At 74.0% G+C, this 43,137-nt stretch carries 38 protein-coding genes; 28 read left to right on the top strand and 10 right to left on the bottom strand.

Features of this window, described 5'->3' with window-relative positions; all coding sequences use genetic code 11:
* Both BLS67_RS22645 and BLS67_RS22640 read right to left on the bottom strand, forming a co-directional pair.
* Positions 1–220, bottom strand: a 220-nt coding sequence (locus BLS67_RS22645; RefSeq protein ID WP_165617573.1) for a helix-turn-helix domain-containing protein, incomplete at its 3' end; no start/stop codon positions are given.
* Positions 221–340: 120 nt separating this feature from the next.
* On the bottom strand, positions 341–3,643 hold the full coding sequence (locus BLS67_RS22640; protein WP_131801827.1) for a DEAD/DEAH box helicase: 3,303 nt from the start codon (positions 3,641–3,643) through the stop codon (positions 341–343).
* Positions 3,644–3,772: 129 nt separating this feature from the next.
* Here BLS67_RS22640 and pgm point away from each other — a divergent pair, with 129 nt between their 5' ends.
* Positions 3,773–5,407 carry a phosphoglucomutase (alpha-D-glucose-1,6-bisphosphate-dependent) gene (pgm, locus tag BLS67_RS22635; protein WP_091250535.1) on the top strand — a complete coding sequence of 545 codons (1,635 nt, stop codon included), beginning with the start codon at positions 3,773–3,775 and terminating at the stop codon, positions 5,405–5,407.
* A 93-nt stretch (positions 5,408–5,500) separates the two neighbouring features.
* Here pgm and glpK (BLS67_RS22630) read toward each other — a convergent pair whose 3' ends face one another.
* Together glpK (BLS67_RS22630) and BLS67_RS22625 are read right to left on the bottom strand one after the other, a co-directional pair.
* A complete protein-coding gene (gene glpK / locus BLS67_RS22630) occupies positions 5,501–7,021 on the bottom strand; it encodes a glycerol kinase GlpK (RefSeq protein WP_091250533.1) in 1,521 nt (506 codons plus the stop codon).
* Positions 7,022–7,057: 36 nt separating this feature from the next.
* On the bottom strand, positions 7,058–7,798 hold the full coding sequence (locus tag BLS67_RS22625) for an MIP/aquaporin family protein (RefSeq protein WP_242654292.1): 741 nt from the start codon (positions 7,796–7,798) through the stop codon (positions 7,058–7,060).
* 181 nt (positions 7,799–7,979) lie between these two features.
* Here BLS67_RS22625 and BLS67_RS22620 point away from each other — a divergent pair, with 181 nt between their 5' ends.
* From BLS67_RS22620 to bla, 9 genes are all read left to right on the top strand, one after another.
* Positions 7,980–8,696: an IclR family transcriptional regulator gene (locus tag BLS67_RS22620; protein WP_165617699.1), complete on the top strand. Its 717-nt coding sequence runs from the start codon at positions 7,980–7,982 to the stop codon at positions 8,694–8,696.
* The gene (glpK, locus tag BLS67_RS22615; RefSeq protein ID WP_091250530.1) at positions 8,689–10,194 is read left to right on the top strand and encodes a glycerol kinase GlpK; all 1,506 of its coding nucleotides are present in this window, start codon (positions 8,689–8,691) and stop codon (positions 10,192–10,194) included. The genes BLS67_RS22620 and glpK (BLS67_RS22615) overlap by 8 nt, the downstream gene beginning before the upstream one ends.
* A gap of 122 nt (positions 10,195–10,316) precedes the next feature.
* Positions 10,317–12,047, top strand: coding sequence for a glycerol-3-phosphate dehydrogenase/oxidase (locus BLS67_RS22610; RefSeq protein ID WP_091250527.1), 1,731 nt, complete (start codon positions 10,317–10,319; stop codon positions 12,045–12,047).
* Positions 12,048–12,076: 29 nt separating this feature from the next.
* The gene (locus tag BLS67_RS22605; RefSeq protein ID WP_091250524.1) at positions 12,077–12,511 is read left to right on the top strand and encodes an SRPBCC family protein; all 435 of its coding nucleotides are present in this window, start codon (positions 12,077–12,079) and stop codon (positions 12,509–12,511) included.
* 39 nt (positions 12,512–12,550) lie between these two features.
* On the top strand, positions 12,551–13,165 hold the full coding sequence (locus BLS67_RS22600; RefSeq protein WP_091250522.1) for a TetR/AcrR family transcriptional regulator: 615 nt from the start codon (positions 12,551–12,553) through the stop codon (positions 13,163–13,165).
* A gap of 9 nt (positions 13,166–13,174) precedes the next feature.
* Entirely contained in the window at positions 13,175–15,481 is a 2,307-nt protein-coding gene (locus tag BLS67_RS22595) for an MMPL family transporter (RefSeq protein ID WP_091250518.1), read from the top strand.
* 43 nt (positions 15,482–15,524) lie between these two features.
* Complete coding sequence (locus tag BLS67_RS22590) at positions 15,525–16,196, top strand: hypothetical protein (RefSeq protein WP_091250515.1); 672 nt, start codon at positions 15,525–15,527, stop codon at positions 16,194–16,196.
* 37 nt (positions 16,197–16,233) lie between these two features.
* Positions 16,234–17,313: a M20 family metallopeptidase gene (locus BLS67_RS22585; RefSeq protein WP_091250560.1), complete on the top strand. Its 1,080-nt coding sequence runs from the start codon at positions 16,234–16,236 to the stop codon at positions 17,311–17,313.
* The gene (bla, locus tag BLS67_RS22580) at positions 17,301–18,242 is read left to right on the top strand and encodes a class A beta-lactamase (protein ID WP_207500830.1); all 942 of its coding nucleotides are present in this window, start codon (positions 17,301–17,303) and stop codon (positions 18,240–18,242) included. The genes BLS67_RS22585 and bla overlap by 13 nt, the downstream gene beginning before the upstream one ends.
* Here bla and BLS67_RS22575 read toward each other — a convergent pair.
* Positions 18,226–19,437 (bottom strand): AGE family epimerase/isomerase, encoded by a 1,212-nt coding sequence (locus tag BLS67_RS22575; RefSeq protein ID WP_091250513.1) that lies wholly within the window; start codon positions 19,435–19,437, stop codon positions 18,226–18,228. The two genes, bla and BLS67_RS22575, sit on opposite strands and share 17 nt — an antisense overlap.
* Before the next feature lie 76 nt (positions 19,438–19,513).
* Here BLS67_RS22575 and BLS67_RS22570 point away from each other — a divergent pair, with 76 nt between their 5' ends.
* The 4 genes from BLS67_RS22570 to BLS67_RS22555 are packed head-to-tail and all read left to right on the top strand — an operon-like array spanning position 19,514 to position 22,177.
* Positions 19,514–20,260: an AIM24 family protein gene (locus BLS67_RS22570; protein WP_207500828.1), complete on the top strand. Its 747-nt coding sequence runs from the start codon at positions 19,514–19,516 to the stop codon at positions 20,258–20,260.
* Positions 20,261–20,289: 29 nt separating this feature from the next.
* Positions 20,290–20,730, top strand: a complete 441-nt coding sequence (locus BLS67_RS22565; RefSeq protein ID WP_091250507.1) for a VOC family protein — start codon at positions 20,290–20,292, stop codon at positions 20,728–20,730.
* On the top strand, positions 20,727–21,665 hold the full coding sequence (locus BLS67_RS22560) for a hydroxymethylglutaryl-CoA lyase (RefSeq protein WP_091250504.1): 939 nt from the start codon (positions 20,727–20,729) through the stop codon (positions 21,663–21,665). The genes BLS67_RS22565 and BLS67_RS22560 overlap by 4 nt, the downstream gene beginning before the upstream one ends.
* Entirely contained in the window at positions 21,662–22,177 is a 516-nt protein-coding gene (locus BLS67_RS22555) for a flavin reductase family protein (protein WP_091250500.1), read from the top strand. The genes BLS67_RS22560 and BLS67_RS22555 overlap by 4 nt, the downstream gene beginning before the upstream one ends.
* A gap of 11 nt (positions 22,178–22,188) precedes the next feature.
* On the opposite strand, the gene BLS67_RS24860 is transcribed toward BLS67_RS22555, so the two are convergent.
* From BLS67_RS24860 to BLS67_RS22540, 3 genes are all read right to left on the bottom strand, one after another.
* Positions 22,189–24,513, bottom strand: coding sequence for a GAF domain-containing SpoIIE family protein phosphatase (locus BLS67_RS24860; protein WP_278247157.1), 2,325 nt, complete (start codon positions 24,511–24,513; stop codon positions 22,189–22,191).
* Positions 24,514–24,582: 69 nt separating this feature from the next.
* Complete coding sequence (locus BLS67_RS22545) at positions 24,583–25,056, bottom strand: hypothetical protein (RefSeq protein ID WP_242654291.1); 474 nt, start codon at positions 25,054–25,056, stop codon at positions 24,583–24,585.
* Complete coding sequence (locus BLS67_RS22540) at positions 25,049–25,414, bottom strand: hypothetical protein (RefSeq protein ID WP_091250496.1); 366 nt, start codon at positions 25,412–25,414, stop codon at positions 25,049–25,051. The genes BLS67_RS22545 and BLS67_RS22540 overlap by 8 nt, the downstream gene beginning before the upstream one ends.
* 160 nt (positions 25,415–25,574) lie before the next feature.
* Between BLS67_RS22540 and BLS67_RS22535 the strand changes: the two genes are divergently transcribed.
* Positions 25,575–27,056 (top strand): S8 family serine peptidase, encoded by a 1,482-nt coding sequence (locus BLS67_RS22535; protein WP_091250493.1) that lies wholly within the window; start codon positions 25,575–25,577, stop codon positions 27,054–27,056.
* A 70-nt stretch (positions 27,057–27,126) separates the two neighbouring features.
* Positions 27,127–27,576, top strand: a complete 450-nt coding sequence (locus BLS67_RS22530) for a peroxiredoxin (protein ID WP_091250490.1) — start codon at positions 27,127–27,129, stop codon at positions 27,574–27,576.
* Between the two features lie 45 nt (positions 27,577–27,621).
* Here BLS67_RS22530 and BLS67_RS22525 read toward each other — a convergent pair whose 3' ends face one another.
* Positions 27,622–28,722 carry a CaiB/BaiF CoA transferase family protein gene (locus BLS67_RS22525; protein ID WP_091250487.1) on the bottom strand — a complete coding sequence of 367 codons (1,101 nt, stop codon included), beginning with the start codon at positions 28,720–28,722 and terminating at the stop codon, positions 27,622–27,624.
* Between the two features lie 163 nt (positions 28,723–28,885).
* On the opposite strand from BLS67_RS22525, the gene crcB reads away from it, so the two are divergent.
* From crcB to BLS67_RS22470, 11 genes are all read left to right on the top strand, one after another.
* Entirely contained in the window at positions 28,886–29,311 is a 426-nt protein-coding gene (gene crcB / locus BLS67_RS22520; protein ID WP_091250485.1) for a fluoride efflux transporter CrcB, read from the top strand.
* Positions 29,308–29,661, top strand: a complete 354-nt coding sequence (locus BLS67_RS22515; RefSeq protein ID WP_091250481.1) for a fluoride efflux transporter FluC — start codon at positions 29,308–29,310, stop codon at positions 29,659–29,661. Before crcB ends, BLS67_RS22515 begins: the two co-directional genes overlap by 4 nt.
* 40 nt (positions 29,662–29,701) lie before the next feature.
* A complete protein-coding gene (locus tag BLS67_RS22510; protein WP_091250477.1) occupies positions 29,702–31,108 on the top strand; it encodes an alpha,alpha-trehalose-phosphate synthase (UDP-forming) in 1,407 nt (468 codons plus the stop codon).
* The gene (gene otsB / locus BLS67_RS22505; RefSeq protein WP_091250472.1) at positions 31,105–31,836 is read left to right on the top strand and encodes a trehalose-phosphatase; all 732 of its coding nucleotides are present in this window, start codon (positions 31,105–31,107) and stop codon (positions 31,834–31,836) included. Before BLS67_RS22510 ends, otsB begins: the two co-directional genes overlap by 4 nt.
* 91 nt (positions 31,837–31,927) lie before the next feature.
* Positions 31,928–32,914: a Bug family tripartite tricarboxylate transporter substrate binding protein gene (locus BLS67_RS22500; protein WP_091250548.1), complete on the top strand. Its 987-nt coding sequence runs from the start codon at positions 31,928–31,930 to the stop codon at positions 32,912–32,914.
* Positions 32,911–33,468 (top strand): tripartite tricarboxylate transporter TctB family protein, encoded by a 558-nt coding sequence (locus BLS67_RS22495; RefSeq protein ID WP_091250468.1) that lies wholly within the window; start codon positions 32,911–32,913, stop codon positions 33,466–33,468. The genes BLS67_RS22500 and BLS67_RS22495 overlap by 4 nt, the downstream gene beginning before the upstream one ends.
* On the top strand, positions 33,469–35,037 hold the full coding sequence (locus BLS67_RS22490) for a tripartite tricarboxylate transporter permease (RefSeq protein WP_091250465.1): 1,569 nt from the start codon (positions 33,469–33,471) through the stop codon (positions 35,035–35,037). It begins immediately after the preceding gene.
* Positions 35,034–35,441: a universal stress protein gene (locus tag BLS67_RS22485; RefSeq protein ID WP_091250462.1), complete on the top strand. Its 408-nt coding sequence runs from the start codon at positions 35,034–35,036 to the stop codon at positions 35,439–35,441. The genes BLS67_RS22490 and BLS67_RS22485 overlap by 4 nt, the downstream gene beginning before the upstream one ends.
* A gap of 159 nt (positions 35,442–35,600) precedes the next feature.
* A complete protein-coding gene (locus tag BLS67_RS22480; RefSeq protein WP_091250458.1) occupies positions 35,601–37,196 on the top strand; it encodes a methyl-accepting chemotaxis protein in 1,596 nt (531 codons plus the stop codon).
* 228 nt (positions 37,197–37,424) lie between these two features.
* A complete protein-coding gene (locus BLS67_RS22475) occupies positions 37,425–39,002 on the top strand; it encodes a methyl-accepting chemotaxis protein (RefSeq protein WP_242654290.1) in 1,578 nt (525 codons plus the stop codon).
* 4 nt (positions 39,003–39,006) lie between these two features.
* Positions 39,007–40,620, top strand: coding sequence for a methyl-accepting chemotaxis protein (locus tag BLS67_RS22470; RefSeq protein ID WP_091250451.1), 1,614 nt, complete (start codon positions 39,007–39,009; stop codon positions 40,618–40,620).
* Here the strand turns inward: BLS67_RS22470 and BLS67_RS22465 are convergent.
* Positions 40,614–41,495 (bottom strand): dioxygenase family protein, encoded by an 882-nt coding sequence (locus tag BLS67_RS22465; RefSeq protein ID WP_091250448.1) that lies wholly within the window; start codon positions 41,493–41,495, stop codon positions 40,614–40,616. The genes BLS67_RS22470 and BLS67_RS22465 overlap by 7 nt on opposite strands.
* Positions 41,496–41,647: 152 nt before the next feature.
* On the opposite strand from BLS67_RS22465, the gene BLS67_RS23970 reads away from it, so the two are divergent.
* Positions 41,648–43,137, top strand: a 1,490-nt coding sequence (locus BLS67_RS23970) for a fibronectin type III domain-containing protein (RefSeq protein WP_207500827.1), incomplete at its 3' end; no start/stop codon positions are given.

Raw genomic sequence — 43,137 nt, 5'->3', positions numbered from 1 at the left:
TCACCAGCGACGTCCGGGTCGGCTGGCGGTGGGGTCGTGAGCTGCGGTCGGCCATGCCGGCCGGGCCCTCGGCGCGGTAGCGGTGAGCCCATTTTCGGGCCGTGGACGGATCGACCATGAACATCTCCGCGGCCGCCGCCACCGGCCACTGCTCGACCACGATCAACCGAGCCAGCCGCAACCGGGCACGTGGGGTCAAGGCAGCGTTAGCGTGGGACACGAGGGCCTCCGGTCTGTGAAGCGGTTCCTAGACAGCTCCACTTCACACCCGGGGGCCCTCCCCATCTCAACGACAGTCCCCGATCACCTCAGCTCGGGACAACGTCCCTGGACATCACAGCTAGCTGAACAGGCCGCGGATGTCCTCGGCGGTGAGCGGGGCCGACAGCACGCCGTCCTCGTCGACGACCTGGTCGAAGATGGCCTGCTTGCGGGCCTTGAGGGCCATCACCTTCTCCTCGATGGTGTCCTTGGCGACCAGCCGGTAGACCATCACGTGCCGGGTCTGCCCGATGCGGTGCGCCCGGTCGACGGCCTGGGCCTCGGCGGCGGGGTTCCACCACGGGTCGAGCACGTAGACGTAGTCGGCGGCGGTGAGGTTGAGCCCGAAGCCGCCGGCCTTGAGGCTGATCAGGAACACCGGGACGTCGCCCTCGGTGAAGCTGGCGATCACCGCGGGCCGCTGCCGGGTGGAGCCGTCGAGGTAGGCGTAGCCGATGCCCTCGGCGTCGAGCTGGGCGCGGATGCGGGCGAGGTAGCCGGTGAACTGGCTGAACACCAGCACGCGGTGGCCCTCGGCGGTGACCTCGCGCAGGTGCTCGAGGAAGGCCTCGGTCTTGTCCGAGCGGACGGTGTCGTGCTCGGGGTCGGCCAGGGCGGGGTCGAGGGCCAGCTGCCGGAGCAGGGTCAGCGAGCGCAGGATCTCGAAGCGGTGGGCGTCCATGTCCTCGACCAGCCGCAGCACCTTGCGTCGCTCGCGCTGCAGCGCGGTGCGGTAGAGGGTCTCGTGCCGGCCGGTCAGCCGGACCTCGAGCACCTGCTCCTGCTTCGCCGGGAGGTCGGCGGCGACCAGCTCCTTGGTGCGCCGCAGCATGAGCGGCCGCAACCGACGGCGCAGGGTGCCCAGCCGGCCGGGGTCGGTGCCGCGCTCGATCGGCCGCCGCCACTGCTCGTTGAAGCCCTCGGGGTCGGGGAACAGGCCCGGCGCGCAGATCGACAGCAGGGACCACAGGTCCATCAGGCTGTTCTCCATCGGCGTGCCGGTGATGGCCAGCTTGAACGGGGCGTCGACGGTGCGGGCGGCGCGGTAGGCCTTGGCCTGCCGGTTCTTCACGAACTGGGCCTCGTCGAGCAGCATGCCGCGCCAGCGGACCCCGGCGTACTCGTCCTCGTCCAGGCGCAGCAGCGTGTAGGAGGTGACCACCAGGTCGGCCCCGGCGATGCGGGTGGCCAGCGGCACCCCGGCCTTGGCCGACGTCTCCTCGACGGCGGTGCAGACCAGGCCGGGGGCGAACCGGGCCGCCTCGGCCAGCCAGTTGCCGATCACGCTGGTGGGGGCCACGACGAGCACGGGCTCGGTGAGCTGGCCGGCGTCCTTGGCCCGCTGCAGCATCGCCAGCGCCTGCAGGGTCTTGCCCAGCCCCATGTCGTCGGCGAGCACGCCGCCGAGGTCGTGGTCCCAGAGGAAGCTCAGCCAGCGGAAGCCCTCGAGCTGGTAGGGCCGCAGCTGCGCGGTGATGCCGGGCGGCACCTCGGGCACCGGCAGCTCGTCGAGCTCGAGCAGCGCCGCGGTGCTGCGCTCCCAGCGGGCGCTCTGCTCGGCGACCACGCCCAGCTGCCGGAGGTCGCCCCACAGCCCGGCCTGCCACCGGTTGATGCGGGTGGGCGGCTTGCGGCGGTCCTCGAGCGCGCCCGCCTCGGCGATCAGCTGGGCGAGGACGGCGAACTCGGGCCCGTCGAGCGGGAAGTAGGTGCCCCCGGGCAGGAACAGGTGGGTCTGCTTGGTGGCCAGGGCGCGGAACAGGTGGGCGAAGGGGACGTCCTGGCCGTCGACGGTGACGGTGATGCCCAGGTCGAACCAGTCGGCGTCGTCGACCGCGGGGTCGGTGACCGAGACGCTCACCACGGGCGCCGAGGTGGCCGCCCGGTAGTCGGGGGCGTCGCCGAGCTCGGTGACCCGCACGCCCTGGGCGCGCAGGGAGGGCAGCACGCCCTCGCAGAAGACGGCGGCGTCGAGCTCGCGCAGCTCGACGGTGGGTGCGAGCCCGCGCTGGACCGTGGCCTGGCGCAGCTGCGGGAACCGGCCGTCGGGCAGCACCAACCCGGTGAGCAGGACCCGTTCGGTGCGGTCGTCGCGGCCGGGGTCGGCGGCGGCACCGTGCAGGGGCACCCGCCGCCCCCCGGGGACGCCGTCGCCCTCGGGCGGGCCGGAGGGGTAGACGATCGACCAGTCGAGCGTGAGGCGGGCGCCCTCGGCGTGGCTGACGGTCAGCGCCAGCACGGGCGGCTCGACCGAGGGCAGCTCGACCGAGCCGTCGGGCGAGACCAGCTCGACCATGCGCTGCAGCGCCGGGACCAGCTCGGTGCGCACCCGCTCGACGTCGGCCGCGGGCACCTCGAGGCGGGGGAAGCGGGCGATCATGCGGGAGAGCTCGGCAGGGACCCGGGCGGCGAAGGGCACCAGCCGCAGCGCGTCGCCGTCGACGACGAAGGCGCCGTGCACCGGGGTGCCGACGAGGGTCAGCCCGGCCACGGGCGTCAGCCCCGCCGCGCGGTCGACCACCGCCTCGAGCAGCAGGTCGCCCCGCTGGTTCGCGGTCGCCTGCATGCGCAGCGCGGCCTTCTGCTCGAGCACGACCCGGTCGGCCGGCGTCTTGGCGGTGACGAACGTGACCCCGGCGCGCTGGGCCTCGCCCAGCAGCCGCCACAGCTGGGGCCCGACGTCGTCGAGGAACACGGCGTCGGTGGTGCCGTAGTACCCGTAGCCGGAGGACCCGGCGGTCTGCGCGGCGCGGTACAGCTCGACCAGGACGTCGCGGTGCTCGGGCACCCGCCGCACCGGACCGTGCTCGAAGGGGAGGTCGCGCCAGGAGACGCCGGTGCGCACCCAGCGACCGGCGCGGCCGGGCACCACGGGCCGCAGCCGGACCTGCACCGGCACCCGTTGCCCCGCCCGGCCAGTCGGCGCGTTGAGCTCGAACTGCAGGCCGACCGGCACGAGGTCGGTGGTGGCCGAGCTCGGCGTCAGGTCGGCCAGCGCGGTCTCCCAGGCCGGCCGGGCCGGCTTCGGGGCCACCCGGGGCGCGGCCGGCGGCCAGGCCTCGACCACCGCGCCCACCTGGTCCAGCGCGGTGCCCTGGCCGTCGGGACCGAGGGTGAGCAGCACGGCGGCGGCGTGCTTGCAGTCGGTGGTGACCGGGCAGCTGCACCGGCCCACCCACTCCTGCACGTCGGCGAAGGCGGTGACCGAGTACAGCTCGCCCGCGGTGCCGACGACGGTGCCCGACACCTGGTCGGTGCCCTGCACGGTGACCGAGCGGACCCGCCGCTCGCGGACGCAGGCCCGCCCGCGGAAGACCACAGCGTCGCCGAAGCAGGACGCGAGGAAGTCCTCGTCGAGCGGGAGGGCCAGTGCTGCGGTCACGACGACGACGGTAGCCACGCCCACCGACACCCCGGGCGCGTCGGCGCGATCTGTGGAGGACACCCGGATCTGTGGACAGCGGGGCGGCTCCTGTCGCCACCAGGGGGTAGCGCGCGCGAGGATCACCCCATGAGCAACGAGCGCGCCGGCACCCCGGCCCAGCCGTCGGACCTGGTCGACGTCCCGCACCTGGTCACGGCCTACTACGCCACGCAGCCCGACCCGGAGGACCCCGACCAGCAGGTCGTCTTCGGCACCAGCGGGCACCGCGGGTCCAGCCTGGACGGCGCGTTCAACGAGGCGCACATCCTGGCCACCACCCAGGCGATCGTGGAGTACCGGCGCGGCCAGGGCTTCGACGGACCGCTGTTCGTCGGCCGCGACACCCACGGGCTGAGCGAGCCGGCCTGGGTCAGCGCGCTCGAGGTGCTGGCGGCCAACGACGTCACCGTGCTGGTCGACGACGCCGACCGCTACACCCCGACCCCCGCGGTCAGCCACGCGATCCTGCGGGCCAACCGGGGCAAGAGCTCAGGGCTGGCCGACGGCATCGTCGTCACGCCCAGCCACAACCCGCCGCGCGACGGCGGCTTCAAGTACAACCCCCCGCACGGCGGCCCCGCCGACTCCGACGCCACCGGCTGGATCGCGAACCGCGCCAACGAGCTGCTCCGCGCCGGGTTGGACGGCGTCCGGCGGGTGCCGTTCGCGAAGGCCCGCGCGGCCGCGCAGGGCCACGACTTCACCGGTGACTACGTCGCCGACCTGCCCGAGGTGCTGGACATCGACGCGATCCGGGCGGCCGGGGTGCGGATCGGGGCCGACCCGCTCGGCGGGGCCAGCGTCGACTACTGGGGCCGGATCGCCGAGGCGCACGGGCTCGACCTCACCGTGGTGAACCCGCTGGTCGACCCCACGTGGCGGTTCATGACCCTGGACTGGGACGGCAAGATCCGCATGGACTGCTCGTCGCCGAGCGCGATGGCCTCGCTGATCGAGCAGAAGGACCGCTTCCAGATCGCCACCGGCAACGACGCCGACGCCGACCGGCACGGCATCGTCACCCCCGACGGCGGGCTGATTAACCCCAACCACTACCTCGCGGTGGCCATCTCCTACCTGTTCGCCCACCGGCCGGGGTGGGCGCCGTCCACCGCGGTGGGCAAGACGCTTGTCTCGTCGTCCCTCATCGACCGGGTGGTCGCCGACCTCGGCCGCGAGCTGCGCGAGGTGCCGGTCGGCTTCAAGTGGTTCGTGCCCGGCCTCATCGACGGGTCGGTCGGGTTCGGCGGCGAGGAGTCCGCCGGCGCCTCGTTCCTGCGCCGGGACGGCGGGGTCTGGACGACGGACAAGGACGGCATCCTGCTGGCCCTGCTCGCCTCGGAGATCCAGGCGGTCACCGGGTCCTCGCCGAGCGAGCTGCACCGCGAGCTGACCGGGAAGTTCGGCGAGTCGGCCTACGCCCGGGTCGACGCGGCGGCCAGCCGCGAGGAGAAGGCCAAGCTGGGCAAGCTGTCGCCGTCCGACGTGTCCGCGACCGAGCTGGCCGGCGAGCCGATCACCGCCAAGCTCACCGAGGCGCCGGGCAACGGGGCGAAGATCGGCGGGCTCAAGGTGACCACCGAGAACGCCTGGTTCGCCGCTCGCCCCTCCGGCACCGAGGACGTCTACAAGATCTACGCCGAGTCCTTCCGGGGCCCCGACCACCTGGCCCAGGTCCAGCAGGAGGCCCGCGCCGTGGTCTCCGCCGCCCTCGGCTCCTGACTCCCTGCACCGAAGTCCGGCCCCCTCCACCAGATCTGGTGGAGGGGGCCGGAGCTTCGTGCACCCCCCTGATCAACGCTGGGGGGATGGGGCTCAGGACACGTCGTCGTCGACCCAGTCGAGGGTCTTGGTGACGGCCTTCTGCCAGTTGCGGTAGTTGCGCTCGCGCTCGTCGGAGTCCATCTGCGGCTCCCAGCGCTTGTCCTCGGCCCACTTGGCGGTGAGCTCGTCGAGGTCGGACCAGAAGCCCACCGCGAGACCGGCCGCGTAGGCCGCACCCAGGGCGGTGGTCTCGACGATCTCGGGCCGGATGACGGGGACGTCGAGCACGTCGGCCTGGAACTGCATGAGCAGCTCGTTGCCGACCATGCCGCCGTCCACGCGCAGCTCGGTGAGGTCCACCCCGGAGTCGGCGTTCATGGCGTCGAGCACCTCGCGGGTCTGGAAGGCGGTGGCCTCCAGGACGGCGCGGGCGATGTGGCCCTTGTTGACGAACCGGGTGAGCCCGACCAGGGCGCCGCGGGCGTCGGAGCGCCAGTGCGGGGCGAACAGGCCGGAGAACGCCGGGACGATGTAGGCCCCGCCGTTGTCCTCGACACCGGCGGCCAGGGTCTCGATCTCGGGGGCGTCCTTGATCATGCCCAGGTTGTCGCGCAGCCACTGCACGAGCGAGCCGGTGACGGCGATCGAGCCCTCGAGGGCGTACACCGGCTTGGCGTCGCCGAGCTTGTAGCACAGCGTCGTGAGCAGGCCGTTCTCCGAGGGGACGGCCTCCTCGCCGGTGTTGAGCAGCATGAAGTTGCCCGTGCCGTAGGTGTTCTTGGCCATGCCCTTCTCGAAGCAGACCTGGCCGAACGTGGCCGCCTGCTGGTCGCCCAGCGAACCCGAGATGGGCACCCCGGCCAGGAACCCGGCCGCCCGGCCCTCGCCGTAGACCTCGGAGTTCGACCGGATCTCCGGGAGCATGGAGAGCGGGATCTGCATCTCCTCGGCGATGTCGGGCAGCCACTCCAGCGTGCGGTAGTCCATGAGCATGGTGCGGCTGGCGTTGGAGACGTCGGTGAGGTGCTTGCCGCCGTCCGTGCCGCCGGTCATGTTCCAGATCAGCCAGGAGTCGATGGTGCCCATGAGCAGGTCACCGGACTCCGCCTTCTCGCGGGCGCCGTCGACGTTGTCCAGGATCCAGCGGACCTTGGGGCCGGCGAAGTAGGTCGCCAGCGGCAGCCCGACCCGGTCCTTGTACCGCTCGGCGCCCCCGCCCAGGGCCGCGAGCTCGTCGCAGATCTTCCCGGTGCGGGTGTCCTGCCAGACGATCGCGTTGTAGACCGGCTGGCCGGTGGTCTTGTCCCAGACCACGGTGGTCTCGCGCTGGTTGGTGATGCCGACGGCGACGACGTCCGACGTCGAGGCGTTGCCCCGGGCCAGCGCCTGGCCGACGACCTCGCGGGTGTTGGCCCAGATCTCGGTGGCGTCGTGCTCGACCCACCCGGCCCGCGGGAAGATCTGCTCGTGCTCCTTCTGCCCGGTCGCGACGATCTTGCCGTCGTGGTCGAAGAGGATGCAGCGCGTGCTGGTGGTGCCCTGGTCGATCGCGGCGACGTACTTCCCTGCCATGGGGTGTCTCCTCAGCTCTGAGTGGGTGGTGGGGGGTCAGACGGCGACGTGCGCGAACAGGCCGGCCAGCACTGCGCCGATGATCGGGCCGACGATCGGCACCCAGGCGTAGCCCCAGTTGCTGGCGCCCTTGTTCTTGATGGGCAGCAGGGCGTGCGCGATGCGGGGGCCGAGGTCGCGGGCCGGGTTGATGGCGTACCCGGTGGGGCCACCGAGCGAGGCGCCGATGCCGACGACGAGCAGGGCGACGGCCAGCGGGCCGATCATGGTGGGGGTGTCGCCGAACCGGATCACGATGTAGACCAGCACGAACGTGCCGATGGCCTCGGTGATGACGTTGTCGACGTAGCTCTTGATGGCCGGGCCGGTGGAGAAGGTGCCCAGGATGGTGCCGGGGTCGGTCTCGGCCTCGTAGTGCTTGCGGAAGGCCAGCCAGGCCAGCACGGCGCCGATGAAGGCGCCGACCAGCTCACCGGCGAAGTAGGTGAACGTCGAGGCCACCGTGATGGGTACCCCGGTGGCGTAGGTGTCCCCCGGGCCCACGAGCAGGCCGATGGTGACGGCCGGGTTGAGGTGGGCGCCGGACTTCGCCGCGGCGTAGACACCGGCGAAGACCGCGAGGCCCCAGCCGAAGATGATCACGATGTAGCCGCCGCCGAGTGCGCCGGACTTGGCGAGCAGCACGTTCGCGACGACGCCGACGCCCAGCAGGATGAGGATCGCCGTGCCGGTGACCTCGCTGCCGAAGACCGTCAGCAGACTGGTGGTCTGGTCCAAGGGGTTGCTCCTGTTCGTGAACCCGCGGCGGTGCGGGCCGGTTCGGTGCCAAGGGTCCCGCCTGTGTCCCCGATCACCCTGGCGCCTGGACGCTAGGTGTCGCCCGTCACCGGGCGGAAGCGGGTGTGTACGACATCGTCGGACGGGACCAATCGGTGCCGGATGGCCTACCGTCCGCGGTGTGCCGGGCAGCGTGCAGTCCCTCGAGCGCGCGGCGGCGATCCTGCAGGTGGTCGCCGGCAGCGGCGGCACGCTGGGCGTCACCGACATCGCCGCCGCCGTGGGCCTGCCCAAGACCACCGCGCACAGCCTGCTGCGCACCCTGCTCGGCGTCCGCTTCGTCGAGCAGGACCACCAGGGCCGCTACGCCCTCGGCCAGGGCCTGCTGCGGTTGGGCGCGGGCCACCTGGACGTCAACGAGCTGCGGTCGCGTGCCTCGAACTGGGCCGACGCGCTGGCCTCCCGCAGCGGTCAGGCGGTCCGGTTGGCCACCCTGGACGGCGACCGGGTGGTCGTCGTCCACCACGTGTTCCGGCCCGACGACTCGGTGCAGGTGCTCGACGTGGGCACCGTGCTGCCGGCCGACCGGACGGCGCTGGGCCGCGTGCTGGTCGCCTTCGCCCCGCACCGGTCGGTGCGCGGGGTGGTCGACGGCGGCCGGGCCGAGGTGACCGCCGTCCGCACCCAGGGCTGGGCGGTCGAGGACGGCCACCTGCCCGGCACCGTCGGGTTGGCCGCCCCGGTGCGCGGCTCGACCGGTCTGGTGGTCGCCGCCCTGGGCATCACCGGCCCGCCGGAGGCCGTGCTGGACGGCGCGCGCCGACCCCGCGGCCGGCTGGTCGCGATGGTGGTGGAGTCCGCGCAGTCGGTGTCGCGGGAGCTGGGCTGGCATGGCTGACCGCTACGTGCTCGCCGTCGACCAGGGGACGACGTCGACCCGCTCGATCGTCTTCGACCGCAGCGGCCGCATGGTGTCGGTGCGCCAGCGCGAGCACCGGCAGTGGTTCCCGCGGCCGGGCTGGGTCGAGCACGACCCGATGGAGATCTGGGCCAACACCCAGCGGACGGCGGCCCAGGCGCTGCGCGACGCGGCGTCCAGCGCCGGCGAGGTGGTCGCCGTGGGCATCGCCAACCAGCGCGAGACGACCGTCGTGTGGGAGCGCGCCACGGGCCGACCGATCACCCGGGCGATCGTCTGGCAGGACACCCGGACGGCGGACCTGGTGACCCGGCTGGCCGCACGGCCCGACGCCGGCGTGGTCCGCGAGCGCAGCGGCATGGACATCGCCGGCTACTTCGCCGGCCCCCGGCTGCGCTGGGTGCTGGACTCCGTGCCCCGGGCCCGCGAGCGCGCCGACCGCGGCGAGCTGCTGTTCGGCACGATGGAGACCTGGCTGATCTGGAACCTCACCGGGGGCACCGACGGCGGCGTGCACGTCACCGACGTGACCAACGCCAGCCGCACCTCGCTGATGGACGTGCGCACCTGCCGCTGGGACCCCGAGCTGCTGGCCTTCTTCGGCATCCCGGAGACGATGCTCCCCGAGATCCGCCCGTCGGTCGGCGTCCTGGGGACGGCGTCCGCGCTGGGGCAGCCCATCCCCATCACCGGCGCCCTGGGCGACCAGCAGGCCGCGCTGTTCGGCCAGACCTGCTTCGCCCCCGGCGAGGCCAAGTGCACCTACGGCACCGGCAGTTTCCTGCTGCAGAACACCGGCACCGAGCTGGTGCACACCCGGTCCGGGTCGATCTCGACCGTCGCCTACCAGCTGACCGGCGAGCCGGTGCACTACGCGCTGGAGGGGTCGGTCGCCGTCGCCGGGGCCCTGGTGCAGTGGCTGCGCGACGCCCTGGGCCTCATCGCCACGGCCCCGGAGGTCGAGACGCTGGCGCGCACGGTGGAGGACAACGGCGGGTGCTACGTCGTCCCCGCGTTCTCCGGGCTGCTCGCACCGCACTGGCGGGGTGAGGCCCGCGGCATGATCGCGGGGCTGACCGGATACGTGACCAAGGGCCACCTCGCCCGGGCCGTGCTGGAGGCGACCGGGTGGCAGACCCGGGACGTCGTGGTCGCGATGGCCGCGGACTCCGGGTTGCAGCTGCCGGCCCTGCGGGTGGACGGCGGGATGACCACCAACAACCTGCTCATGCAGTTCGTGGCCGACGCGCTGGACACCCCCGTCGTCCGGCCGATGGTCGGCGAGACCGTCTCGCTCGGTGCCGCCTACGCCGCCGGGCTCGCGGTGGGCCTCTGGGCCGACGTCGAGGCGCTGCGCCGCAACTGGCACCGCTCGGCCCAGTGGAGCCCGGTGCCGGCGCGGGCCGCCCAGCTCTCGGCCGAGTACCCGACCTGGGAGAAGGCCGTGCGGCTGTCGATCGCCTGGGGTGATGGCTGACACCACCGTCCGACATCGTCGTACGGATCGGATCGCAGGGGTCCGGGCGCGCACCTACCGTGGACGACGAGCGTCCGGGACGCACCGAAGCTCCCGGGCCGCACCGAACCGAGGAGTGCGCCATGTCCGCCGTCCCCCCGATGGGTCCCGAGGCGCGGGCGCAGGCCTGGGCCGCGCTGGCCGCCGAGCAGTTCGAGGTCCTGGTCGTCGGCGGCGGTGTCACCGGCGCCGGCGTCGCGCTGGACGCCGCCACCCGTGGCCTGAAGACCGCGCTGGTCGAGGCCCGCGACTTCGCCTCCGGCACGTCGTCCCGCTCGTCGAAGCTGTTCCACGGCGGTCTGCGCTACCTGGAGCAGTTCGACTTCGGCCTGGTCCGCGAGGCGCTGCACGAGCGCGACCTCGCGGTCAACCGGATCAGCCCGCACCTGGTGAAGCCGCTGCCGTTCCTCTACCCGCTGACCCACCGCGTGTGGGAGCGGCCCTACGTCACCGCCGGCCTCGCGCTCTACGACGGCCTGGCCCGCTTCGGCGCGCTGTCCGAGCCCATGCCGTCGCAGAAGCACCTCTCGCGCACCGGCGCCCGCAAGCTGTTCCCGGCGCTCAAGCCCGACGCGCTGGTCGGCGCCGTCCGCTACTTCGACGCCCAGGCCGACGACGCCCGGCACACCCTCACCGTCGCCCTCACCGCGGCCAAGTACGGCGCCACCGTGCTGAACTCCGCCGAGGTCGTCTCCTTCACCCGGGTGGGCGGTCGCGTCGTCGGCGCCCGCGTGCGCGACGTCGAGACCGGGCAGGAGATCGACGTCAAGAGCGAGGTCGTGGTCAACGCGACCGGCGTGTGGACCGACGACCTGCAGACCCTCGTGGGCGGCCGCGGCCGGTTCCACGTGCGGGCCTCCAAGGGCGTGCACATCGTCGTCCCGCGCGACCGGATCAACGGCGAGACCGGCCTGATCCTCAAGACCGAGAAGTCGGTGCTGTTCGTCATCCCGTGGGGCTCGCACTGGATCGTCGGCACCACCGACACCGACTGGGACCTGGACAAGGCGCACCCGGCGGCGTCGAAGGCCGACATCGACTACATCCTCGAGCACGTCAACAAGGTGCTGACCACCCCGCTGGTGCACGAGGACATCTCCGGCGTCTACGCCGGCCTGCGCCCGCTGCTGTCCGGTGAGTCCGAGGACACCAGCCAGCTCTCCCGCGAGCACGCCGTCGCCCGGCCCTCGCCCGGCGTCATCTCCGTCGCCGGCGGCAAGTACACGACCTACCGGCCCATGGCCGCCGACGCCGTCGACGCCGTGGCCGAGGACGTCACCCGCGCCGTGCCGGCCAGCGTCACCGAGGACATCCCGCTGGTCGGGGCCGAGGGCTACCACGCCATGGTCAACTCCCTCGACCGGCTGGCCGACACCTGGGGCATCGGCAAGTACCGCGCCGAGCACCTGCTCAACCGGTACGGCTCGCTGACCCCCGACGTCCTGGCCCTGGCCGCCGACGACCGGTCGCTGCTGAAGCCGGTGCCCGGCGCCGAGGAGTACCTCATGGTCGAGATGGTGTGGGGTGCCGCGCACGAGGGCGCGCTGCACCTGGACGACCTGCTGGCCCGTCGCACCCGCATCTCGATCGAGACCCCCCACCGGGGCACCGAGAGCGCGCAGGCCGTGGCCGAGGCCGTGGCCGGCGTCCTCGGGTGGGACGACGAGCGGGTGACCAACGAGGTTGCCTCCTACGCCGCCCGCGTCGAGGCCGAGCGCCGCTCGCAGACCGAGGCCGACGACCGCGCCGCCGACGCCGTCCGGGTGGCCGCCCCGGACACCCGAGCGGTGGCGGTGGGCCGAGCGCTGGTGTGAGGTCGGTCGGCATGGGGCACCCCTGCCCCATGCCGACCGTCGAGCGCACGTTCACCGTCTCCGCACCGATCGAGAAGGTCGGGCCCTACCTGGCCGACTTCGCCAACGCCGAAGCCTGGGACCCGGGCACGAAGACCTGCACGCCGATCGACGGCCAGCCGGTCCAGGTGGGGTCCCGCTGGAAGAACGTCAGCGAGTTCATGGGCCGGGAGACCGAGCTGGAGTACCGGCTCGAGCGCTGGGAGCCCGACCACCTCACGCTGATCGGTGAGAACAAGACCGTCACCTCCACCGACGACATCTCGCTGCGCGCCGTGGACGCCCGGACCACCGAGATCACCTACCACGTGGACTTCGACTTCCACGGGGTCGCCGCGGTCGCCGGTCCGCTGCTCAAGCCGGCGCTGGAGAAGCTCGGCAGCGACACCGAGGAGCAGATGACGAAGGTGCTCCCCACCATCTGACGCCGCGATGCAGGGCTGTATCCAATACAGTTCTGCATCGTGACCGTCACGCCCGCGAAGCGCCGCCGCGAGGTGACCGTTGAGCGGCTGCTGGACGCGGCGCTGGAGACCTTCGCCGACACCGGGTTCGCGGCGGCCAGCGTCGAGGACGTCTGCCGGCGCGGCGGGTTCACCCGCGGCGCCTTCTACTCCAGCTTCAGCACCAAGCACGAGCTGTTCGCGGCCCTGATGACCCGGGAGATGGCCCGGCACCTGGCCGACGCCGAGCGCCTGCTGGCCGACGTGGCCGGGGCACCCGACCCGCTCGCCGCCGCGGTCGACCGGGTCACCGGCCTGCTCGCCGCCAGCCGCACCTGGACCCTGGTGCTCACCGAGTACCAGTTGCTTGCCGCCCGCGACCCCGCCGCGGCTGCGCTGCTGGCCGAGCACGGGGCCGGCGTGGCCGAGCAGGTCGCCGCGGTCGTCGTCCGGGCCACCCGCACCGCCGGGGTCGACCTCGCCGTGCCTCCCGCCGAGGTCGCGCACGCCTTCCTCGCCCTGCACCACGGCCTCGCGCTCGGCGCGGCCAGCAACCCCGGCGCCCCCGCCGCCCTCGAGCGGTCCGCCCTGCTCGCCCTGCTCCGCGGGGTCACCGTCCCCGCCCCGACCTCGTAGGAGTCCTGCGTGTCCACCCTGCTGCAGCGCCTGGGCCGAGCATCGTTCCGGAACCGCTGGACCGTCGTCGGGATCTGGGTCCTCGTGCTGGCCGGCGTCGTGGCGGCGGTCCTGCTGCGGGGGTTGTCCTTCGACGACCGGTTCACCATCCCCGGCTCGGAGTCCCAGCAGGCGCTGGACCGGCTGGCCGAGGTCTCCCCGGCGGCCGCCGGGGCCAGCGCGCAGGTGGTGTTCGTCGCCCCCGACGGGCAGAGCGTCACCGACCCGGCCTTCGCCGCGGCGATCACGCAGTCGATCACCGCCATGGGGCAGGTGGCCGACGTCGGCGCCGTCCTCGACCCGTTCCAGACCCGGGCGGTCAGCCCCGACGGCCGTGCCGCGCTGGCCAACGTGCAGTACGACGTGGACAACACCCGCCTGGCCGACGACGCGCTCCAGCAGATGCAGGACGCCGCGGCGCCGGCCGCCGACGCCGGGTTGACCGTGGACGTCGGCGGCAACGCCTTCCAGCTCACCTCGGTGACGGTCGGCCCGCTGGAGTTCATCGGGGTCGCGGTCGCCGTGCTCGTGCTCGCCGTCGCGCTGGGCTCGCTGCTGGCCGCGGGGATGAACCTGCTCACCGCCCTGGTCGGGGTGGCCGTCGGGCTCGCCGGGTTCCTCGCGGTCGGCAGCTTCACCACGCTGTCGTCGTCGGCCCCCACCCTGGCGCTGATGATCGGCCTGGCCGTCGGCATCGACTACACGTTGTTCATCCTGACCCGCCACCGGACCCAGCTCGCCGCCGGCGGCGACCCCGAGGAGTCCGCCGGCCGGGCGGTCGGGACGGCGGGGTCGGCCGTGGTGTTCGCGGGGCTGACCGTCGTGGTCGCCCTCGCCGGGCTGTCGGTGGTGGGGGTCCCGTTCCTGACCGTGATGGGTCTGGGTGCCGCCGGCACCGTGGTGGTCGCGGTCGCCGTCGCGCTGACCCTGGTGCCGGCGCTGATGGGCCTCGCCGGGGAGCGGCTGACACCGAGGCCGGGCAGCCGGGCCGCCCGGCTGGAGGCGGCCAGTGCCGGTGGGGGCCGGTCGCTCGGGGTGCGGTGGGCCGCGCTGGTGACGGCCAAGCCCTGGCTCACCGTGCTGGTCGTGCTCGCCGGTCTGCTGGTGGTGGCGCTGCCGGCCGCGAAGCTCGAGCTGGCGCTCCCCGACAACGGCACGGCCGCCGAGGGCAGCGCCCAGCGCGAGACCTACGACGCCGTCGACGAGTTCTTCGGCCCGGGCCTGAACGGGCCGCTGGTGGTGCTCCTGGACGGCGTCGACCCGGCGACGGGCCAGGACGCCGCGAACACCGTCGCCGCGGCCATCGGCGGCACCCCGGGCCTGCTGCCCGGCAGCACGACCGGCGGTCTGGACGACGTCCTGTACGCCGCGCCGCAGCAGGTCGGCGACACCACCTGGATCATCCAGGTCATCCCCGGGAGCGGGCCGCAGGACGAGGCCACCCGCACCCTGGTCGGCGACATCCGCGACCTCGCACCCCAGCTGGAGCAGCAGACCGGCGGCACCCTCGCGGTCACCGGCCTGACCGCGGTGGCCATCGACGTGTCCAGCACGTTGGGTGCGGCGCTGCTGCCGTTCGGCCTGGTCGTGGTGGGCCTGTCGGTGGTCCTCCTGCTGCTGGTGTTCCGGTCGGTCCTGGTGCCGGTGAAGGCCGCGCTGGGGTTCGTGCTCTCGGTCGTCGCGGCCTTCGGGGCCGTCGTCGCGGTGTTCCAGTGGGGCTGGCTGATCGACCTCGTCGGCGTCTCGAGCACCGGTCCGGTGGTCAGCCTGATGCCGATCATCCTCATCGCGGTGCTGTTCGGGCTGGCGATGGACTACGAGGTCTTCCTGGTCTCCCGGATGCGCGAGGCGTACGTCCACGGTGCCTCGCCGCGCGAGGCGGTGGTGGAGGGGATGCGGCACGCGGCCCGGGTGGTCACGGCCGCTGCGCTGATCATGTTCTCGGTGTTCGCCAGCTTCCTCACCATCGACGAGCCGGTGGTGAAGTCCATCGCGCTGGGGCTGGCGGTCGGGGTGCTGGCCGACGCGTTCCTGGTCCGGATGACGCTGGTGCCGGCCGTGCTGGTGCTGCTGGGCCGGTCGGCCTGGTGGCTGCCGCGCTGGGCGGAGAAGGTGCTGCCCGACCTGGACGTCGAGGGCGCGAAGCTGGACGCCGGCGCCGTGCCTCCGCCGCGGGGTGCGCACGAGGCCCCGGAGGGGCAGCCGGGCACGCTGACCGCCGTGGTGCACCCCGGCGACCGGCCTGGGGCGCACGAGGCGCAGGGCTCCCGGCCGTGACCGCCTGTCGGGGATCGGCCGGGTCATCGGCGAGACTGGGCGGGTGAGCGGACCAGGGGACGGCGGGCAGGGCTGGGCGGCGAGCGGGTCCGAGGGGTACGGCGGTCCGCCGCCCTCGCAACCCGCACCGCCCCGGCCCTACCCGGCGGCGGCCCCGCTGCCCGGTCCGTGGGGCCCCGCGCCCTACCCCGCGGCGCAGCAGCCGTGGGGGGCCCAGCCGGGCTGGTGGACCCCGCCGACCCCGCCGCCGGCGCCCTGGCCGCGCGGGCCCGGTCGGCCGCAGCAGGCCGGGGCGGCCGCCGTGCTGGGCTTCATCGCCGGCGGGATGGCCCTGCTGTGGGGGCTGGTCGGCATCGTGCTGCTCGCCGGGTCCGACGGCGGCACCGGGACCTGGCTGGGCGTGGTCGTCGGGCTCCCGGCCGGGGTGGCCCTGATCGTCGGCGGCACCCGGCTGCTGGCCGGCGCAGACCGCTGGTTCGTGGTCGGCGGCGGTGCGGCCCTCGGCGTCGCGGTGCTGACCCAGGCGGTGGTCAGCGCGGCCACGTCGTACGGGTCGGCGTTCGGCCAGGCGTTCCTGGTCGTCCTCCTGCTCCCCGTGCCGGTCGTGGCGGCGGTGCTGGCCGGGCTCCCGGCGGTCGGCGGCTGGGTCGAGCACGTCCGGGGCACCACCTCCCCGCAGGTCACGCCCCCGCCGCAGGCCCCGTCCGGCTGGTGACCCTGCCGGTTCCACGTGGAACCGGCAGGGTGGGGTGATGGCCCTCGATCCCGTCGAGCTCGTGCGCGAGCTGGTCCGCCGTCCCACCGTCTCGGGCGACCCCCGCCCCCAGCGGGACGTGATGGGCGTGGTCACCGAGGTGCTCACCGGGCAGGCGCCGCACCTGCAGCGCCGGGCCGGCGAGGACGCCGACCAGCCCTGGTGCCTCCTCACCACGCCCACCGACCCGGAGCGGCCCCGGCTGGTATTCGCGTGCCACGTCGACACCGTCCCGGCCGCCGACGCCCGGGCCTGGCAGCGCGACCCGTTCGGCGCCGACCACGAGGACGGCCGGGTCTGGGGCCGCGGCGGCTCGGACATGAAGGCCGGGCTCGTGGCCGCCGTCGCCGCGCTCGCCGCCGCCGACCCGGACACCCCGGTCGGGTTGCTGCTGACCAGCGACGAGGAGATCGGCTCGACCGGCGCCCAGGTCGCGGCGCGGGCGCTGGCGGGCACGCGCACGGGGGCGGTCGTGGTCCCGGAGGCCACCGGCAACGAGGTGGTGCTCGGGCACCGGGGTGCGCTGTGGCTCGCCGTCCGGGCCGCGGGGCGGGCGGCGCACGGCAGCACCCCGCACCTCGGGCACAACGCGGTGCTGGACCTGGTCGCCGTGCTGGCCCGGGCCGGGGTGGAGCTGCCGTTGGCGCACGAGGAGTTCCTGGGCGCCGAGACCTGGAACCCGGGGGTGATCAGCGGCGGCACCGTGCCCAACGTCGTCCCCGACACCGCCGAGGTCGTCGTCGACATGCGCACCGTGCGCGACGGCGCCGCTCTGCAGGCCTGGTGGCGCGCGCAGCCGGAGGTCGCCGAGGTCGAGGTCCGGGTGGACCTGCCGCCGCTGCTGACGCCGGGCGACGACCCGTGGGTGCGCGGCCTGCCCGCCGTGGTCCGGCCCGAGCCGGCCACCTACTTCACCGACGGCTCGGTGCTCGGGCCGCTGGCCGACGGCGCCCCGATCGTGGTGTGGGGCCCGGGCACCCCCGCGGTGATGCACGCCCGCGACGAGTACGTGGAGGTCGCCGAGCTCACCCACGCCGTGCAGGTGTTCGGCGAGGTGGTCGACCGGTGGGGCCGGTGACGCCGGTGCGGCTGCGGCTGCGGGTCGCGGTCGCCGTCCTGGGTGCGCTGGTCCTGGCCGGGTGCACCTCCTCGACCCCGGCCGAGGGCACGTCGTCGTCGTCCTCGGCGACGGCCCCGTCCTCCACGACGGCGGCCACGGTGGACGTGTCGGCCGAGCTCGCCGCCCTCGAGCAGGAGTACGACGTGCGCATCGGGGTGTCCGCCGTGGACACCGGCACCGGCACCCGGGTCGAGCACCGCGCCGACGAGCGGTTCGGCTACGCCTCGACCCTGAAGGCCTTCGCCGCGGGCGTCTTCCTGCGCGAGGTGCCCTCCGCCGACCGTGCGCGGCTCGTCACCTGGAGCCAGACCGACGTCGACGCGGCCGGCTACGCCCCGGTGACGGGCGCGGCCGTCGCGACCGGGCTGACCGCGGCGGAGCTGGCCGAGGCGGCGGTGCGGCAGAGCGACAACCTGGCGCTGAACCTGGTCCTCGACCTCCTCGGTGGACCGGCCGGGCTGGACGCCGCCCTCGCCGACCTCGGCGACACCACCACCGACGTGGTGCACGAGGAGCCGGCGCTGAACGACGTCGACCCGGCCACGAGCACCGCCGACACCACCACCCCCGCGGCCTTCACCGACGGGCTGCGCGCCCTGCTGGCACCGGGCGCACTGACCGACGCGGACCGGTCCACGCTGCTGTCCTGGATGAGCGGCAACGCCACCGGCGACACGCTGGTGCGGGCCGGTGCGCCCGCGGGCTGGGTCGTCGCCGACAAGTCCGGGGGCGCCGGCGGCATCCGCAACGACATCGCGGTGGTCACCCCACCCGGGCGCGACCCGGTCCTGGTCACCGTGCTCACCGAGGAGCTCGACCCGACGGCCGCCTACGAGGACGCGGTCGTCGCCCGCACCGCTGCGGCCGTGCTCACCGCGCTGGGTTGACGCCCGCTGCCCGCACGACGGACTCGGCGACGGAGCTGGTGACCGGCAGCCGGGGCAGCAGCAGGGCCTGCGCGACGTGGTAGGCGTCGGGCTGGCCGGTCCAGGTGGTGTGCCCGACCTGGCCCTCGGGCGTGAGCTCGTGGTGCCAGTTGCCCGTGCGGGTGTCCAGCACCAGCAGCTCGACCAGGTTCGACCAGTGCTCGTGGTCGGCGCGGTACCCGGCCTCGCCGGTGACCGCACCCAGCACGGCGGCCGCGGCCAGCGCCTCGGCCATGACCCAGTGCATGCGGGCGGTGACGACGGGGCGGTCGGCCCAGTCCAGGGTGTAGACGAACCCGGGCTGGCCGTCGGGTGCCCCGCCGCGCTGCACGGCCACCCGGTACAGCTGCGTCGAGGCGTCGAGCAGCCACGGCTCGAGGTCGACGACGGTGCCCAGGTGGGCGATCAACCGCGCCCACTCGAACTGGTGCCCGACGGTCACCCCGTAGGGCCGGAACGGGTCGGCCGGAGCATCCCGGTTGAACTCCGGCAGCGCCGTCCAGGCGGGGTCGTAGTGCTCGGGGAGCCGCCAGTCGCGGTCGCGGGCCTCGCCGACCAGCCGCTCGGTGATGCGCCGGCTGCGGTCCCGCAGCTGCGCGGCGCGGGCGTCGTCCCCCCGCGAGGCCAGGGCGTCGGCGGCGGCCAGCTGGGCCTCGACGCCGTGCATGTTGGCGTTGGCGCCGCGGTAGTCCGAGCACGTGGTCCACGCGGCGTCCCACTCCTCGACGGCGGCCCCGGCGTCGTCGTCCCAGAAGTGCTCGTCCCAGACCTGCAGCGCATCGGCCAGCAGCTCGGGACCCCCGGGCAGGCCGACCCGGGTGAGGGTGGCGCCGGCGAGGACGACGAAGGCGTGCACGTAGGCCTGCTTGGGCCCGGTCCGGTGGGCGTCGGACCACCACCCGCCGTGCTCGTCGTCCCGCAGCATGCCGACCAGGGCCTGCCGGCCGTGCTCGGCCAGCTCGGCGGCGCCCGGTCGGCCCCACGCGGCGGCCAGGCCGAAGACGTGGGTCATCCGGGCGACGACCCAGGTCTCGGGGACCTTCCCCGGCGTCCGCTGCCCGTGCTCGTCCAGCCAGCCGAACCCGCCGGCCGGGTCGGCGGCGGCCGCGGCGGTGGTCAGCAGCCGGTCCAGCTCGGGGGTCTCCGGGGAGGTCATCGCCCGACCGTAGCCACCGGGCCGGGGCCCCGGCAGGATGGCCGTGCCACGGGGACCACCACGGAGGAGACCGAGGATGCGCAGCGAGTTGTTCGCCCCCGAGTTCGCCGAGAGCCAGGCGGCCGGGATCCAGAAGCAGGGCGGCAAGATGTGCCGGGTCGGGCTGAACGGCGAGGTGTTCGCCCGGGCCGGCTCGATGGTGGCCTACCAGGGCAACCTGACCTTCGACGCCATGGGCTCCGGCGGCATCGGCGGGTTCCTCAAGCAGAAGCTCACCGGCGAGGGCGTACCGCTGATGAAGGTGCGCGGGCAGGGCGACCTGTTCCTGGCCGACGCCGCGCAGGACGTCCACATCATCGACCTCGACGGCTCCGACGGGCTGACCATCAACGGCGCCAACGTGCTGGCCTTCGACCCCACGCTGTCCTACGACATCCGCCGCGTCTCCGGCGCCGGCATGGGCAGCAACGCCGGGCTGTTCAACTGCGTCTTCACCGGGGTGGGCCGGATCGCGATCACCACGAAGGGCCAGCCGGTCGTGCTGGCGGTCAACCAGCCCACGTTCGCCGACCCGCAGGCGGCCGTCGCGTGGTCGTCGTCCCTGCAGACCGGGCTGCAGTCCAACGACTCCTTCGGCCTGGGCACCCTCATCGGGCGCACCACCGGCGAGCGGTTCACCCTCTCGTTCTCGGGTCAGGGGTTCGTCGTCGTCCAGGCCTCCGAGGAGCCGCCGGTCAGCGCGATCAGCGGGCAGGGGTCGGGTCAGCAGTCCGGCGAGGGCGGTCTCGGCGGCGCGCTGGGCTCGTTCCTCGGCGGCCGATGAGTTCTGCGCCCGGTCGACGTCCTCACGGCATGACTGCGAACCTGTGCCCCTACCTGAGCTTCGACGGCACCGCCCGCGAGGCCATGGAGACCTACCAGCGCGTGCTCGGCGGCGAGCTGACGGTCAACACCTTCGCCGAGTTCGGCATGGACGGCCCCGACGCCGACCGGATCATGCACAGCCAGCTCGACACCCCCGACGGCATCCTGCTCATGGGCTCGGACACCGGCCCGGGCATGGGCTTCGAGAAGGCCGCGGGGACGACGGTGTGCATCAGCGGCACCGACACCGAGAAGCTGCGCGGCTGGTGGGCGGCGCTCGCCGAGGGCGCCGAGGTGCAGATGCCGCTGGCCGTGCAGATGTGGGGCGACGAGTACGGCGCCATGGTCGACCGGTTCGGCACCCCCTGGATGTTCAACATCACCGCCGCTCCCCGCGACCGAGACGGCGGGGGCATGATCGGGGCGTGAACGACTTCGACCTGGTCCTGCCCCCCGCCGTCGACGTCCGCGAAGTGGGCATGCGCGACGGCCTGCAGCTCGAGGAGCCGGTGCCGCTGGCGGGCAAGCTGGCGATGCTCGAGGCCCTGGTCGCCACCGGGGTGCAGCGCATCGAGGTCACCTCGTTCGTCTCGCCGAAGGCGGTGCCGGCCCTGGCCGACGCCGACCAGGTGGCCGCGGAGCTGCACCGGTTCACCGGGGTGCGGTTCTCGGCGCTGGTCGCGAACCTGCGCGGGGCGCAGCGCGCGGTCGACGCCGGCATCGCCGACCTCGAGTACGTGGTCAGCGCGGCCGACTCGCACTCCCGGGCCAACGCCGGCCGGTCGACGTCCGAGGCGGTCGCCGCGGTGGCCGACATCGCGGCGCTCGCCCACGGCGCCGGCGGATCGCTGGAGGTGATCGTGGCGACGGCGTGGGACTGCCCCTTCGACGGCCGCACCGCGGTCGACCGCACGGTCGACGTCACCCGGGCCGCGGTCACCGCCGGCGCCGACGCCCTCTGCCTGGGCGACACCATCGGGACGACGACCCCGCTGCGGGTGGTCCGGTTGCTCGACGAGGTGCGCCGGGTCTCCCCCGGTGTCCCGCTGGGCGCGCACTTCCACGACACCCGCGGCACCGGCCAGGCCAACGCGCTGGCCGCGGTCCAGGCCGGGGTCACCCAGCTCGACTCCTCGGTCGGCGGCCTGGGCGGCTGCCCGTTCGCCCCCGGCGCCAGCGGCAACATCGCCACCGAGGAGCTCGTCTACTGGCTCACCGACTCCGGGGTGGCCACCGGCATCGACCTGGACGCCGTCCTGGCCGCCGCTGCGGTGACGGAGCGGTCCGTCGGGCGGCCGCTGCCCTCGTCGTTGTACCGGGCAGGTGGGAAGAACGCGCCGCGCGGGGCGTTCCAGCCGGCATGAGCGAGCAGCCGCAGGAGATCGTCGACCCCCGCGTCATGCGGGACGTGCTGGGCCACTTCGCCTCGGGCATCACGGTGGTGACCGCCCAGGGGCAGGACGGACCGATCGGGTTCACCTGCCAGTCGTTCAGCTCGTTGTCGCTCGAGCCGCCGCTGGTCGCCTTCGCCCCCGCCCGCACCTCGACCACCTGGCCGCGGCTGCGCGAGATCGGCCGGTTCTGCGTGAACGTGCTGGCCGACGACCAGGACGGGCTCTCCTCGCAGTTCGCCCGCTCGGGCACCGACAAGTACGCCGGGGTCTCCTGGTCGCCGTCCGCGCACGGGTCGCCGGTGCTCGAGGGCGTGGTGGCCTGGATCGACTGCGAGCTGTACGCCGAGCACGACGGCGGCGACCACACGATCGTCGTCGGCCGGGTGCTCGACCTGGGCGCGACGGCGGAGAAGACCCCGCTGGTCTTCCACCGCGGCGCCTACGGCCTGCAGTCGGCGGTCGTCCCGCCCGCTGGCGCCTGACGCCGGCTCGGTCAGCCGAAGCGGACGGTGATGAGGGCGACGTCGTCCCGGCGGTCCAGGTCGGTGTCGACCGCGTGGGTGCACAGGTCGGCGGGGGGTGCGTCGACCGGGGCGTCGCGCAGCCGCTGGACCAGCGCGGCGATGCCCTCGTCGAGGTCGGCGCCGGGGTGCTCGATCAGGCCGTCGGTGTAGCCGACCAGCGTGGTGCCGGCCGGTACCTCCAGGTGCACGCTCGTGCGGCGGGTGTCGCCGTCGACCCCCACCAGCAGCCCGGTGGGCTCGGTGAGCACCTGCACCTGGCCGTCGGGGAGGCGCAGCAGCAGCGGCGGGTGGCCGGCGTTGGCCACGACCAGCTGCCAGGGGCGCCCCTCGCCCTCGGGGGGCACGGCCCGCACGTAGGCCATGGTGGCCATCGACGCGACGTGCAGGCCCTGGACCAGGCGGTCCACCCGGCCGAGCACGGCGCCGGGGTCGGGGTCGGTCGGGTCCCACATGCAGGCCCGCAGCAGCCCGCGCAGGTGGCCCATCGCGGCGGCCGCCGCCACGTCGTGGCCCACGACGTCGCCGATGGCCACGCCGATCGCGCCGTCGGGCAGCTGCAGCAGGTCGTAGAAGTCGCCGCCGACGTCGGCGGCGGTCGAGGCGCTCACGTAGTGGGCGGCCGCGGTGACGCCGGGGATGTCGGGCAGCTGCGGCAGCAGCGAGCGCTGCAGCGTCTCGGCCACCTGGTGCTCGGCCTGGTAGAGCCGCACGTTGTCCAGCGCCAGGCCGGCGCGGCGCGCGAGGTCCTGCACCAGGTCGACGTCGTCCTCGTCGAACCCGTTGTCCGCGCCGATGGCGACCAGGGCCATCGAGCCCAGCACCCGGCGGCGGGCGATCAACGGCACCGCGAGGACCTCCCGGCCGCCGAGCCGGTCGTAGGCGCCGCGGGCCGCGGGGTGGGCGAACACCTCGTCGAGCTGGGCGTCGGTCAGGCCCTGCAGCAGCACCGGCTGCCGGGTCTCCATGGCCCGCCGGCTCGGGGACGCCGGGGTCAGGTGCATCGCGTGCTGCGAGCTCACCGTGCCGAGCTCCTCGGCGTGCCCGCCGCGGTGCCGGGCAGCGGTGCGCACGACCTCGCCGTGCGCGTCGACCACGGTCACGAAGATCCAGTCGGCCAGCCGGGGGACGCACAGCGCGGCCAGGCGGTCCAGCAGCTCGGTCATGTCCAGCGTGGCCGTGAGCGAGCTGGTGGCCTCGGCCATGAGCGCCAGCCGGCTCTGGGCCAGCTCGGCCTCCTCGCGGGCGCGCTCGGCGTCGGCCTGGGCCTGCTCGGCGACCGCCTGGGCCAGCTCGGCCTCGCGGCGGGCGACCTGCTCGGCGGCGAAGGCGGCCGCCCGCTCGCCCTCGGCCCGCACCCGCTCGGTGACGTCGCTCTGCACGCCGACGAAGCTGACCAGCTCGCCGGCGCCGTCGAACACCGGGCTGATCGACAGCTGGTTCCAGAACGCGGTGCCGTCCTTGCGGTAGTTCAGCAGCGTCTCGGTGATCGGCCGGCGGTCCGCGAGCGCCGAGCGGATGAGCGCCACGGTGGCCCGGTCGGTGGCCGGGCCCTGCAGGAAGCGGCAGTTGCGCCCCACGGAGTCCTCGGCGCTGTAGCCGGTGACCCGGGTGAACGAGGGGTTGACCCAGACCAGCGGGTGGTCCTCGCGGCGGGGGTCGGTGATGGTGAAGCAGATGTCGGTGGCCAGCACGGCCCGGTCGCGCAGCGCCTGCAGCCGGCTCTCGGGGTCGCCGCGGTCGGCGTCGATCTGCAGGAAGACGATCAGCGCCAGCTGGTCGATCGCGGGGTCCTGCGACAGCGGGAAACCGGTGACCCAGAGGGGCTGCCCCACGTCGTCGGCGCCGCTGGGCGCCAGCCGGACCGCCTCACCCGAGACCGGGGCGCCGTCGGCGACCTGGGACAGCGGGTTGGTGGAGCTGGCCAGCGGGGCACCGGAGAGGTCGGTGAGCCCGGCGGAGGCGCCCCACTCGTCGATGGGCACCGGGAGCCGGACGCTGCCGGCGAGGTCGACGGCGGCGGTGTTGGCGAAGACCACCGTGCCCGCGGTGCGGTCGATGACCAGGATGGCCACCGGGACGTCGGCCAGCACGCCGGGCAGCGCGGACCGCGCGCCCGCCGGGTCGGTGCCCGACACGACGGCGGAGGCGGCACCGACGGCGTCGGCCTGGTGCTCGGCCTGGTGGTCGGTGCGGTGGTCGGTGCCGCGGTCGGCCGGCACCCCGGAGACCAGGGCGGCGGCCTCGGCCGGCACGTCGGCAGCGCCGGACCCGGCGGCGTCAGGGACCTGCGACACGTCCTCAGCCTACCGGTGGGGCACGACGGACCCGGGTGGCCCGATCCGTGGACCACCCGTCCGGGGTGGTCAGCCGCCCGTCGTCCCGTCGGTGTCGGGGTCGCCCTCCCGCTCGAGGTCGCCCAGGTGGCGCAGCCAGAGCAGACCCAGCACGGGCAGCGCGAGGGGGATGAAGCCGTAGCCCTGCCCGTACACCGACCAGACGGTCGAGTCGGGGAACGCGGCGCGGTCGGCCAGCGACAGGGTGCCGACGACGAGGACGCCGACCAGCTCGACCGCGCAGGCGACCACCGCGGTGCGGCGCCCCGACCGGCCGCCGCGGGCCAGCCCGATGGTCGCGACCAGGTAGACGACGGCGGAGAACGCCGACAGCAGGTAGGCGACCGGGGCCTCGTCGAACTGGACGGCGATCTGGACGGCGGCCCGGGCGCCGGCGGCCAGCGCGAAGACGCCGTAGAGGGCGACCAGCACCCGGCCGGGCCCGCGCGCGGTGCTGCCGGCGTCGTCGCCGCCCGCCGCGGGGGCACCCAGCCGGTCAGCCACCGGTGGCCTCCCACAGCTGCAGCAGGCGCCAGACCATGACCGCCACCACGAGGGCCGCCACCGCCAGCACGGTGCCGGCCCACCGGGTGGGCTCGGTGCGCGACCAGAGCACCCCGGCGACCGGCACGAGGACGACGCTGACCAGGTAGGCGAGGAAGGTCGCGGTCTCGGGCGGGCGCTCCCCGCCGACCAGGGCGACGACGACCAGGCCGAACTGGACCAGCAGCACCGCCTCGAGGACGCCGGCCGCGACCAGGTGGGCCAGCCCGGTGCGCCGGCGCAGCGCGGTGGACAGCCCGCCCAGCACCGCGACCACCAGCGCCACGGCGCTGGCCAGGGCCACGAGGGGGGTGCTCACGCGGTCATCCTCCCAGCGTGCCCGGGCTGGCCGGTCGCGGGCGACACGCCGGTACCTGTGTCCACGGGTAACCGACCGGGGGCCGGCTCGTTCAACCCGGCACAGCGCATCCACAGCCGGCGCGACACCGTCGTCGCGCCCCGCCGTCGAGGAGACCCACGTGAACAGGTTCCGCCGAGCCGTCGGACTGGTCGGGGGTGCCGCCCTCGTGGCCGGCGTCGTCGCCACCAGCACCCCGGCCACCGCAGCACCCGCACCCAGCGCGCTCGCCCCCGTCCAGGCGTTCCTGGCCGACCAGCTCGGCACCCTGTCCGCCGCGGTCCCGACCACGGTGCTGGTGCACGGCACCGACATCGCCGCCGCCCGCTCCGCCGTGGCGGCGACCGGGATGAGCACCACCACCGAGTTCGAGCAGATCGGCGTGGTGGTCGCCCGCGGCACGGCCGACCAGGTCACCGCGGCCCGCGGCGAGCCCGGGGTCACCTACCTCGAGGGCAACGCCCCGATCTCCTTCGCCGACTCCACGTCGAACCTGGCCACCCGGGGCGCCGAGGCGGTCGACACGCTGACCGGCGCGAACGGCCCGGCGCTGGACGGCAGCGGCGTCTCGGTCGCCGTCATCGACTCCGGTGTCGACCCGACCCACCCCTACCTGCAGGACGCCGACGGCACCGACGCCGTCGTGGCCAGCCTGAAGAGCGTCTGCCTCGACGAGTCGACCACCACCACCGACTGCGTGGTCCCGGTGCCGACCATCGTCGACACCGACACCCTCTCGGGCGGCGGGCACGGCACGCACGTCAACGGCATCGTCGCCGGCCGGCCCACCACGCTGACCGACGGCACCCAGCTGCAGGGCGCCGCCCCGGGCGCCTCGCTGGTCTCGATCTCGACCGGCGCCGTCCTCCTCATCGTCGGCGCGGACTCCGCGCTGAACTGGGTGCTGGAGAACCACGACCACCCGTGCGGCGAGGGCGTGAGCGCCGACGTGTGCCCGCCGATCAAGGTCACCAACAACTCCTACGGCCCGACCGGCGGCGGCGCGTTCGACCCGAACTCGGCGACGGTCAAGCTGCAGCGCGCGCTGGCCGACGAGGGCGTCGTCACGGTCTGGGCCGCGGGCAACGACGGCGGCGACGGCTCGGCGTCGCTGACCAACCCGCCCGGCCAGGACCCGACCGGCGGGATCATCTCGGTGGCGTCGTACTACGACGAGGCCACCGGAACGCGGGACGGCGCGGTCAGCGAGTACTCCTCGCGGGGCCTGTCCACCGATGCCTCGACCTGGCCGGATCTGTCCGCGCCCGGTGAGGACATCACGTCGTCCTGCCGGCTGTACCTGCCGATCTGCGCGACCGGCCTGCAGCCGCAGAACGGCCCCGGACCGCTGGACGTCGGCACGTTCAACACGATCAGCGGGACGTCGATGGCCGCACCGCACATCGCCGGCATCGTGGCCCAGCTGTTCCAGGCCGACCCGACCGCCACCCCGGCCGAGGTCGAGGCCGCCCTGGTGGGCACCGCGTACCGGTACACCGACGGTGCGGCCTACCAGACGGTCGGCGACCGCACGACGTCGTTCGACAAGGGCACCGGCCTGGTCGACGTCGTCGCCGCGGTGCAGGCCCTGCTCGCCGACTGACACCGACGGGCGGTTCACCGTTCCACGTGGAACGGTGAACCGCCCGGGCCCCCCGGAACGAAGGAGAGCCATGAAGACCGGTGACGTCGCCCCCGATTTCGAGCTGCCGGACCAGGACGGCACGCCCCGCAAGCTGTCCACGATGCTGCAGAGCGGCCCGGTGGTGCTCTTCTTCTACCCGCTGGCCAGCTCCGGCGGGTGCACGACCGAGATGTGCACGGTGCGCGACGAGGCGGCGCAGTTCGCCGCGGTCGGGGCCCAGCGGGTCGGCATCAGCCAGGACTCCGTGGCCAAGCAGAAGGCCTTCGCCGACGGCAACGGGTTCGACTACCCGCTGCTCTCGGACGCCGACGGCTCGGTGTGCACGGCCTACGGCACCAACCGCGGCTGGAAGGCGGCGCCGACCAAGCGCCACACGATCGTGATCGGCACCGACGGCGTCGTGCGCGACGTCATCAAGAGCGAGTTCTCCTTCGCCAAGCACGCCGGCAAGGCGCTCTCGGCGCTCGCTCCTTCCTGAGGCTCCGGCCGGGCGGTGGCCACTCCCCCGCCCGGCCGGGTTCTGCTACATGCCCAGCTCGGCCCGCACCTGGGCGTCGTGCTGGCCGACCGCCGGCACCCCGCCCACCGAGCCCGGGGTGACCGAGAAGCGCGGTGCGACACCGGGCTGCACCACCCCGTCCACCTCGACGAACACCCCGCGCTCGCGGTTGTGCTCGTCGGTGGTGGCCTCCAGCAGCGACCAGGCCGGCGCGACGCAGGCGTCGGTGCCGGCGAAGACCTGCCACCACTCGGCCCGGGTGCGTGACCCGATGACCTCGGCGAACCGCGCCCGCAGCGCGGGCCAGGCCGCCACGTCCGCGCGATCGGGCACGGTCGGGTCCCCGGCCAGGCCCAGGCCGGTGAGCAGCGCGGCGTAGAACTGCTCCTCGAGCGCGCCCACCGCCAGGAAGGTGCCGTCGGCGCAGCGGTACACGTCGTAGAACGGCGCACCGGTGTCCAGCAGGTTCGCCCCGCGCGCGTCGGTCCACGCTCCGGTGTCGAGCATCCCGTGGATCATCGTGGTGAGCACCGCCGTCCCGTCGACGATGGCGGCGTCCACGACCTGGCCCTCGCCGGTCGCCCGGGCGTGCAGCAACGCGGCGACCGCGCCCAGGGCGAGGAAGACCCCGCCGCCGCCGAAGTCGCCGAGCAGGTTGAGCGCCGGCGCCGGCCGCTCGTCGGGCCGACCGGTCGCCCCGAGCGCGCCGGTGAGCGCGATGTAGCCGATGTCGTGGCCGGCGCTGTGCGCCAGCGGACCGGTCTGCCCCCACCCGGTCATCCGGCCGTAGACCAGCGCCGGGTTGAGCTCGTGCGCCTGCTCGGGGCCCAGGCCCAGCCGCTCCATGACCCCGGGCCGGAAGCCCTCGAGCAGCACGTCGGACCGGGCCACCAGCGCCCGGACGACGGCCAGGTCGGCGTCGTCCTTGAGGTCGAGGGCGATCGAGCGCTTGCCGCGGTCCAGCAGCGAGGTGGCCCCCAGCGCACCGACCAGCCCGGTGCCGCGGGAGCGCCGGTCGACCCGGACGACGTCGGCGCCCAGGTCGGCCAGCAGCATCCCGCAGAACGGCCCGGGGCCCAGCCCGGCGAACTCCACGACCCGTACGCCCTGCAACGGTCCGGCCACGTCGCCGTCCTCCCGCTCGTCGGATGAGCCACCCCCGACCCGGGCCGGCCCCTGTGCGGCAAAGGATCCTTCGCACCCCCTTCCTGGCTGAGACGGGGGTGCAGAGGTTCCTTTGCCGCGTTCGGTCCGGGTGGTGCGGCCCTCGGTGGCATGCTGCCGCACCGTGCGGACCTACCTCGTCGTGGCCCTCGGCGGGGCCCTCGGGGCGCTGGCCCGGTGGGGGGTCTCGCGAGGGCTGCCGCACGTCCCCGGTGCCTGGCCCTGGGCCACGGTCACCGTCAACGTGACCGGCTGCCTGGTGATCGGTGTGCTGCTCGCCGTCCTGCTGGCGCGGTACCCCGACCACCCGTGGCTGCGGCCGTTCCTGGCCACCGGGGTGCTGGGCGGGTACACCACCTTCTCGACGTTCGCGGTCGACGCCGTGCAGCTCGCCGACGCCGGGCGGTGGCCGGTCGCGGTGGGGTACGTGCTGGTCAGCGTCGTGGGCGGGCTCGCCGCCGTCGTCCTCGGTCTGGTGGCCGGGCGGGCGCTGGCCGGCTCCCGGGCCTCGGCGGCCGACGCGCTCGAGGCCGGGGAGGACCGGTCGTGACGGCGCTGTGGGTGGTGCTGGGCGCGCTGGTCGGGGCGCCGGCCCGGCTGGCCGCGGACCGGCTGGCGGTGCGGTGGCGCGGGGCGGGCAGCGTGGTGGGGATCCTGGCGGTGAACGTCGTCGGCAGCCTGGTGCTGGGCGTCGTCCTCGGGTCCCGTGGCCTCTCCCCGGCCGTCGTCGCGCTGGTGGGCACCGGGTTCTGCGGCACGCTGACCACCTTCTCCACCTTCGGGTACGACGTCGTCCGGCTGGTGGAGGAACGACGGGTGGGCCGGGCACTGGCGTACCTGGCCGGGTCGTTGCTGCTCGGTGTCGCCGCGGCGACGATCGGGTACTCGATCGTCCGCTGATCTGCGCCCGGCACCGGTGCCCAGTAGGTTCGAGGTCGGTATGGCAGATCAGCAGAAGTCCGAGAGCCCCGTCGTCGTCGTCGCCAACCGGTTGCCCGTGGACCAGGTGGTCGCCGCCGACGGGTCGGTCAGCTGGACCCGCAGCCCGGGCGGCCTGGTCACCGCGCTGGAGCCCTTCGTGGCCGGCCGCGGCGGGGCCTGGGTGGGGTGGTCGGGCAAGGCCGGCGAGGCGCCCGAGCCCTTCGACTCCGGCGGCATGCACCTGGTCCCGGTCGAGCTGAGCGAGGACGACGTCGACCAGTACTACGAGGGCTTCTCCAACGCGTCGCTGTGGCCGCTGTACCACGACGTGGTCGAGAAGCCCGAGTACCACCGGGCCTGGTGGAACAGCTACGTGCAGGTCAACCGGCGGTTCGCCGAGAAGGCCGCCGAGGTCGCCGCCGACGGCGCCATCGTCTGGGTGCACGACTACCAGCTGCAGCTGGTCCCGGCGATGCTCCGCCAGCTGCGCCCCGACCTGACCATCGGGTTCTTCCTGCACATCCCGTTCCCGCCCTACGAGCTGTTCACCCAGCTGCCGTGGCGCAACGCGATCGTCGAGGGCCTGCTGGGCGCCGACCTGATCGGGTTCCAGATGCCCGCTGCGGCGACCAACTTCGTGCAGCTGGCCAAGCGGCTGCATGACCTGCCCACCAAGGGCTCGACGATCAGCTACGACGGCCGCACCGTCACCGCCAAGGCCTTCCCGATCTCGATCGACGTCTCGGTGTTCGACGAGCTGGCCCGCAGCCCCGAGGTGCTGGCCCGGGCGAAGGAGATCCGCGAGGAGCTCGGCAACCCCGACAAGGTGATCCTCGGCGTCGACCGGCTGGACTACACCAAGGGCATCGGCGTGCGGCTCGAGGTCTTCCTGGAGCTGCTCGAGGACGAGCAGGTCGAGGCGCCGTCCACGGTGTTCATGCAGGTGGCGACGCCGTCCCGCGAGCGGGTCGAGCACTACGTGACCATGCGCGAGACGATCGAGCAGCAGGTCGGGCACATCAACGGCGTCTTCGGCTCGACCAGCGGCCCGGCCGTGCACTACTTCAACCAGTCGATGCCGCGCGAGGAGCTCGCCGCCCTCTACCGGGCTGCCGACGTCATGCTCGTGACGCCCTACCGCGACGGCATGAACCTGGTGGCCAAGGAGTACGTGGCCGCCCGCGGCGACAACGGCGGCACGCTGGTGCTCAGCGAGTTCGCCGGTGCCGCCGCCGAGCTCAAGCAGGCCTACCTGGTCAACCCGCACGACAAGGACGGCGTCAAGAAGCAGCTCATGCGAGCGCTGCGGGCCGACCCCGCCGAGTCGGCGCGGTCGATGAAGGCGATGCGCCGGTACCTGGCCAAGCACGACCTGGACCACTGGGCCGGCTCCTTCTTCGCCGCCCTGCAGGAGGAGGCCGCGTGAGCGCCGACCTGACCGACCTCGCGAACCGTCGGCCGGTGCTGGTGGCCAGCGACTACGACGGCGTCCTCGCCCGGCTGCGCGACGTCCCCGGTGAGGCGGTCCTGGAGGACTGGGCCCCGGACCTGCTGCGGCGGCTGGCCGGTGCCGAGGGCGTCACGGTCGCCCTGGTCAGCGGCCGGGGGGTCGACGACCTGCGGACGACGTCCGGGCTGGGCGAGCCGTTCCGGTTCGTCGGCAGCCACGGCGCCGAGTACGACGACGGGCTGGACCCCGCGGTGGCCGCCGAGCGCGACCTGCTCGTGGACGCCGTGCAGCCGCTGGTCGACGCCGTCCCCGGCGCCCGGCTGGAGGTCAAGCCGGCCGCGGTCGCCGTGCACGTGCGCACCGTCGCCGACCGGCCCGCGGCGGCCGCGCTGCTGGAGCGCGCCGCGGCGGCCGCCGGCCCGCACCACACGGCCAAGCCCGGCAAGGACGTCCTGGAGATCGCGGTCACCGACGCCGACAAGGGGACGGCGGTGCTCCGGCTGGCCGAGCAGCTGGGCGCCGACGGCGTGGTCTACCTGGGCGACGACGTCACCGACGAGGACGCCTTCACCGCGCTGGCCGACCGACCGGGCGCCCTGACCGTCAAGGTGGGCGACGGCGACACCGCTGCCCGCGTGCGGGTGGCCGACCTCGACGGCGTCCGCGACCTGCTCGAGGAGCTGGCGGCCGCGCTCGGCGGCTGATCGACCATCTGGTGCACGACGAACATGTGACGCACAGCCCGCGCTCACCTACGGTCCAGGGTGTGAACGGCAACCATCCCGGGTGGCCCTCGTGCCGCTGACCCGCCGGGGGTTCCTGGCGGGTGCGCTCGCCCTCCCGGCCCTGTCCACCGTGGCCGCCTGCGCGGGCACCGTCGTCCAGCCCGGTGACCTCTCCCGGCTGCGCATGATGGTCCCGGCCAGCCCGGGCGGCGGGTGGGACACCACCGCCCGCACGCTGCAGCGGGTCATCCAGCAGACCGGCATCGCCCGCAACGTGCAGGTGTTCAACGTCGAGGGCGCCGGCGGCACGATCGGCATCGGCCAGCTCGCCCGCGAGGACGACGACGCCCTGCTGATGATGATGGGCCTGGTCATGGTGGGCGCCATCGACACCAACGACTCGACCACCCGGCTGGACGACGTCACCCCGATCGCCCAGCTGATCGCCGAGACCGAGCTGATCGTGGTCCCGGCGGACTCGCCCTACGACACCCTCGAGGACTTCGTGGCCGGCTGGGCCGCCGACCCGCGGGGCACCCCGATCGCGGGCGGTTCGGCCGGCGGCACGGACCAGATCCTGGCCGGGCTGCTGGCCCAGGCCGCCGGCATCGACCCGATCGAGGTCAACTACATCGCCTACTCCGGTGGCGGCGAGTCGCTGGCCGCGCTGCTGGGCAGCCAGGTGGCCGCCGGCATCTCCGGCACCGCCGACTACGGCCCGCAGGTGCAGAGCGGTGACCTCAAGGGCATCGCGGTCTCGACCGCCGAGCGGTCGAACCAGGTGCCCGACGTCCCCACGATCATCGAGAGCGGCTTCGACGTCGAGGTGACCAACTGGCGCGGGCTGATGGCCCGGCCGGGCATGTCCGACGGCGCCCGCGACGACCTGATCGCGCTGGTCACAGACGCGCACGACACCGACGAGTGGGCGGAGGCGCTGGACGCCAACGGCTGGCTGGACACCTTCCAGACCGGCGACGAGTACGGCGAGTTCCTCGCCGAGGAGGAGACCCGCGTGCGCCAGGTCCTCACGGAGATCGGGTTGATCCAGGGATGAACGAGGCGGAGGAGTCGGTCGCGTCCGAGACCCCAGCCGCCCAGCGGCCACGGGGGTTCAGCGGCGAGCTGGTGGGTGCGGTGCTGCTGGCCGCGCTGGGCGTCTACCTGCTGGTCGACGCCGGCGCGATCGCGATCCCGGGGTCGAGCAACACGGTGGGCCCGCGGTTCTTCCCCTACGCCGTCGGCGGGCTGAGCGTGGCCACCGGCGCGCTGCTGGCCCTGCGGGTGCTGCGCGGGGACCGCGGCCCGGCCGACGACGGCGAGGACGTCGACCCCGACGCCCCGACCGACTGGCGGGCCGTGGCGGTCATCTCCGTCGCGTTCGTCGCGCACGCGCTGCTGATCAACGTGGTCGGCTGGCCGCTGGCCGTCGCGCTGATGTTCGCCGCGGTGGCCACCACGTTGCAGGGCCGGCTCACGCCGCAGGCCGCCGTCCGGCCGTTCCTGGTCGGGCTGACCGTGGGCTGCGTCGTCTGGATCATCTTCGTCAAGGCGCTGGACGTGGCGCTGCCGGGCGGGATCGTCCTCGAGTTCCTGACGAGCTGGTTCTAGATGGCCATCTCCGACCTGCTCGGCGGGTTCGCCGACGCGATCACGCCGGTCAACCTGCTCTTCGCCCTGCTCGGCGTCCTGCTGGGCACCGCCGTCGGCGTGCTGCCGGGCATCGGCCCGGCCATGACGGTGGCGCTGCTGCTGCCGGCCACCTACGTGCTGGAGCCGACCAGCGCGCTGATCATGTTCGCCGGCATCTACTACGGCGGCATGTACGGCGGCTCGACCACGTCGATCCTGCTCAACACCCCCGGTGAGTCCGCGTCGATCATGACCGCGCTCGAGGGCAACAAGATGGCCAAGGCCGGCCGCGGGTCCGCGGCACTGGCCACGGCCGCCATCGGCTCGTTCGTCGCCGGCACCATCGCCACCCTGCTGCTCGCCCTGGTCGCGCCGACCCTGGTGGAGGTCGCGATCAACGTGACGACGGCCGACTACTTCGCCCTCGCCGTCCTGGCGTTCGTGGCGGTGGCCAGCGTGCTGGGGTCCTCGCCGCTGCGCGGCCTCGCGGCGTTGTGCCTCGGCCTGTACCTGGGCCTGGTGGGCACCGACGTCCTCTCGGGCCAGGAGCGCTTCACCCTGGGCATCCCGCAGCTCTCGGACGGCATCGACGTCGTCGTGGTCGCGGTGGCGCTGTTCGCCGTCGGCGAGGCGTTGTACGTGGCCAGCCGGCTGCGCAAGGGGTCGGTGCAGGTCATCGACCACAAGGGCAGCTGGATGACCCGGGAGGACCTGCGGCGCTCCTGGAAGCCGTGGCTGCGCGGCACCGCGTTCGGGTTCCCCTTCGGCGTCATGCCCGCCGGCGGCGCCGAGATCCCGACCTTCCTCTCCTACGCCACCGAGAAGAAGCTGACCAAGCACCCCGAGGAGTTCGGCCACGGCGCCATCGAGGGCGTCGCCGGGCCCGAGGCGGCCAACAACGCCTCCGCCGCCGGGGTGCTGGTGCCGCTGCTGACCCTGGGCATCCCGACCTCGGCCACCGCGGCGATCATCCTGGCCGCGTTCCAGGGCTACGGCATCCAGCCCGGCCCGACGCTGCTGACCACCGAGGGCCCGCTGGTCTGGGCGCTCATCGCGTCGCTGTTCATCGGCAACGCCATGCTGCTGGTGCTCAACCTGCCCCTGGTCGGGCTGTGGGTGAAGCTGCTGCGCATCCCGCGGCCCTACCTGTACGCCGGCATCCTCACCTTCGCGTCGCTGGGCTCGTTCGCGGTCAACGCCGATCCCCTGGACCTGGTCATCCTGCTCGCGCTGGGCCTGCTCGGGTTCGCGATGCGGCGGTTCGGCTGGCCGGTCGCCCCGGCGGTCATCGGGCTGATCCTGGGCCCGATCGCCGAGACCAACCTGCGCCGGGCGCTGGCGATCAGCGACGGCGACCTGTCGGTGCTGGTGGACAGCTGGTTCAGCCGCGTCGTGCTGGGGCTGGCCCTGCTCGCCCTGGTCGGGCCGGTCGTCCTGCGCGCCGTGCGCGGCCGTCGGCCCACCCCCGCCGAGGTCCAGCGGGAGCAGGAGGAGGATCGAGAGGTGCAGAGGGCAGCCGGCACCGGTGACTGGGGTGCCAGTTCATGAGCGTCGTGGTCGTGGGCTACGTGCCCAACCCCCGGGGACGGGCCGCCCTCGAGCACGCCGTCCTCGAGGCGCACCGGCGGGATGCGCTCCTGGTGGTGGTCAACTCCTCCCGCGGCGACGCCCTGGTCGACGAGGAGTTCCTCCGCGGTGACCAGCTCCGCGCACTGCACGACGAGCTGTCGGCCTCGGGGTTGCGCACGGAGGTGCGCCAGCCCGTCCGTGGCCGGGACGTCGCCGAGGAGCTGAGCGCCGTCTGCACCGAGACCGGCGCGGAACTGCTGGTCATCGGGCTGAAGAAGCGCTCGGCGGTGGGCAAGCTGCTGATGGGCTCGGCGGCGCAGCGCATCCTGCTCGACGTCGACTGCCCGGTCCTGGGCGTCAAGAGCTCCCCCCGGGAGGCCTGACCGGCGGTCGACGTGTCGACCGTCCGGGGTGGGTGACCCGCCGGTCGGGGCGCGGTTCGGTGACGGCGGACCGGTGCGGCTTGAAATCCAGCGGTCCCCGGCCGTCAGTACGGGTGTGACCGGCCGCACGGCCGGGTCCCCGTCCTGCCAGGAGATCTGATGTCCGCACCGTCCCCCGGTCGTCGCGCGCGCTGGTTCGCCGACCGTTCCCTGCCCGCCCGCTTCGGGATGGTGGGGTTCATCGTCCTGCTCGCCTTCGTCGCCCTCGGCGTCACCACCACGACGAGCGCGGCCGCGGTGCACCGGCAGGACGCGAAGCTGACCGACCTGACCCGGGCGCTGGTCCTCGTGCTCCAGCTGGACACACGGGCCAGCGAGCTGAAGGTCGACGGCTACAAGGCCATGGTCCGCGAGAACCCGGCCGACCAGCTCGCCGAGCTGGCCGACGACATCGACACCCCCCAGGGGATGCTCGACGAGCTGGACACCATCACGCTGCCGGCCGACAGCGCCACGGCGGTGGCGAACCTGGAGACGGGCTACGCGGCCTACTTCACGGCGGTCACCGCCGTCGTCCAGGGCGCGGTCGACGACCAGGCCGGGGCGCGCACGAGCTGGGAGGACGTGCAGAACGCCAACGACCTCACCGACGGAGCCGTCGGCGACGCGGTCGACACCCTGACCGCCGACCGGCAGACGGCCGTGGCGGACTTCAACGCGGCCGTCGACGGCATGCGGACCACCGTCCTGCTGGTCTGCGTCGTGGGCGTGCTGGTCATCGCCGCGGCGCTGGTCGCGATCATGCGGTCGATCACCCGGCCGGTGGAGCGGGTCAAGCGTGCGCTGCAGGCCCTGGCCGGCGGCGACCTGACCGTCTCCCCCGAGGTGGACAGCAAGGACGAGATCGGGACCATGGCGGCCTCCCTCGTGGACGCCCAGGACTCGCTGCGCCGACTGGTCGGGTCCGTCGCGGGTTCGGCGGACGCGGTGGCTGCCTCGAGCGAGGAGCTGTCGGCGTCGGCGGCGCAGATCTCGGCGTCGGCGGAGCAGACCAGCGTGCAGTCCGGTGCGGTGTCCGGTGCCGCCGAGGAGGTGTCGCGCAGCGTGGCCACGGTGGCTGCGGGTGCGGAGCAGATGTCGGCGTCCATCCGGGAGATCGCGCAGAACGCCAACGAGGCCGCGCGGGTCGCCGCCGGCGCGGTGACCGAGGCCGAGGCGACGAACCAGACGATCCAGAAGCTGGGGCTGTCGTCCAAGGAGATCGGCGACGTCGTCAAGGTGATCACCTCGATCGCCGAGCAGACCAACCTGCTGGCGCTGAACGCCACGATCGAGGCCGCTCGGGCCGGCGAGGCGGGCAAGGGCTTCGCCGTGGTGGCCAACGAGGTGAAGGAGCTGGCGCAGGAGACCGCCCGGGCGACCGAGGACATCGCCCGCCGCGTGGAGGCGATCCAGGCCGACACGCAGGGCGCGACCCAGGCGATCGGGCGGATCGGTGAGGTGATCGGGCAGATCAACGACTACCAGCTGACGATCGCCTCCGCGGTGGAGGAGCAGACGGCGACGACGAACGAGATGTCGCGCAGCGTGGCCGAGGCCGCGGGTGGGACGACCGAGATCGCCGCGACGATCACCGGGGTGTCCGGTGCAGCGGGGGCGACCACGCAGGCGCTGGGGCAGACCCGGGTGGCCGTCGACGAGCTGGCCCGCATGGCCGGCGACCTGCGCACGACGGTCGGCACCTTCACCTGGTGACCGACCCGCGCCGGCACGTGCCTGCCCCCGGACCCGATGCGGGTCCGGGGGCAGGTGCGTCTGCGGGGCGCGGTCCCGGATCGACATCTCGACCGTTCCGGGACGACGACCCGCAGGTCAGGGCGCAGTTCGGTGACGAAGGGCGTACGCGGCTCAAGCCGGGACGGGTGGGGCCGTAGTGACGGGTGTGACCGGCACCCCAGCCGGCTCGTCGCCCTGGAGTCCACCGTGCGTTGGTTCACCGACAGATCCGTCTCCGTCAAGATCGGCGCCGTGGTCGCCGTCGTCTGCGTGCTGGCCGCGGCCCTCACCGGGCTGGCCGTCTCCCGCCTGTCGTACCTGCGGGCCGAGATCAACGACATCTACGACGGACACGTCGTCCAGCTCGCCGCCCTCGGTGAGCTGCAGCGCGCCTACCAGGGGGACCGCGCCCGGTACGCCGGCTACGCCCTGCTCGACGACGCCGACCGCCAGACGATGGTCTCCGAGCTGGCCGACCGGCGCACCGACATCACCCAGAAGATCGAGGACTACGGCCCGCTGGCCAAGGACGCCTCCGCCTGGGCCCAGTTCCGGTCGGACCTGACGACCTACTACACGATCGCCACCCAGCAGCTGGTCCCCGCGGCCGACGCCGGGAACCAGGCGGGTGTCGCGACGGTGCTCACCGGCTCGCTGCAGTCGGCCGTGGACGCGGTCATGGACGACTTCTCGGCCGAGGCCGACCGGTCCAGCGCCGAGGCCGCCAGCCAGATCGCCGAGGTGGACACCAAGGCGGAGCAGGCCCTGTGGACGATGGTCGGCGGGCTGGTCGCGATGGTGCTGCTCGGCTCCGGCATCGCCTGGGCCGTCGTCCGGGGCATCCGCCGGTCGGTCCGCTCGGTGCAGGGGTCGCTGGAGGCGCTCGAGCGCGGGGACCTCACGGTCGCCCCGACCGTGCACTCGCGGGACGAGCTGGGCCGCATGGCCGAGGCACTGGCCGCGGCGCAGGCGCAGCTGCGGTCGCTGATGTCGTCGGTGGTGGGGTCCGCGGACGCGGTGGCCGCCTCGAGCGAGGAGCTGTCGGCCTCGGCGGCGCAGATCGCGGCGTCGGCGGAGCAGACCAGCGTGCAGTCCGGTGCGGTGTCCGGTGCGGCGGACGAGGTGTCGCGCAGCGTGGCCACGGTGGCTGCGGGTGCGGAGCAGATGAGCGCCTCGATCCGGGAGATCGCGCAGAACGCCAACGAGGCCGCCCGGGTCGCCGCGGAGGCCGTCAGCGAGGCCGAGGCCACCAACGCCACCATCACCAAGCTGGGGGTCTCCTCCAAGGAGATCGGTGACGTGATCAAGGTGATCACGAGCATCGCCGAGCAGACCAACCTGCTGGCGCTGAACGCCACGATCGAGGCCGCCCGGGCCGGTGAGGCGGGCAAGGGCTTCGCCGTGGTGGCCAACGAGGTCAAGGAGCTCGCGCAGGAGACCGCCCGGGCCACGGAGGACATCGCCCGCCGCGTGGAGGCGATCCAGGCCGACACGCAGGGCGCGACCCAGGCGATCGGGCGGATCGGCAGCGTCATCGGCCAGATCAACGACTACCAGCTGACCATCGCCTGCGCGGTCGAGGAGCAGACGGCGACGACGAACGAGATGTCCCGGTCGGTGGCCGAGGCCGCGGGCGGGACGACGGAGATCGCCGCGACGATCACCGGGGTGTCCGGCGCGGCGGGCTCGACGACGCAGGCGCTGGGGCAGACCCGGGTCGCCGTCGACGAGCTGGCCCGCATGGCCGGCGAGCTCCGCACGACCGTCGGCACCTTCACCTGGTGACCCGATGACCGGGTCGAGGGCGGTCGGGGCAGCGCGACAGGTCCGCCGGCGCCGCGGGCTGGCGTACCGGTCCCTGCGCTTCAAGGGGCTCGTGCTCGGCGGGGTGTTCCTGCTCGCCGTCGGTGGTCTGCTGGCCGCTCTCGTCGTGGGGAACTCCACCACGGCGGCGTCGTCGGCCCGGTCGGCGGAGCTCTCCGCGGTCCGGGCCGATGTCCTCACCCTGGGCCTGCGGATCCGGGATCTGCAGGTCGAGGCCTACGAGTCGCTCGTCCGCGTGGATCCGCAGAGCCAGCAGGGTCGGGTCGACTCCCTGGCGGCAGAGGTCGGCGAGCTGGTGGTCCGCCTCGAGCGCACGACGTCGGGCGGGGACGCCGATCCGGTGATCGGTGAGGTGGTCCGTTCGCTGCCCGGCTTCACCGACACGGTGCGGGCCTTCGTGGCCGACGCCGTCACCGACCAGGATGCGGCGCAGGGGCGATGGAGGGAGGTGCAGACCGCCGAGGACACCGCCGACGAGGCCCTCGCGGCGGCGGCCCGGTCACTGGACACGCAGCTGACCGAGGCCCGTGCCGCGCAGGACCGCACCGTGCTGGTCACCACCTGGGCGGGGCCCCTGGTCGCGCTGCTCGGCCTGCTCGCGGTCGGCAAGGTCGGCCGGGACACCTACCTCTCGATCGTCCGTCCGGTGGGCCGGTTGCGGGTGGGGCTGGAAGCCCTGGCGGACGGTGACCTGACGGTGGACCTCGGGGTGCGGGGCACCGACGAGATCGGTCAGATGGGTCGGGCGCTGCAGGTGGCCCAGGCCTCGCTGCGCGACCTCATCGGGTCGGTCGCCCGGTCGGCCGATGCGGTGGCGTCGGCCAGCGCGGGCCTCGCGGAGTCCTCCGCGGAGATCTCGACGGGTGCCGAGCGGACCGCGGTCCGGTCGGCAGCCGCCACCACCGCAGCGCAGGAGGTCTCGCGGTCGGTCGAGACCGTGTCCGCCGGTGCCGAGCAGATGGGCGCCTCGATCCGCGAGATCGCGCAGAACGCGAACGAGGCCGCCCGGGTGGCGGCCGGCGCGGTCGGCGAGGCAGCGACCACCAACGCCACGATCGGCCGGCTGGGTGCGTCGTCCCGGGAGATCGGCGACGTGGTGAAGCTGATCTCCGCCATCGCGGGGCAGACCAACCTCCTGGCGCTCAACGCGACGATCGAGGCGGCCCGGGCCGGGGAGGCGGGCCGGGGGTTCGCCGTGGTGGCCGACGAGGTCAAGCAGCTGGCCCAGGAGACCGCGCGGGCGACCGAGGAGATCACCCGGCGGGTGACGGCCATCCAGACCGACACCGGGGGCGCCGTCGACGCGATCGGCCGGATCGGCGCGGTGATCGAGCGGATCAACGACTACCAGCTGACCATCGCCAGTGCGGTGGAGGAGCAGACCGCCACCACGCAGGAGATGGTCCGATCGGTCTCCGCGGCCGCCGCGGGGACCTCCGACATCACCTCGAACATCACCGAGGTGTCCGGGGCGGCCGGGTCGACCACGCAGGCCCTGGGTCGTAGCCAGGTCGCCGTGGGCGAGATGGCTGCCATGGCCCGGGACCTGCGTGCGGCCGTCAGCGCCTTCCGCTACTGAACCTGGAAGGAGCGGCGGGAGAGGCCCATCATCCAGCCGTCGACGGTGGTGGTGACCGGCTGCTCGGGCTGGTCGGCGGCACCGAGGGTGACGAACAGCGGGCTGAGGTGCTCGACGGTCGGGTGGGCGTAGGGCAGCCCGGGGGCCTCGGCGGCGTAGCGGGCCAGGCCCTCGACGTCGCCGGCGGCCAGCAGCTCGGCGGCCCAGGCGTCGAAGTCCCGGGACCAGGACGGCACCTGGCCCGAGGCGATCGACTCCCGGGTCAGGAACGGCAGGCCGTGGGTCATGAAGCCCGAGCCGATGACCAGGGTGCCCTCCTGGCGCAGCTCGCGGATCCGCCGGCCCAGGTCGAGCAGGCGGTGCGGGTCGTGGGTGGGGAGCGACAGCTGCAGGACCGGGACGTCGCCGAGGGGGTACATGACCTTCAGCGGCACCCAGGCGCCGTGGTCGAGCCCGCGGCGGGTGTGCTCGTGGACCGGCTCGGAGTCGGGCATGGCCCCGGCCACCCGGCGGGCGAGGTCGGAGGCGTCCGGCGTCGCGTACGTCATCTCGTAGTAGCGCCGGGCGAAGCCGCCGAAGTCGTAGACCAGCGGGGTGTGCGCAGCCGACGAGGAGATCGACAGCGGGGCGGACTCCCAGTGCGCGCTGACGATCAGCACGTCCTTGGGCTTGGGCATCGACAGCGCCCAGGTGTGCAGGTCGCGCATCCACGGGCCGTCGTCGAACAGCGGGGGCGCGCCGTGGCTGAGGTACGTGCTCGGCAGGGCGCCGTCGGCGGCGGTCCAGCTGCGCTGCTCGCGGGCCGCGGGCAGCGCATCGACGAGGAAGTCGTCGAAGGCGCCGGCCGGCACCCGCGGGTCGAAGATCGAGGTCATGGGGTGACCGTACGCCCATATGCATGAACTCTCAACAAAAAATGACGCACTCGCACCATCGGGTCAGCGGAACCAGATCGGGCACAACCATTCGCCCGATCTGCCGAAGACCGTGGTGGGTCCGCCCGGACCCGGGGCGGGAGATGTTCCACGTGGATCGACAGCTGACCGGCGCACGACGAGCGACCGGGTGGGCGGTGCGTGCGGCCTTCGTGGTCGGGGCGCTCGGCGTCGTCCTGACGTCGTCACCGGGCGCGGACCCGGCGCCGTCGTCGGGTGCGTTGCGCACGGCCAGCTTCAGCGACCCGGCCCCGCCGACCGACGTGACGACCTCCGCGGCCGACCGTGGCCTGGGTGTCTCCTGGACGGCGCCCGGCGAGGCTCTGGTCAGCGGCTACCAGGTGCTCGTCGACGGCTCCGTCGTCACGACCACCTCCGGCACCGGGACGTCGGCCACGGTCTCCGGCCTGGTCAACGGCCGGGCCTACACCGTCACCGTGCGCACGCGGACGACGTTGGCGGGCACCACCAACACGGGCTCGACGGCCTCCTCCCCCGTGGTCGGCACCCCGCGCGACGCCACCCCACCCGCGGCGCCCACCGGCGTGACCGCCACCCGCGGGGAGCGCCAGGTGGCGCTGAGCTGGACCGCCGGGACCGAGTACGACGTCGACGGCTACCGGGTGCTGCGGGACGGTGCCGTGGTCACCGGCCTGCTCGCCGGGACGTCGCACACCGACACCGGCCTGACCAACGACCAGACCTACGACTACCGGGTGCAGACCCACGACACGTCGGGGAACTGGTCGGCGAGCTCCGCGCCGGCGGTCTCCGCCACCCCCACCGACCTGACCCCGCCCGCGGTGCCGACCGGCCTGGCCGCCGCGCGCGGTGAGCACCAGGTGACGCTGTCCTGGCAGCCGAACGGCGAGGCGGACCTGGCCTCGTACCGGGTGCTGCGCGACGGCACCGAGATCGCGACGGTGACCAGCGGGACCTCCTACGTCGACACCGGGCTGACCAACGACCAGGCCTACGCCTACCGGCTGGTGGCCGTGGACACGCACGGGAACCGGTCCGCGGCCACCGCCGCGGTGTCCGCGACCCCGACCGACCTCACCCCACCCGCGGTGCCCAGCGGGGTCACCGCGGTGCGCGGTGACGGCCGGGTGACGGTCTCGTGGACGGCCGACTCGGAGCCGGACCTGGCCTCGTACCGGGTGCTGCGCAACGGCGTGGAGGTCGCCACGGTCACCGGGACGTCGTTCACCGACACCGGGCTGACCAACGACTCCGACTACGCGTACCGCGTCGTGGCGGTGGACACCCACGGGAACCGGTCGCTCGGCTCGACCGCCGTCACCGCGACCCCGACCGACCTGACCCCGCCCGCGGTCCCGACCGGGCTCGCGGCCGTCCGCGGCGACGGCCAGGTCGCGCTGAGCTGGACGGCGAACACCGAGTCCGACCTCGCGTCCTACCGGGTGCTGCGCGACGGCACGGAGGTCGCCACGGTCACCGGGACGGCGTACACCGACTCCGGGCTCACGAACGACCAGGCCTACGCCTACCGGCTGGTCGCCGTCGACACGCACGGCAACCGGTCCGCGGCGTCGACCGCGGTCACCGCCACCCCGACCGA

The organism is Klenkia soli, assembly GCF_900103975.1.
GTDB classification, from domain to species: domain Bacteria; phylum Actinomycetota; class Actinomycetes; order Mycobacteriales; family Geodermatophilaceae; genus Klenkia; species Klenkia soli.
Note: the sequence above shows the minus strand (reverse complement) of the source record. Positions and strands in the feature narration are given on the sequence as shown.

Bases quoted from the DNA above. Each gene is read 5' to 3' on its own strand.
- BLS67_RS22495 (WP_091250468.1), top strand. From the start codon at position 32,911: ATGAACGAGGCGGAGGAGTCGGTCGCGTCCGAGACCCCAGCCGCCCAG.
- BLS67_RS22605 (WP_091250524.1), top strand. From the start codon at position 12,077: ATGCCGACCGTCGAGCGCACGTTCACCGTCTCCGCACCGATCGAGAAG.
- pgm (WP_091250535.1), top strand. From the start codon at position 3,773: ATGAGCAACGAGCGCGCCGGCACCCCGGCCCAGCCGTCGGACCTGGTC.
- BLS67_RS22510 (WP_091250477.1), top strand. From the start codon at position 29,702: ATGGCAGATCAGCAGAAGTCCGAGAGCCCCGTCGTCGTCGTCGCCAAC.
- BLS67_RS22565 (WP_091250507.1), top strand. From the start codon at position 20,290: ATGACTGCGAACCTGTGCCCCTACCTGAGCTTCGACGGCACCGCCCGC.
- BLS67_RS22585 (WP_091250560.1), top strand. From the start codon at position 16,234: ATGGCCCTCGATCCCGTCGAGCTCGTGCGCGAGCTGGTCCGCCGTCCC.
- BLS67_RS22555 (WP_091250500.1), top strand. From the start codon at position 21,662: ATGAGCGAGCAGCCGCAGGAGATCGTCGACCCCCGCGTCATGCGGGAC.
- BLS67_RS22570 (WP_207500828.1), top strand. From the start codon at position 19,514: ATGCGCAGCGAGTTGTTCGCCCCCGAGTTCGCCGAGAGCCAGGCGGCC.
- BLS67_RS22465 (WP_091250448.1), bottom strand. From the start codon at position 41,495: ATGACCTCGATCTTCGACCCGCGGGTGCCGGCCGGCGCCTTCGACGAC.
- BLS67_RS22530 (WP_091250490.1), top strand. From the start codon at position 27,127: ATGAAGACCGGTGACGTCGCCCCCGATTTCGAGCTGCCGGACCAGGAC.
- glpK (WP_091250530.1), top strand. From the start codon at position 8,689: ATGGCTGACCGCTACGTGCTCGCCGTCGACCAGGGGACGACGTCGACC.
- BLS67_RS22610 (WP_091250527.1), top strand. From the start codon at position 10,317: ATGTCCGCCGTCCCCCCGATGGGTCCCGAGGCGCGGGCGCAGGCCTGG.
- BLS67_RS22485 (WP_091250462.1), top strand. From the start codon at position 35,034: ATGAGCGTCGTGGTCGTGGGCTACGTGCCCAACCCCCGGGGACGGGCC.
- glpK (WP_091250533.1), bottom strand. From the start codon at position 7,021: ATGGCAGGGAAGTACGTCGCCGCGATCGACCAGGGCACCACCAGCACG.
- BLS67_RS22575 (WP_091250513.1), bottom strand. From the start codon at position 19,437: ATGACCTCCCCGGAGACCCCCGAGCTGGACCGGCTGCTGACCACCGCC.
- BLS67_RS22480 (WP_091250458.1), top strand. From the start codon at position 35,601: ATGTCCGCACCGTCCCCCGGTCGTCGCGCGCGCTGGTTCGCCGACCGT.
- BLS67_RS22490 (WP_091250465.1), top strand. From the start codon at position 33,469: ATGGCCATCTCCGACCTGCTCGGCGGGTTCGCCGACGCGATCACGCCG.
- BLS67_RS22470 (WP_091250451.1), top strand. From the start codon at position 39,007: ATGACCGGGTCGAGGGCGGTCGGGGCAGCGCGACAGGTCCGCCGGCGC.